The following is a 57671-nucleotide window of genomic DNA, read 5'->3' as shown; positions in this document are numbered from 1 at the left end:
CGCCTGATGCCACTTGTGCCTCATTGTGCTCGTAAATCAAGATTGGGGCAGATTCCCCTTTCACGACTGATTCATCCACAACGGCCTTCACCACACCGTCAACGGATGGGATATCGTACATAGTATCAAGCAGAATACTTTCAACGATGGAGCGTAGACCACGGGCACCTGTCTTGCGAGACATGGCTTTGTGAGCAATCGCTTTAAGCGCATCTTCGCGGAACTCAAGCTCAACCCCTTCCATCTCAAATAACGCACTGTATTGCTTAGTTAGGGCATTTTTAGGTTGAGATAGAATTTGTACTAAAGCTTCTTCATCCAGCTCAGTCAGAGTCGCAACCACTGGCAGACGACCAATAAACTCAGGGATTAAACCGTATTTGACTAAATCGCCAGGTTCTACTTGTGATAACGTTTCAGAGATCGTCGCTTTCTCTTTCTCGCCTTTCACCTGTGCACCAAAACCAATACCCGAGCCAACGTGCGCACGTTGCTCAATCACTTTCTCAAGCCCTGCAAACGCACCACCACAGATAAACAGGATCTTAGAAGTATCGACTTGTAAGAATTCTTGCTGTGGATGCTTACGGCCACCTTGTGGTGGAACCGCGGCAACAGTACCTTCAATCAGCTTAAGCAGTGCTTGCTGTACACCCTCACCCGATACGTCACGGGTGATTGATGGATTGTCTGACTTACGGCTAATTTTATCGATTTCATCGATATAAACGATACCACGCTGCGCCTTCTCAACATCATAGTCGCACTTTTGCAGCAACTTTTGAATGATGTTTTCAACGTCTTCACCCACATAACCCGCTTCAGTCAGCGTAGTAGCATCTGCCATAGTGAAAGGCACATTGAGTGAGCGCGCAAGGGTTTCAGCCAGTAGGGTTTTACCGCTACCCGTTGGACCGATAAGCAAAATATTACTCTTGCCCAGCTCGATACCATCTTTAGGCGATGCATTTTTTAAACGCTTATAGTGGTTATACACTGCCACAGAAAGCACTTTTTTCGCTCTGTCTTGGCCAATAACATAATCGTCTAAATGTGCACGCAACTCATGTGGTGTCGGTAATTTATCGCTATCACGCTTTGGAGAGATTTCTTTAATCTCTTCACGAATGATGTCGTTACATAACTCAACACATTCGTCGCATACATACACTGATGGGCCAGCAATGAGTTTTCTGACTTCATGCTGGCTCTTTCCGCAAAAAGAGCAGTACAGCAATTTACCGCTGTCACCATTATTTTTGTTGTCGCCCATTAATTACCTCATTTGCAGTCTGCTCTACTGCCTGTCTTAAATTTGCTTAACTTTTACAAAGCATAGCTCAGTCAAAAGCAAAAATCAGCCGCGTTTCGTCATCACAGAGTCAACTAAGCCATATTCGACGGCTTGAGTTGCACTCATGAAGTTGTCACGATCGGTATCGCGTTCAATCACTTCGAGCGGTTGACCTGTGTGTTCAGCGAGCATTAGGTTAAGCTTATTTTTAATGCCTAAGATTTCTTTGGCATGAATAGCAATATCTGATGCTTGACCTTGGAAACCACCCAGCGGTTGATGGATCATCACGCGAGAGTTTGGTAAACAGTGACGCTTACCCTTCTCACCACCGGCTAACAAGAAAGCGCCCATACTAGCGGCTTGGCCGATACAGACAGTGCTAACATTCGGTTTGATAAACTGCATGGTATCATAAATCGCCATGCCTGCGGTGACAGAGCCACCAGGAGAGTTAATGTATAAAAAGATATCTTTATCTGGGCTTTCTGATTCTAAGAATAATAGTTGCGCCACGATAAGGTTTGCCATGTGTTCTTCAACTTGACCTACCAAAAAGATAATCCGCTCTTTCAACAAACGAGAATAAATATCGTATGAGCGTTCACCCTTAGCAGTCTGTTCGATCACCATAGGCACTAAAGCACTTTGTATGTCTGACGCATTATGCATTATTCACTTCCCTAAATAAAAATGGCTCGCATGAGGAGCCTCATACGAGCCATTATAAATGGCGAACAGCTAATCAAGTCAAGCTTAGCTTATGCGCGACCGGTAGCCTTGTTCATAAATTCTTCAAAAGCGACTTGTTTTTCGGTCACTTTGGCAGATTTCAACAGTGCTTCAACCGCTTGCTCTTCTAAAGCAACGTTGCGCATGTTTTGCATCAGCTCTTTGTTGCTGTTGTAATAAGCAACCACTTCACTTGGATCTTCGTAGGCTGAAGCCATAGAAGCGATCAAGCCTTGTACGCGTTCATCTTCCGCTTTCAGTTCGTTAGTCTTGATGACTTCGCCTAATAGCAGACCGATTTTAACACGACGTGCAGCTTGTTCAGTGAACAATTCAGCTGGCAGTTCTGGCATGTTAGCCGATTGGCCGCCAAAACGTTGCATGGCTTGTTGACGCAAAACGTTAACTTCGCCATCGATCAATGCTTTTGGCAAAGTGATATCGTTGTTAGCTAACAGACCATTGATCACTTGCTCTTTCACGTTAGCTTTTAACGCTTGCTCAAGTTCACGGTTCATGTTTTTACGGATTTCAGTTTTAAGGGCTTCTAAGCCACCTTCGCTGATACCAAACAGAGCAGCAAACTCATCGTTTACTTCTGGCAGGTTAGCCGCTTGCACTTCTGTCAGCGTAATCGCAAACTTAGCCGCTTTACCTTTCAGGTTTTCAGCGTGATATTCTTCAGGGAAGTTCACGTCGATAACAAATTCTTCGCCCGCTTTGTGACCTAAGATACCTGCTTCAAAACCAGGGATCATACGGCCGCTACCTAATTGCAGTTCGAAATCATCAGCTTTGCCGCCTTCAAATTCTTCACCGTCAACTGAGCCAACAAAGTTCATTTTCACTTTGTCGCCATCAGCAGCTTCACGCTCAACAGCAGCGAAAGTCGCGTGTTGTTTACGTAAGGTTTCAATCATAGTGTCAACGTCAGCGTCAGTCACTTCAGCTTTTGGTTGTTCTACTTCGATTGCATCTAAGCCTTTCAGCTCAACTTCTGGATAGATTTCAAAGGTAGCGATAAATTCGAATTTTTCGCCATCAGTAGAACCAGGAACAAAAGTCGGTGCACCCGCTGGGTTTAACTTCTCAGCAATAATTGCTTCGATGAAGTTACGTTGCATCACTTCACCCATGATGTCTTGACGAATCGCTGCGCCGTAACGTTTGTTTATAACAGTAACAGGCACTTTACCAGGACGGAAACCTGGGATACGAGCACGCTTAGCTTCACGTTGTAAACTGTCTTTAACCAGCTTTTCAATTTGTTCAGCAGGAACAGAAATGGTCAGGCGACGCTCTAGGCCTTGGGTTGCTTCAACAGAAACTTGCATTGTTTTACCTCGAAATTTGTCTAACGTCCTTTGTAATAGCCGATTCATCAACTATTCAGGTATTCGTTTCTTGATCATTAAATTTGACTACAATGCCCACCACAACTGGCTTTAGGCACAGGTCGCTCATAGTTGATATCTATCAAGACGCGACATTATAGCCACCGTTTTCTGCAGAGTCGAGCCTCAACAGCCGAATCTGGGGTATAAAAAAAGCGACACAAGGTCGCTTTTTTTAATTTGTACTCAAAGTACTAAAAATGGGGTGACTGATGGGGCTCGAACCCACGACAACCGGAATCACAATCCGGGACTCTACCAACTGAGCTACAATCACCACTGAAACTGGTACGCCCGGCAGGATTCGAACCTGCGACCACCCGCTTAGAAGGCGGGTGCTCTATCCAACTGAGCTACGGGCGCATGGTTTACAGAATTTTCTGTATCCTAACCGATTTGGAAAGCATCTATGCTAACCCTATCACTCGCCTATTTGAGTCCAAATTATCTTTGAATTCATCGAAGCAAATGACAATAAAGTGGTCGGTGATAGAGGATTCGAACCTCTGACCCTCTGGTCCCAAACCAGATGCGCTACCGGACTGCGCTAATCACCGAAGGTCTTACATTTTACTTGGTATCAACTCAGAGGGTTCCCTCTGGTCCGCTCTCATCCAAAATCTGGATGCACTATCGGACTGCGTTAATTACCTAAGGTCTTACATGACAGTTTCAGCGCAAGATGAACACATCTGCCTGAGAACGGAGCGCATCTTATCCCCTCACTTTACACCCGTCAACGATTTTTTTATCATTCGACTCTAGGTGCTGAATTATCAGGCTAATCTGGTTTTTTTTATCCACTTGGCAACGGCTTTAACCATGACACAGTAGCTGTGCCCTGTTAAAATAGCCACGATTGCCAATCTCTGTGTTAACTACTGTTTTCACCATCGCCCATATAAAGGATATCCTACACCCATGACAGCCCAAATAATCGACGGCAAGGCGATTGCTCAATCCATCCGCACTAAGCTCAGCGAAAAAGTCACCGCCCGCAAAGAGGCTGGACAACGCGTACCGGGTTTAGCCGTAATATTAGTGGGAGCCGATCCGGCATCACAAGTTTATGTTGGCAGTAAACGTAAGGCTTGTGAAGAAGTTGGATTTATTTCTCGTTCATACGATTTAGAAACAAACTGCACTGAAGATCAATTACTCAACCTGATTGATAGTCTTAATGATGATCCGACAATTGATGGCATCTTAGTGCAACTGCCATTACCCGCACATATCGAAGACTCAAAAGTCATCGAGCGTATCCGCCCAGATAAAGACGTCGATGGATTTCACCCGTACAACGTCGGCCGTTTAGCCCAGCGTATTCCGGTGCTGCGCTCTTGCACCCCAATGGGCATAATGACACTCATCAAATCCACCGGCGTTGATACCTATGGTTTAGATGCTGTTGTGGTTGGCGCATCAAATATTGTCGGCCGCCCAATGACCTTAGAGTTGCTGCTTGCTGGCTGCACCACCACTACTTGCCACCGCTTCACTAAGAATCTCGAGCAAAAAATCCGTCAGGCAGATCTCGTGGTCGTTGCGGTGGGTAAACCTGGCTTTATTCCTGGTGAGTGGATCAAGCCCGGCGCGATTGTAATAGATGTGGGAATTAACCGTTTAGATAACGGCACCTTAGTCGGCGATGTGCAATATGACATTGCTGCGCAAAATGCCAGCTTTATCACTCCAGTCCCCGGCGGTGTTGGCCCGATGACAATTGCAAGCCTATTAGAAAACACCTTATATGCCGCCGAGCAGTATCATGACTAGGTTCTAGGTTCTAGGTTCTAGGTTCTAGGTTCTAGGTTCTAGGTTCTAGGTTCTAGGTTCTAGGTTCTAGGTTCTAGGTTCTAGGTTCTAGGTTCTAGCAAGCATAAAAAAACCTGCATGATGCAGGTTTTTTATTTACTGAAGATTTTCTTGAATTAAAAATATAGCGAATAAGCTTATTTCTTACGCCAAGTGGTGCCACTTGGACCATCTTCAAGCACAACGCCCAAAATATCTAAACGATTACGCGCCACATCCGCAGCAGCCCAATCCTTTTCGGTACGAGCACGGTTACGCTCAACGATTAAGGCTTCGATTTCGGCCACTTCATCGTCACTACCGCCGCCTTGAAAGAAGGCCTCTGGCTCTTGGCTTAATAGACCTAACACATCCGCTAATTGCTTCAAGGTGACCGCTAACGCAGATGCCTGTGCCATATCGGTCAGTTTTAAACGATTGATCTCACGCACCATATCAAATAAAACGGAATAGGCTTCAGGTGTATTAAAGTCATCATCCATCGCCGCTTTAAATTTCGCGACAAACTCTTCTGCAGGCGCCGCAGCGACAGTTAAGTCGACATCTTTAATTGCCGTATACAAACGCTCTAAGGCTGAACGCGCTTGTTTCAAGTTATCTTCTGAATAGTTCAGTTGGCTACGATAGTGACCAGACAATAAGAAATAACGCACAGTTTCCGCGTCATAGTGACCAAGCACATCACGAATGGTGAAAAAGTTGCCTAAGGACTTAGACATTTTTTCACGGTCAACCATCACCATGCCAGTGTGCATCCAATAGTTGACGTATGGCGTGTCATGGGCACAGCAAGACTGAGCGATTTCATTCTCATGATGTGGGAACTGTAAGTCAGAGCCGCCGCCATGGATATCAAAATGCAGACCTAAATGTTTGCTGTTCATGGCCGAACATTCGATATGCCAGCCAGGACGACCCGGTCCCCATGGGGATTCCCACGTTGGCTCGCCAGGTTTAGACATTTTCCACAACACAAAATCCATTGGATTTTGCTTGGTTTCGTCCACTTCAACCCGAGCACCTGCTTGCAGTTGATCTAAATTCTGGCCCGATAAACGGCCATAATCAGGATATGAGGCCACACTGAAAAGCACATCACCATCGCTCGCCACATAGGCATGGCCACGGGCGAGTAATAACTCAACCATGTCGATGATTTCAGCAATGTGAAGGGTCGCGCGCGGTTCAAAATCGGGGCGCAACATATTTAAGGCATCGAAGTCTTGGTGCATTTCACCAATAAGACGCTCGGTTAAGGCTTCACAGCTTTCGTTATTCTCGTTAGCGCGCTTGATGATTTTGTCATCAACATCAGTAATATTGCGCTGAAAATTCACTTCATAACCCGCGTAACGCAGGTAGCGCACTATCATGTCGAAGGAAACAAAAGTACGGCCATGACCAATATGACAGAGATCGTATATGGTCACACCACACACGTACATCCCAATTTTCCCGGGATTAATTGGCTTAAATTCCTGTTTTTGGCGGGTAATACTGTTGTAAATCTTCAACATCGATATTCTCTTCAATGATACATTCAGGTGTAAAATCAAGGAGTCAGTCTATCACGGCCTGACAGGTTTTGAATACTGCACTTTGCGCGCAATCCGAGATAAGTTAGAATCGCGCCACTATTTACACTGAGTATGAAAACATGATCACATTACACACTAATTTGGGCGACATTAAACTGCAACTGAACGCTGAAAAAGCGCCGTTAACAGTAGCAAACTTCATGAAATATGTTGACGAAGGTTTCTTCGACGGCACTATCTTCCACCGTGTGATAGACGGTTTCATGATCCAAGGTGGTGGCTTCAACGAAGACATGAGCCAAAAGCGTTGTAACGAGCCAGTGAAGAACGAAGCCAATAACGGTTTATCAAACCGTACTGGTACTGTCGCTATGGCGCGTACTTCAGATCCACATTCAGCTACTGCGCAGTTCTTCATTAACGTGAACGATAACACTTTCCTCGATTTTAAATCAGAAACCTCACAGGGCTGGGGCTACTGCGTATTCGGCGAAATCGTTGAAGGCATGGATGTTATCGAAAAAATCAAAGCCGTTAGCACAGGCAACCGTGGTATGCATCAAGATGTGCCATTAGAAGCCATTGTGATTGAAAAAGTCAGCGTCGCGGCATAATACGGCGAATGCGAACTCTATTTATAGGCGATCTGCACCTGAGTGCAGATCGCCTTGATATCACCCAAGCGTTCACTCGCTTTCTCGACACTGAACTCGATGATGCTGACGCCCTTTATATCCTAGGCGATTTGTTTGAAGTCTGGGTTGGTGATGATATTGCCTTGCCTTTTGCCCTAGACATCGCCGAAAAACTCAAGCAAGTATCACAAAAGTTACCCGTGTATTTTATCCATGGCAACCGTGACTTCATGCTAGGCAAACAATTTGCGCGCGCAGCAGGCATGCAAATTTTACCCGAAGTCACTCGCCTCAATTTATACGGTGTCGACACTGTAATTTTGCACGGCGACAGCTTATGTACTTTAGATAAGGCCTACCAACGCTTTCGAAAACTGCGCAGTTTATCGCTGTCTCGTTGGCTGTATGGTTGTTTATCCAAGAAAACCCGTCAGGGCATTGCTGATAAAATTCGCAGTAAGAGCAAGAACAGCAATAAGCAAAAAAGCTACACTATCATGGATGTAGAGCCCAATGCGGTCGATGTGTTATTTGCCAAGACACACACTAAGCATATGATCCACGGTCATACCCACAGACCGGCTATTCATCAACTTGCCAATGGCTGTAAGCGTATAGTGGTTGGCGATTGGTATGAACAAGGCAGTGTGCTCAGTGTGAGCGCTGAAGGGATTAATTTACAGTCCTTACCCTTCGACCCTATGATGACCTAAAGGCATTGGCTTAAGTAGGCCTCATTTAGCGTTACTTAAGCTTAAATAGCTTAAATTTTTAGCTTTAATAGCTTGAAAATACTGTGATTAACGGTTTTTTAGAACCGTTAATCGTTTCAGCTATATGGACTTAACTCTACTCGTTTGGGGAAGCAAAACCGTTCAAATTAATTTAATAGAGGCGACCCACTGTGGAAACGAAACTCATCATCCTGCGCCAAAATCAACTCCGCTTCTAACTCGCCAAAGTACTTCACTCGCTCGCTAATATCCTCAGGTGAAACCAACTGAGCTAACGCAAGATAATCTTGATAATGTCGCGCTTCAGAGCGCAGCAGTGACACATAAAACTTACTCAGCTCACCGTCTAAATAAGGCGCGAGTTTAGCGAAGCGCTCGCACGAGCGAGCCTCAATATATGCCCCTACAATCAACTTATCCCGCAAAATATCTTTCTCATGGGTTGTCACATGACTCATCATGCCCTTGGCATAACGACCCGCGCGAATATTACGGTAATCAATACTGCGCTTGTGCATTAAATCCAATACTTGTTCAAAATGATGAAACTCTTCTTTAATCAAGCGGATTAAAGGTGAAACTAAATTCGCGGCAAACTTAAAGTTTGTCTTAGGTATAAGTTCGGCCACCAGCTCATTCTTTTTCACATCACGGGCCAAAAAACTCACCACATCATGCTCTTGCGAATAAATAAACTCTTCATAGGGTTTAGCCCACGCCAACAGGGTTCGACCACTGTCTTTATCTAACGCATATTTTCGTAGCAAAAAAATCGCTGTCTGAGCGGCTTTTAACTCACAGTTACAATGGTCGATCAGCAACTCATCCAAGGAATCTGATTTTATCGCGACATCAATCCAAGTTTGCGGTGTTTCACAGTGAAGAAATGCGTGGATGGGGGCAAGAAGTTGCAGCATGGACTCACTCAATATCATTCTGAATATCGCGCTATTTTACGCATATTTACTCATAAGCTATAGCATTAGGCTTAAGTAAACTTGACGCGCTGAACTTTTTGTTCAATAAATAATCTACACTCTAAAGAACTGAGATCCTGATCACACAGCCTCTCACTTCTCTATGTGTAACCAATCGATGGATAAAGAGACAGGGCACTATTTTAACCTCGATTGTAGAGCTGTTATCAGCTCGTCTGACGTTTGGCGAGCCATTCATCAATGCTGAACAAGGATAATTATAATGATACTGAATCACTTAATGGGGCTATACACTCATCCAAAACAAGAGTGGCAAACAATTGAAAAAAACCATGAGGCACTGAAAAGTAGCTTAAGCCATGTAGTACTTATCGCCTTAATTCCGGCGGTGTGCAGCTATATTGCTACAGCTTACATTGGCTGGAATCCTGGCGCTGGCGATCCTATTTACCTTACACCACAAAGCGCCCTGTTTATGTCCGCAGGCATGTATTTAGGCCTAATTGCAGGCGTATTCGCCCTTGCCTATTTAGCCTATTGGATGGCAAAAACCTTCGATGCTAACCCAACTTACACCCAAGCATTAGAGCTCGCATCCTACACTGCAACCCCGTTGTTTATGGTCGGTTTAGCCGCATTATATCCAGTGCTATGGTTTATCATGATAGTGGGGTTGATTGGTTTAGCCTACTCAGTGTATTTACTGTACGCGGGGGTGCCTATCATTATGAATATCCCTGAAGAGAAAGGTTTTATCTACGCCAGCTCTATGGTGACTGCAGGCTTAGTACTCTTGGTGGGGCTAATGGCAACTAGTGTCATTTTATGGAGCTTAGGCTTTGGTCCTATGTACCAATAACCATTTTAATTCATCACAAATTTAATCAACAGCAACTCAAGCTCTGCGTCGCAATTGAATTTGTAGCAGAAAATAAAAAAGAAGGCCGTAAAGGCCTTCTTTTTTGGGTTTAATTAACGCTCTGAGCAAGTTAGCAGATCTGTTTGACTCATTCAGTCAAACAGCTCCACTTAAGCAAAATCACTCGAAAGAATCACGCAGCGCTACGGTTAAGTTAAACACTAAATTATCCGGCGATGAATCTTTGCTGTCAGCGCAGAAATAGCCTTCACGCTCAAACTGATAGGCTTGTTCCGCAGGTGCATTCACTAGGCTTGCTTCTGCAAAACCTTGTACAACGATCAATGATTCAGGGTTCAACACTTCATCCACAGTCTCTGCCGCAGCAGGATTAGGATCGGTAAATAAACGCTGATAGAGACGGAATTCAGCAGGTTTAGCAGTAGATGCCTCAACCCAATGGATCACGCCTTTAACTTTACGGCCATCAGCAGGGTTTTTACCTAAAGTTTCAGGATCATAAGTACAGTAAACCGTCATGATATTACCTTCGCTGTCTTTGTCACAACGTTCAGCTTTAATCACATAAGCATTACGTAAACGCACTTCTTTACCTGTAACTAAGCGTTTGTATTGTTTGTTGGCTTCTTCTTTAAAGTCAGCCACATCAATCAATATTTCTCGGCCAAAGGCTAATTCACGCGTCCCCATGCTCTCATCATTTGGATGAGCGGCCGCTTGAATGTACTCAAGTTCACCTTCAGCATAGTTTTCAATGATAACTTTCAATGGACGCAATACGGCCATCGCACGCGGTGCATGTTCGTTCAATTCTTCACGAATACACGCATCTAACATGCCGACTTCAATCATATTCTCTTGCTTAGTCACGCCGATACGTTGACAGAACTCGCGAATTGACGCTGGTGTATAACCACGGCGACGTAAGCCTGCAATCGTTGGCATACGAGGGTCATCCCAACCTGACACGAGTTTACGGGTCACAAGGTCGTTCAGCTTACGTTTAGACATCAAGGTATATTCGAGATTTAAGCGAGAAAACTCGTATTGACGAGTACGATTCGGCGCTTGAAAATCGTTCAAATTATCCAACACCCAATCGTATAAACGACGGTTGTCTTGGAACTCTAATGTACATAAAGAGTGGGTAATATGTTCTAACGCATCAGAAATACAGTGCGTGAAGTCGTACATTGGGTAAATGCACCACTTGTCACCTGTTTGATGATGATGGGCAAAACGAATACGGTAGATGATAGGATCGCGCATACACATGAATGGCGATGCCATATCAATTTTGGCACGCAATGCGCACTCGCCTTCTTTAAAACCACCGTCGCGCATCTTAGCGAATAAGGCGAGGTTTTCTTCGACTGATGTGTCGCGGAAAGGACTGTTTTTACCTGGCTCTTTTAACGTACCACGGTATTCACGGGTTTCATCTGCATTCAAAAAACACACATAAGCCAAACCTTTATTAATCAGTTCAACCGCATATTGATGTAACTGATCAAAATAGTTTGATGAATAGCGAACATCGCCATCCCACTGGAATCCAAGCCAACGCACATCCGCCTGAATAGAATTAACATAATCAATGTCTTCTTTTTCAGGATTAGTATCGTCAAAACGTAAATTACACAGACCGTTATAGTCTCGCGCTATCCCAAAATTTAAGCAGATAGATTTAGCATGACCAATATGAAGATAGCCATTCGGTTCCGGCGGGAAACGAGTCTGTACACTCGTGTGCTTACCGCTTTGTAAATCTTCATCTATGATATTACGAATAAAGTTACTCGGACGTACTTCAGTGTCCACATGACTCATGGAATTCCTCTTTGCGAACAATGGCAATTTTAAGAAAACCAGCATGATCCTACAGATCACCACTAGTTACAATGCCTAGGGTTAAAAACTCTGGTTTTTGACTGTTTAGGGTTATAACCGCGATAGTAAAACAATAAAAGCAGCCATGAAAGCTGCTTTTATCTTTGACCTAACTAAGCTGACATTTATTATTCAGTCATGCTGACTCAGTAAATCTTACTCGGTGATAATGCGGATCCCAGGAATAATCTGCTGGCTTCTTTTACCCTTACGTTTCAACCACAGATAAAAAGCGGCTAATGCAAACAAGAAGAAACCAATCCACAGACTTGATTGAACTGGGTGCTGCGTAAAGGTAGCGGCTTGATAAACTACCGTTGCAGAACCATAAGCCAGTGAGAAAGTCCACGTTGCCGCGAACGTCGCCCACCGAGAACCAAACTCATGCACTAAGGCGCCCATTGCCGCAACACAAGGAGTATAAAGTAAGATAAACAGCAAATAGGAGAAAGCCGCAACTTTACCACTAAAACCTGCTTGTAAAGCACCGAAAGTCGATGTCGCAACACCTTGTTCTTCAGCAACGGTTTCTTTATTGGTTAAATCACCGACCGACAGTTTAAGCGGATCTTCAAGATCTAAACCAAACAAGTTAGCTGGAATCGTTGCCAGAGCCGCATTAAAGCTTTCACTCAATGGTGCAAGTTCTTCATCTGTCGGCGCCGCGCTGCTGTATAGACTGTTTAAGGTACCAACAACCGCTTCTTTGGCGAAAATACCCGTGATAATACCGACGGTTGCAGGCCAGTTATCCTGCTCTATGCCCATAGGCGAGAAGATAGGCGTGATTTTTTGACTCGCGACACTCAGCAAAGATGCTTGGCTATCTTCATGGCCAAATGTGCCATCAACACCAATAGCATTGATGAAGTTCAATAAGGTCACGACTAGAACAATCGTTTTACCTGCGCCTAAGATAAAACTCTTAGTGCGTTTACCTGTACGAACCATAACAGCTTTCAGCTTAGGTAGTTCATAACTTGGCAGCTCCATCACCACAGCGCTACTGCTGCCGGGTAATAAAGTGCTTCTGAGTAATAAACCCGTACCGATAGCGGCAAAGATACCAATAATATACAGCAAGAAGACTAAATTCTGACCTGAATCAGGGAAGAAAGCCGCCGCAAATAGTGCATAAACAGGAAGACGTGCACCACAGGACATAAATGGTGCCATCATCCCTGTCACAATACGCTCACGCTCACTGCCTAAGGTTCGCGTCGCCATAATTGCAGGCACTGAACAACCAAAACCGACAATCATAGGAACGAATGCTTTACCAGGCAGGCCAATACGACGCATTAAACCGTCAACCACAAATGCAGCGCGCGCCATGTAGCCAGAACTTTCGAGGATCGACAAACCGAGGAAAAGCGCCGCAATAACAGGAATAAAGGTTGATACGGTTTGAATGCCTTGGCCGACACCGCCCGCTAAGATAGTGACCAACCAAGCCGGAGAGCCCATGCTCGTCAAGAATGAACCGAAGTGTTCGACAAACAGTGCGCCAGCAAAAACATCAAAGAAATCAATAAAAGCACTGCCAATATTAATGCTGAACATAAACATCAAATACATCACAAACAAGAACACAGGAATGCCAAGCACAGGATGTAAAACGAGTTTATCTAATTTGTCACTGAGGGTGAGGAACCCTGACTCTTTCACTGAACCTTGAAAAACTTGTTCAACGAAATTAAAGCGCGTGGTCGCCACCATCACTTCAATATCATGGCCTTGCTGAGCGATAATCTGAGTACAGGAATTCACTTCATCCTGCAGTTCAGCATTTTTACAGCTACCACAACCCGAACCATTACCTAGCATAGCCAAAGCGCGGCCGCGACTTAATTGGGCATCTTTGCTGCAAAGTAACTGCACGCCCGCTTCAATTTGTTCATCATAGTGAAGCACTAATGGGGCTTCTGAGACTCGGCCTTGAAGTAAATCGAGTACCTGTGCCTGCACTTTAGCGACATCGGCAGGATCTCGCGAACACACGCCAATTACAGGGCAACCAAGCTCTTGGCTCATTTTCTTTAAATCGACTTTAATCCCACGTTTGACAGCCGAATCAATTTTATTCAGCACCACCACCATAGGGATAGCGAGTTCACGCAATTGGGCCGTGAGATATAAGTGACGTTCGATATTAGTGGCATCGACTAAATTGATAATGCCATCGACACGTTGCTCGGCAAGGTATTGCTGCGCAATTTGCTCATCAAGTGAACAATCGCAACTATTGCCCGCAGGGAGAAGGTCGTAAATACCCGGTAAGTCTGTCAGATAGACGTCAGCACCGTTTAAGGTGAAATGACCAGTCTTTTTTTCGACCGTAACACCAGACCAGTTACCCACTTGCTGATTTGCGCCTGTTAGCGCGTTAAAGAGTGTAGATTTACCCGCGTTAGGGTTTCCTACTGTGACGCAATGAAACTGCTTAGCCATTCGTCTTTTCCACCTCAATGATGTCTGCCAAATCTCTGCGCATACAAAGTTTACTACCACGAATATCCAGTTCGAGACCAGAACCCATAGGTGCGTATCGGATCAATAAAAAACGCGTATTTGGCGTGATCCCCATGGACAACAACTTGCGCTTCACGGTTTGTGGCAGCGCCAAACGCCCCACTTCAGAAATAAGACCGCGATCGCCGGGACTGAGTTCGCTTAACTTCATTACGTATTCCACCTTGCAACAGGTTCAGCTCGAAAAACTGCGCCCATTGTAACCGAGCGATGACACTAATAACTTTACCTAGATCAAGATTTTTGATTGGTAACGATAATAGTTTTCAATTGTGTTGGGTATTATGTGATAAAAATTCCAATGAATAAACGACCAACCGAAAATAAAAATCCGCACCTTAGCATTAGTGACTATCAAGCGATGCACAGAAGTCAAAACGCTGTAAACAAATCCCACCCGAAGTAAGTGTGATCAAAATCACACTTAATCTATATCGCCTGTAAAATCATCCTTCTTTACAGTGAAAAGACCACGCAATGTTAAGCACGTGTCACACACTTGTTCTAATATTAACCGAGCTCAATAAGCTAAATTAGCAATATCGAAAGCGTAAAAATAACAAATATAAATGCACTCGGGAAAACATAACCATGGTAATAGGGCTAAAGTTCAGAAGCATAGCTAAGGCTATGCTATGTATTTTGTTATCAATCGCAAGCGTTTCGGCCTCAGCGACCCCTTGGGATGACAAAAAACCAGAAGAAGTTGTTGCGGCATTAGACAAAAAATTCGCCGAAGGTAAGTATTCCGCTAAAGGCGCTGATACTTGCCTGATGTGCCACAAAAAAAGTGCCGTGGTGATGGCAATATTTGAGGGGGTTCATGGCAACCCCAATGTGAAAGATTCACCCATGGCCGATTTGCAGTGCGAAGCCTGCCACGGCCCTTTAGGGAATCATAACAAAGGTGGCAAAGAGCCGATGATCACCTTTGGCGCTAACTCCCCTGTTCCCGCGCAAAAGCAAAACAGTGTCTGCATGAGTTGCCACAATGACAGTCCACGTACCGCATGGAAAGGCAATCACCACGATAACGCCGATGTCGCCTGTAGCAGCTGCCATCAAGTGCATACCGCAAAAGATCCTATCAGCGATAAAGCCAATGAAGTCGCCATTTGTACCCAATGCCATACCCAACAAAAAGCCGATATGCACAAGCGCTCGGCGCATCCATTACAGTGGCAACAAATGGTGTGCAGTGACTGCCATAATCCCCACGGCAGTTTAAACGATTCAAGCTTGAAGCAAATGAGTGTTAATGAAAATTGCTATAGCTGTCATGCCGAAAAACGCGGCCCTAAACTGTGGGAACATGCCCCCGTCACCGACAACTGCGCTAATTGCCATAATCCCCACGGCAGCGTGAACGAAGCCATGCTGATCAGCAAACCGCCACAACTGTGTCAGCAGTGTCACGCTTCGGATGGCCATAGCAGTAATGCCTATTTTGGCAATCAAACCAATGCCTTCACTTCTGGTAATTCCTGTATGAATTGTCATGGACAAGTGCATGGCTCTAACCATCCTTCTGGCAAATTACTACAGAGATAACAAGGGAATGATCATGCGAACAGCTAAAATGTCTCACCCTAGCGCTTATTTCTCCCTCACTTTGCTGGCTTGGGCGATAAGCGGTGTTTTGACTCAAGCACACGCCGAAGGTTATGAGCTGCAAGAAGCGAATCGAAGTAGCATAAAGACAGAGGCATGGAGCTGTAAGCAATGCCAACCTAAGACAGGGCATATTGGCAATGTCAGTGCCAGCCTCGCTTACAACGATAGTGAGGACAGCCGTTTCGGTAACAGTACTGGAACAGATAATGATGGTCTCGTTGGTGCCGTCGGTGCGGATATGGTGTACAAAACGCAGACGGGTTATCAAACCGAGCTGGTCGCGGACAAGTTAGGCTTTGACGCTGGCTCAGCCAAGCTCACAACAGGAAGGCCGGGAAACTATCAAATCAACTTGGGTTATAGAGGCTTAGCAAACTATAACCATAATCAACTCAAAAGCCCCTATACCTCAGTGCAAGATAAAATGTTATTGCCCGATAACTGGATAACAGGCGGCACAACGCAATCTATGCCTATGTTACAAAGCAGCCTTGTTAGCCAAGAGTTAAGTATTCAACGTGATCGCTTTAGTATCGGTGGTTACTACGCGGGCAAAATATCACCTGAAGGTGACAATAACAGTCACTACAAAGCCTCGCTAAACTATCAGCATGAAGACCGCAGCGGCGCAAAAAAGACCAGCGCCAATATACTCACCAACAGCGTTATGCTAGCCCAACCGATTGATGACAGTACTGATGAAGTCGATGCGAGAGTTTATTTTAACGGTTCAGGCTGGCAAGCTGGCATCAATAGCCAAATCAGCCAATATAAAAATGATCACCAAGCCATGCTGTGGCAATCTGCCTACACTCCCACCTTTGGCGCAGCATACTTAGGCCAGAATGCGGTCGACCCCGACAATAAAGCCTACCGAGTTGCCGCAGAAGCCTCTGGGGGGGCAAATGGTCAAAATGTATTGATGCACGCAGGCTTTAGCCGCATGACCCAAGATGACACCTTTATTCCTGCCACCATCAATGGCCCATCGCCCGTCCTGCCTGCGGATACCTTAAATGGCCAAGTCGATATTGTAGAGATGGACCTTAAATATTCAGGACGGATCAACCAAGATTTAAGTATGCAGGCAAGTTACAACTATCAAGACAGAGATAATAAAACGGCTCAATTAGACTTTCCGCAGATCGTCACCGACAGTATTAATCAAGGCACAGCCCAAAATAGCCTTTATGATAAGCGCACCAAAAAACTCGAACTTAAAAGCAAATACCGTTTTACCTCAGCGGCTTATGCCGAAGCGGGTTACAGCCATAATGAAAACGATTATGCCGAACTCGACCGCCAATCCATCGATGAATCTGGCGTGTTTGCTAAACTAAGTTATCGCTATTCGCCCGCATGGTCAGCTTGGTTGAAAGGAGAAGCACTAGAGCGAGATGGCAGTGAATATCATCCCGTCGCAACCACTCAAAGTTCAAGTAATCCTTGGCTACGTAAATCCTACCTTGCCGATAGAAAAAGACAGAAAGTCACCTTACACACGGATTATCAGAGCGACATTGGTCTATCTCTTGGTGCCAGCTTACACAGTATTAATGACGACTATCATCATACCCTAGTAGGTCTAACAAAGGTGTCCTATCTCGGTTACGACTTGTCAGCCCAATATATGCTGAGCAGTGACCTCAATTTAACCGCCTTTGTTAACCAAGATTGGCGCGATTCAGACCAAGCGGGCAGTAATTCCTTCTCGACACCCGATTGGTACAGCACTGCCGAGGAAAAATCGACCTTGATTGGTGCAGGGCTTAGTTATCAAAACCTGTTCGATCATCACCTCGATATTGGTTTGGATTACAGCTATTCCGATGGACAGAGTGATACAGAAGTGACCTACGGCATCACCAGTCCCTATGGCGATTTTTACGCCCGCAAACACAATCTTAATGCCTATGCCAAATATAAGTTTGCCGACAGTATATCGCTGCGCGTCGATTGGTTATTCGAAAAATATCAAGATGCTAACTGGCAAAACCAAGGCACAAGCTGGGACACGATTCCCAACGTACTCAGTTTTGGTGATATGGGCCACGACTACAACGCTCACTATTTAGGCTTGACCTTAAGCTACCAAATGTAACTTAGGCACTGACAGCGCATTCCAAGGATAGAAATATGAACAAGTTTGCAAAAATTCGCACTCAATTCAGTCTTATGCTGGCCTTAGTCTCGCTATTAAGCGCCTGTGGCGGTGATAACGGCCAAGATGGTAATCCCGGTGAGCCTGCGAAACCGCCTGCATTAACGATAACTAGCCTTAACATCATGGTCGATAAAGTCGCGATGACAGATGGCATTGCTCAAGTGGATTTTCAAGTAAGCAATCAAGATGATGAAGCCGTGATTGGTATCCCATCGGCGACATTTATTGCAGCGCAGCTTCTCCCCCAAGGTTATACAGGCGCGGGGAATAGCAGTGAATGGCAGCACTTTACAGCTGAAACCTGCGCGGCAACTTGCCTTCGCAGTCTCACAGATCATAAAAACGGTCACTACAGTTACACCTTCAGCGCCGCATTTAATGGCATGAATGGAGTGACGTTTATGCCAGAAGCGACCCAAAGAATGGTGGTCAAAATTGGCGGCGATAAACTTGCCGATAACACGCCCTTACCTATAACCAATCAGCATTATGACTGGCAATCTTCAGGTAGTAATGTCGCTTACACCCGCAACTTAGTCACAATAGAGACCTGTAATAGTTGCCACAGTAATCTAGCTTTCCATGGCAGTAGATATGATCAAATCGAAACCTGCGTCACCTGCCATAACAGCAAAAAAGTCAGTAACCCTGATATTTTCCCACAAATGATCCACAGCAAACATTTAACCGGCTTCCCGCAACCCATCAGTGACTGCCAAACCTGTCACGTCGATAAGGCTGAGTTAACCGAACAGCAAAACTGGCGCAGAGTCCCGACCATGCAAGCCTGTGGTGCCTGTCATACACAGATCAATTTCCCCGCAGGCGAAGGACACCCAGTGCAAACAGATAACAGTAACTGCGTGGCGTGTCATAATGCCGACTGGACCGCAAGCGTACACAGTGATGAAGCTAAAACTGCGGCATTGATGCAATTTAGCCCAAGTATCACCAGCGCCAGTATGGATGCCAATGGTACGGTCACTGTTGCGGTTAAGCTGATGAATCCAGCCACAGGAACTGTGTATAGCGAAAGTGCCGATAAGCTAAAATTTATCAATGATTTAAGGGTATATGTCAACTGGGGAACCAGTTTTGATTATGCGACCCGTTCAGCTCGCTCGATTAAACTGCCGGAATCCACACCCATATCAGGCTCTAATGGCATTTATACCTATACGATAGCGGGCCTTACCGTGCCAGCAGGCACTGAAACGGATCATGGTGGACTTGCGATTCAAGGCAGAATCTGTGCCAAAGATAAAGTACTGGTTGATTGCACGACTGAACTGGCGGAAGTGTTAGTGATTAAATCCAGCCACAGTTATTTTGATATGGCAGCATTGAGCAATGAAGGTCGCCGTAGCGTTGCGAGTAATGCAAGCTGCGGTAATTGCCATGGTGATCAAAAACTGAATATTCACGGCTCACGTAACGATCTCGATGGTCAATGCCAGCTATGCCATAACGCCAATATGCTGGCCGATGCGACGGCAGCCAATCCTTCAATCACGTCATTTGACTTTAAGCAGCTGATCCACGGTATTCATACCAGTCAATTCACGGGGTTTGAAAACCTAAACTACCCAGGAAAAATCGGTAACTGTGCCCAATGCCATGTTAACGATACTGCGGGAATTTCTACCGTCGCCCTCCCCTTAAATTCAGCGGTGCAACCCCTTGCCCTCAATAACGGCACTTTTACCAGCCCAATTGCCGCTGTGTGTAGCAACTGCCATTCAGATACCAGCACTCATAACCACATGGCGCAGCAAGGTGCTGTTTTTGCAGGTACAAAATCCGATGCAACCGCAGGAACTGAAACATGTGCTTTCTGTCATGGACAGGGTGGAGTCGCGGACGTGTTGAAAGTGCATCCAATAAACTAACCCTATGATGCTGGCCTAAAAAGGCCAGCAACTGCAGATATAAAAGGAACTCATACGATGCAGTCATCTACTCCTAAAGAAATAGTCAGATCTCAGTCACATTACCCGCCTAAAGTGACTGATAAATACCAGTGACTTAGTTAGCCTTACAGATGGAAAACTAATTCCACACATCTTATGCGGGTAATGAGATTTATTCTTATTTGCCAAGCGTTTGATGATGATTACAACTATTGCAGGGAAATATCATGATGAAACGGTTCAATTTCAATACCGCAACAAAAGCGATGTTGGGTGCCGGTTTACTCTCTCTACTACTCGCCGGTTGCGGTGGTAGTGACGGTAAAGATGGTGAAGACGGAAAACCGGGTCCGGTAGGCTTAGACATAAGTCAAGCCACCACACTCAAAGCCACACTTGAAGATGTAAAAATTGACAACGGCACTGTCAGCGTAGACATAGTACTAACGAATGCGAATGGCGTTCCTGTGACGGGTCTAGAGCAATACGCTCAAATCAATGCTATCGGATTGGGTATTGCAAAACTTACCCCTGAAAGTGGCAAAGGTTACAAAACACCTCAATGGGTCAGCTATATCAACTCAGTGAAAGCAGCTGATCCTGCACGCAGTCTTGCAAATTATAGCTATACCGATGGTAAAGATAGCGCTGGCAATCCTATTACTAAAGAAGTGAAATTTACACCTGGTGATGCTATTCAAGCGAACATCGAATCTAGTTGTAAAACCACTTGTTTAACAGTGGTTGATAGTGGCGTTTACCGCTATACCTTCCAAACCAATTTAAGTACTTTGCCCGCTATTGAAGGTCTCGATTTAACCTACGACCCAACATTAATACATCGCATTACTTTAGAACTTCAAACCGATGGCAGTAAAGATGCCAAGTTAGTCAACAGCCATATCGACTTCTTACCAAGCGATAACTTTAGAGTAGCTAAAGAGACGGAAACGCGTACGGTTGTCGATTTAGAAGCGAACTGTATCAAGTGTCACAGCACAAATTATAGCGATACATCTTCTACTGCTAAGCCATTAGCACTACATGGCGGAAGACGGATCGGAATAGCAAACTGTCAAGTTTGTCATACCAGCTACAGTAAAGATCCAGAAACAGGATCACCTTTGGATATGGGCGCCATGGTTCATGCCATTCACAAAGGTACTTACGCTATGGTGGGTTACAGCGGAACGGCTTATGACTTTAGCGGTACTATGGCTAAAGCTGCGGCTGAAAGTGGCTACCCACAATACCGTGAAGGTAAAGACGTTTCTGAACGAGTCACTCTGCCAGTCTCTATCGGGAACTGCCAGTCTTGCCATAGCACAGATGACAAAGGACCCGTTGATGCCGCAAGCTTTAAACATCACAAAGGTTTAGCCTGCGCATCTTGTCACATGTCAGGTTTTAATCCAGTAGATAACAGTGAATGGTTAACACCACCTGAAGGTCAAAAAGACCGTGGTTTCGTTGGTAACTATTTCCATTACTATGCAACACCTGAAATTGACGGTATTCCAGGTGCAAACCTAGTCAATGTATTCCAAAATGGAGGTTGCGCTTCTTGTCACGCCGAACAAGGTGAAGAAGGCAGCGCTAAATATCACTTAGCAAAAGCTAATGCCACTAAGTTACTGCGAACTGAATATGCCTATAAATTAGAAAATGGCACATTTGATGTGGCTAAAGGAGAGTTAACATTCACAGTCAATTGGCACAGTGATGTTGCTCCACATCAAGATCCTAAAGTGAAAGAGTTTTGGGTCAGCTTAACGGCATTCAATGGCACTGAATACACCATGGGCCCACGTCCATCTAATGGTACTTTAGGTCGTAGCGAAAACCGTATTTCTGTAAATTTGGCCAAAGTTGAGACTAACGCTAACTTAACAGCGGTACCAAATGGCTCAAAAGTAACATACACATTAACAGGCATTAAAGCTGTTATTGGCACAAGTTCTGTTCCATACAAACAAATTGTTAGTATTGGTAAAGGCTTCATGGACGGCAAATTGCTGATCTGTGCAAACTCTGCAGAACTCGATCCAACGATGGATGCTGCGATTGATTGTAGTAACACTGAAGCACCAATCTACGAAGTGATTGTTGGCAGTAATAAAGCTTCATTCTCTGCCGATGCAAGTAATGTTACCGCACGTAGCATAGTCATCTCTGAAGCAAAATGTGCTAACTGTCATGGTGAGAAAGCTGACTTTTCAGCCTCTCATGCGCTGACCCATGCTGCAGACAAGCCTGATAACAGCTGTGGTACTTGTCACTCTGCTGTACCTAATACCGCGGTAGCTTTAGCCGATGGTAGTTGTGTGGCTTGTCACAATGGCGCTCCTGCTCACAGTAAAAAGCCATTTGAACGTGGTTTTGACTTTAAAGTCATGATCCACCAAATTCACGCTGATACTCGCAGTGTTCGCCGTTTAACAACAGATGCAGCAACCTTCCCTGAAAACCCAGCGAACTGCGCGGCTTGTCATGATAAAGGTCAACTTAGCTTAGCTACACTAGGCAATAAACCTGCGTTCTTAGCAAGTACTGGTGAATACTCACCAACCGTTGCAGCTTGTGCATCTTGCCATGCAACGACCGCAACTGACAGCGCAGTGATAGGCCACTTCGAAACCAATGGTGGTGTATATAACGCTGCTGCTGGCACTTACACTCCTGGTAGCGAAACCTGTGCGACCTGCCATGGTGAAGGTAAATCATTTGGTGTGGATAAAGTTCACCCAGTGAAATACTAATATGGAACCGAGTAACGAATCGCAAATCAGTCGTTACTCACATTAAATTCAGCAAAATCCCCCGCAGTGCGGGGGATTTTATTTACATAACAGCAACCCCATTCAAACCTTGCTTTTATAGTATAAAGTCAACGCACATTACCCAGATAAAATCCGCTGTTTTTTTGTTCTAAAATCATTTTTACCTCTCGCTTTAAATACCTCTTTAGAAATAGAAAGATCCAAGTCACACATTAGCAAAGGCCTTGGAGATTTTAAGGTCATGTTAGGTTAGCCTTTCCTTGGGGAATTCTATTTCCAGCATCCACTTAAGTCGCTTCTAGTGACCAAAAACACAGACATAGAATCTGTTGGCTCTAGAACATAGCGTTTAAGCAATGCCAAACCTATGCAGGGAAAAAAATGATGAACGCACAAACAACTAAAATCGCACTGCTGTTAGCAGCAAGTGCAGTCACTATGGCCTTAGCGGGCTGTGGTGGCAGCGATGGTAATGATGGTAATCCCGGTGAACCTGGTGGCGAACCTGCTCCAGCGATTCAAACCCTTAATTTCGCCTTTGACAAATCTGTCGTCACTAACGGTATTCCGAGTGTTGAGTTTACCGTCACTAACGAAAATGATTTACCCGTTGTTGGCCTACAAAAAATGCGTTTTGCCGCAGCACAATTAATCCCACAAGGCGCAACTGGTGCAGGTAATGCGTCACAATGGCAGTACTTTGGTGATGAAACCTGTGATGTCGCTGCAACATGCCCAGGGACTTTCGTTGACAAGAAAAACGGTCACTACAGTTATACTTTTAGTATGAACCTGACCGCTAACACTAAAGTCACCTATAACGAACAGTTAGCTCAACGAGTATTAATCCGCGCTTATAACACTCCGCTTCCCGATGGTACTCAAGTACCAAACAGTAACGCCTTTATCGACTTCACTGCCGATACTGGCGCACTGCCAACATACAGTCGCAAAATTGTCGCCACAGAAAGCTGTAATACTTGTCACCAAGATTTAGCCAATGTTAAACATGGCGGCGCGTATTCTGACGTTAATTACTGTGCAACTTGCCACACAGCCGGAAAAGTCGGTGTAGGTAAAGAGTTCAATGTTCTCGTTCACGCTAAACACAAAGACCTCACCTTAGGCTCATTAGAAAGCTGTCAAAGCTGTCACGCAGCAAATGAGGCTACGCCTGATTGGAGTAATTGGTCACGTATCCCAACTGCTGCCTCATGTGGAAGCTGCCATAGCGCAGTGGACTTTGCTGCCGGTAAAGGTCACTCACAACAGCTAGATAACTCTAACTGTATCGCCTGTCATAACAGCGATTGGACTGCAGAACTTCACACAGGTAAGACTGCAGACAAAAAAGCCGTTATCGCTCAGTTAGGTATGTCAGCAGTACTTGCTGGTCAAGCTGATGATACAGCAGTATTAACCGTGTCTATCTTAGACAAAGATGGTAACGCAATTGATGCGGCAACCGTTCAAGATAAGATTAAACGTTTAGAGTCCGTTACCAACGTTGGCCCTAACTTCCCGATCATGGGCTACAACCCAAGTCCAGGTAGCGGTAAAGCGAAAATAGCGAAAGACTTAGTCAAAGATGGCGCACTGCAAGCTGGCGTGACCTTAGTTGACGGTAAATTGGTCTTTACAACACCCGTTCTACCTTTCGGTGCAGGCGATACTGATACCGCCTTTACCATTATCGGTTTAGAAGTGTGTAGCACTGGTACAAGCTTAACCGCATGTACCGCAGACAGCGCAACAACGAGCATGAAAGCCGAGCTAGCTTTTGGCACTAAGTCTGGTAAAGCACCGAGCATGCGTCATGTTAACTCAGTTGAGTTTGGTACCTGTCAAGGTTGTCACGGTGATAGCTTCGAAATTCACAAAGGCCACCATGCGGGTTTTGTGATGACAGAACAGCTATCACATGCAAAAGATGCCAGCGGTAAGCCAATCGTAGGTGTGGATGCGTGTGTCGCTTGTCATACCCCAGATGGTACCTATGCAAATGGTGCTAACAAAGGTGCGTTGGAGATGAAGTTACACGTTGTTCATGGTAAACAAGGTGTCATTAAAGAATGTACCCAATGTCATAACGACTTCAACCTAGATGCATTCAAGGTCAAAGGCGCTCTGGCAACAACTGCGGGTAAATACACCACACCAATCACTGCCACTTGTACTTCATGCCACGCGCCAGAATCTATTGGCCACGGCTTAGAAAATATGGGCGCGATTGTGAACGGTGATTATGTTCAAGCCAATCAAGCGGCGCAGTCAGAAACCTGTTTCTACTGTCACAAACCCACACCAACAGATCACACTCAGGTGAAGATGTAATTTGCCCAAGCAGGGGGAGTTCGCTCCCCCTTTCTTGAATTTTGTTGGGACAAATTGGGAAGCCTATTATGAAGAACAGCCTAAAAATGAAAAACCTACTGCCGGCACTTGTCATCTCCATGGCAATGTCTGCAGTGATGTCTTTATGCATCACACCGAGTGCACACGCCTCAAAGTGGGATGACAAAATGACTCCAGAACAAGTCGAAGCCACCTTAGATAAGAAGTTTGCCGAAGGCAGCTACTCCCCTAAAGGTGCCGATTCTTGTTTGATGTGCCACAAAAAATCTGAAAAAGTGATGGACCTCTTCAAAGGTGTTCATGGCGCCATTGATTCATCAAAGAGCCCAATGGCTGGCCTGCAATGTGAAGCCTGTCATGGTCCTATGGGTCAACACAATAAAGGCGGCAACGAGCCGATGATCACTTTTGGTAAGCAATCGACCTTAAGTGCAGAAAAACAAAACAGTGTCTGTATGAGCTGTCACCAAGATGATAAACGCGTATCTTGGAACGGTAGTCACCATGACAATGCCGATGTCGCTTGTGCCTCATGCCACCAAGTGCATGTCGCAAAAGATCCTGTGTTATCAAAAAACACCGAAATGGAAGTCTGTACTAGCTGTCACACTAAGCAAAAAGCAGATATGAATAAACGCTCGAGTCACCCACTAAAATGGGCTCAAATGACCTGTAGCGATTGTCATAATCCCCATGGGAGCATGACAGATTCCGATCTAAACAAGCCTAGCATTAACGAAACCTGTTACTCCTGCCACGCCGAGAAACGCGGCCCAAAACTGTGGGAACATGCACCCGTCACTGAGAACTGTGTGACTTGCCACAATCCTCACGGCAGTGTGAATGATGCCATGTTGAAAACCCGCGCACCGCAGCTGTGTCAGCAATGTCACGCTAGCGATGGCCACGCCAGCAATGCTTACTTAGGTAACACTGGTTTAGGTTCAAACGTCGGCGACAATGCCTTTACGGGTGGAAGAAGCTGTTTAAATTGCCACAGTCAGGTCCATGGTTCAAACCATCCATCTGGCAAGCTATTACAGCGCTAAGGAGACGAGAAAATGAAATTTAAACTCAATTTGATCACTCTGGCGTTACTAGCAAACACAGGTTTTGCAATAGCGGCCGACGGGTATGGCTTAGCCAATGCCAATACAGAAAAAGTCAAAATGTCCGCTTGGAGCTGTAAAGGCTGCGTTGTTGAAACGGGTACGTCTGGCACTGTGGGTGTGGGCGTGGGTTACAACAGCGAAGAGGATATTCGCTCGGCGAATGCCTTTGGAACTTCAAACGAAGTTGCGGGTAAATTTGATGCCGATGTCACCTTCCGTGGTGAGAAAGGCTATCAAGCCAGCGTTGAAGCTTATCAACTGGGCATGGATGGTGGCCGTTTAGATGTCAATGCGGGCAAACAGGGCCAGTATAATGTCAATGTAAACTATCGCCAAATCGCCACTTACAACAGTAATAGCGCCTTAACGCCCTACTCTGGTGTCGGCAGCGATAATTTAACCTTGCCAGACAACTGGGTAACTGCGGGTTCAAGCAACCAGATGCCGTTACTGATGGACAACCTAAATGCCTTAGAACTGTCGCTCAAACGTGAGCGCACAGGGTTAGGTTTTGACTATCAAGGTGAATCGCTGTGGAGTACGCATGTGAGCTACATGCGCGAAGAAAAAACCGGCTTGAAAAAAACATCAGGTGGATTCTTTAACCAATCCATGATGTTAGCTGAGCCAGTTGATTACACCACTGACTCCATTGAAGCTGGCATTAAACTAAAAGGCGATCGTTGGTTCACTGCACTTAACTACAATGGCTCAATTTTTAAGAACGAGTACAACCAGTTAAACTTCGACAGTGCCTTCAATCCAACTTTTGGTGCTCAAACCTCTGGCACACTCGCCCTTGACCCTGACAACCAGTCACACACAGTGTCGCTCATGGGTCAATACAACGACAATACCAATGTGTTAACAGGTCGTGTGCTTGCGGGACAAATGAGTCAAGACCAAGCATTAGTCACTTCAGGCTATGGCTATCAAGTGCCGACAGAGGCCGTTGATGCCAAAGTTGACCTCACAGGGTTAAACTTAAAAGTCGTCAGTAAAGTGACTAACTCACTGCGCTTAAGTGGTAGCTACGACTATAGCGACCGTGATAACAATACTCAAATTGAAGAGTGGACCCAAGTCAGCATCAACAATGTCAATGGTAAGGTGGCCTATAACACCCCTTACGATAACACTAGCCAACGCTTCAAAGTGGCGGCGGATTATCGTATTACCCATGGACTGAAGCTTGATGGCGGCTATGACTTCAAACGTGACGACCGTAATTATCAAGACCGTGAAACCACGGATGAAAATACTGTTTGGGCACGTTTGCGCGTTAACAGCTTTGAAACTTGGGATATGTGGGTTAAGGGCAGTTACGGTCAGCGTGATGGCTCGCAATATCAAGCTTCTGAATGGACATCTTCTGAAACCAACAGCCTGTTACGTAAGTACAATCTGGCTAACCGCGACAGAACCCAGATTGAAGCTCGAATCACCCACTCGCCAATCGACAGCTTGACCATAGATTTCGGTGCCCGTTACGCATTAGATGACTACTCTGACACAGTTATTGGCTTAACTGAGTCAAAAGACACCAGTTATGATGCCAACATCAGCTACATGATCACCGATGATTTACTGGCGACAGCCTTCTACAACTACCAAATCATTGAGTCTGAACAAGCGGGAAGCAGTAATTACAGCACCCCAACGTGGACAGGATTCATTGAAGACAATGTAGATGTGGTCGGGGCAGGCCTGAGCTACAACAACTTGCTTGAGAACAAGTTACGCATGGGATTGGATTACACTTATTCAAACTCCGACAGTAACACTCAAGTCAGACAAGGTATCACAGGCGACTATGGCGATTATTTTGCCAAAGTGCACAACATTAACTTATATGCTCAATATCAAGCCACCGAGAAAATGGCGCTGCGCTTGGATTATAAAATTGAGAATTATAAAGACAATGATGCCGCCAATGATATCGCCGTCGATGGGATCTGGAACGTCGTAGGCTTTGGCAGCAATAGCCATGACTACACAGCGCAAATGATCATGCTGAGCATGAGTTACAAACTCTAATCGATACTGTTCATAACACGAAAAGCCCGCAAATGCGGGCTTTTGTTTAAGCGAAGCAGGATCTTTTAAAGCGATAACATCATGGCAGATAACAGTAAAAATCTTGAATAAGATCAGACTCTGGCGCGAAAGTCCGCCCATAAAAACCTTAATCCTTGAGTTTTGGCTCACTTTAGCGGATCTTAATTCAATCTTTTAGTTAATCCTCTGAGCCCATGCGTATTTATTCTTCACTCTCCCAATCTCAGTGGCTGTTATCACTTTCTGCACTATTGGGGCTAAGCCTATTACCCTTACCCGCCATGGCGTTCGACCCATCGGGTGGCGCAGCGAGCCTATTTATCATTTTAGGCCTAGGTGGTTTTACCTTAATCAATCTGTTTCTACAGGGCTTATTCTTTTTTGCGGGTCAGTATCGCAGCGCCACTTTTGCTAAACGCCATGTATTAAGCGCACTAATAGTGCCATTAATTGCCATTGCGTTAGCCATTTATGATCATAGAGGTTGGAGTGATTTCGCCCTTAACTTAGGTATTATCTGTGTCGGTATTGGACTGATTTTATTGCCACTACAGCTTTGCCAAATCGATAAACCCACCAATCGCAATGCCGATTGGATCATCAGCCTAGGGGCATTATTCATCTTAGCTTTGAGCTATGTGATTGCGCCATTAGCCCTCTTTACGATTGTGCTGGCCCACATTTGTTTGGCTTCAAGCACAAATCAAATTCCTAAGATATTAAGTTATATCAGTTTAATCCTTGGCTATTCTCTTTTTGGCTACTGGGTATATCAAACAGTGATGATGCTCCAATCCTGATTGAAAATGAATGAGCAACGATAAAATTAGCGATTAAATTGACTAAGACGAATCTCACTAAAACGCCATCGCCACTTTGCGTAACTGTATCGCCATCATGCTCGGCATCAATGGCTAAACTGCTGGCCAAAATCAGCGCCTGTACTTTATGTCAGGCCCATTTACCCTTAGCGCCCAAGCCGATATTGCAGGCCAGTACCCAAGCGCGAATTTTGATTGCAGGCCAAGCTCCGGGCGTGAAAACCCACCATAAAGGCATACCTTTTGACGATGCCAGCGGTGAACGGCTGCGCACTTGGTTAAATGTCACGCGGGAGCAATTCTACGACCCCAATCTTTTTGCCATTATCCCTATGGGATTTTGTTTTCCGGGCAGTATCGAAAAAAACGGTAAAAAGCAAGGTGATAAACCACCGCGCCCCGAATGTGCTGCCACTTGGCATCAGACCTTGCTCGCCCTAATGCCGCAAATAGAGCTAATTGTGATCCTCGGCCAATATGCCATCGACTATCATCTACCGCGCGAATCGTCCGAGGCCGTAAACCCCACTTCGCCGATCACTAAGCATCAAACAACCGGCACTAACGTAACAGTCATCCCCAAACTGAAACCAATAACTGTGACCCAAGCATGCGCGCAATGGCAGCTATATTGGCCTAAGTATCTTGTCTTGCCGCACCCAAGCCCGCGTAATAATCTTTGGCTTAAGCAGCATCCTGAGTTTGAACGCGATATGCTACCCAGATTAAGAATGCGTATTGCATCCCTGTTAAACCTTCAACCCCACTAGGCGCCTGTATGTATCTGCTTGATTCTGCCATTGCTAAGCAAATTGTGAGTCGTACAATGAAAATCATTGGCCACAATATCAATGTGATGAACGGCCAAGGGGTGATTTTAGGCTCAGGCGACCCTAAGCGCATTGGCTCAACCCACGAAGGCGCGCTGCTGGCGATTGCCCAAAATCGCAATGTTGAGATCAGTCAAGAAGTCGCCTCAGGGCTGCATGGCGTTAAGCCAGGCATCAATTTACCCTTACATTATCAAGGACAAATTATCGGCGTCGTCGGCATTACCGGTGATCCACGTGAGCTCACCCATTATGGTGAGTTACTTAAAATGACCGCCGAAATGATTGTTGAACAAGCCAACCTGCAGGATAAATTGCAATGGGAGAATCGCCAGCGTGAAGAATTTATTCTGCAACTGATCAAAGCTGAAACCGATGATGCACAGTTGCACCGCTGGGCAAAACAACTCGACATTGATATCAGCCTGCCAAGAGTCGCGGCCATTATTGAGATCAGCGAGAAAAACATCCAGAAACACCATTTAAAAACCGACACCACCCCATCGACCTTGTTCTTAGCTGAGGCATCCACTCTGCCCGCCGATGAACGCAGCCCCAGAGTCAGTGAAACCCTCAAGCAAGTGCTGCATCTATTGCAATATCCTGACCGTGGTAACTTGATTGCCATGACCTCAATGTCGCAGTTGGTGATCCTAAAGCCTGCTTTTTTAGATGGAAAACAATGGGATCCTGAGCTTGAAAATCAGCGTATCGATAAGCTGTTGCAGCGCTTACCCGCCCAGATGGATTTAAACTTTAAGATTGCCCTAGGCCATTTCTTCCCCGAAAAAGGCGGGATAGCGCGCTCCTATCAAACGGCTCAAGAAACCTTAGCCCTCGGTAAGCAGCTCAATGCAGAAGGGAATAAATACCTGTTTGAAGATTATTCCCTACAAGTGTTACTTGCAGGGCTAAAACATGACTGGCGCGGTCAGGCGCTGGCAACGCCCTACCAGCAACTCGCCAAGGCGGACAAAAATGGCCAATTACGCAAAACCTTAGCGGCATACATCACCCACTTTGGCGATGCACAGCAATGCGCGAATGCCCTGTTTATTCATCGCAATACACTGAGATATCGCCTTGATAAAATTCAGCAAATCACCCAAGCCGACATTCAATCCCTGCATGGATTATTAAGCCTGTATCTTGGGCAATTAATTGATACTTCGACTCGCTTAACTTAACGCTCAAATGACTTAGCAACTCAACAGATTAGCCAGAAAAAAGCCCGCAGATGACGGCGCCGACCTGATGGCCAGATCAATTGAGTAAAACTTGGCCTGTACTAAAAAATTAATTGAAAGATTTATACCGTATCCCCTTTCCTATCCTTTCATATAGTATCGCGTCGATATGCTAGCGCTCTCTACTTAGTCCATTGAAAGGAATGATAATGACCTCAATCAAACTGACTTTACTCGCCAAAGCTTGTCTCATTAGCGGCTTAGCGCTGACTTCACCTTCGTTAATCGCGGCCGAGAAAACCATTCCCGAACTGGTCGATGCCGTGAACGGCACACCCGATGCAGTAAGTCGCGAGGCGGGTAAAAAAGTCAAACTGCGTAATCACACTAAGGGATTTTGTACCTCGGGCAGTTTTAAACCGAATCCACAATTACAACAAACGTTGGCAATTCCATTTTTTAATCAAGATAGTATCAAGGTCACAGCCCGCTTTTCCCTCGGCGGTACAAATCCGCAGATCTCAGATAAAACCGCTGGGCGCTTTATGTCACTCAAAATTGACGGCGATAAAGAAAATCTTAACTTTGTCACCACTAACGTTCCCGTTTTCTTTGCCAAAAATCTCGAAGAGTTTTTTAACTTTCAGACCAAAGTGAAACAAGGTCCTGAAGGTAAACAGTGGCTTATTGATAATCAACCCAGCGCCAAAGCTTTTTTCGACTATGTTAAACAGTTGCCTCCCAGCCCAAGTTTTGCCAACAGCCGCTACTTCGGTGTAAATAGTTTCCTGTTCAGCACGCCAAAAAACAGTGTTCAACAAGGTGAAACGGTCGCGGGTAAATGGATTTTTGAACCTGTCGCTGGTACTGCCGGGCTGTCAGCCAGTGAACTTGCCAATCTCAGTGATGATTTTTTAAAGGCGGAATTACTCGAGCGCATTAAAACCCAGCCAGCACAATGGAACCTTTATATTCAACTCGCCGAAATGGGGGATGAGATTAATGACCCAACTGTGATCTGGCCTGAAACTCGCCAGCGTTTACTGGTAGGCCAAGTGATGATTAACGGTGAGCGAGACAGCGATCCCCAAGTGCAACAGTGTGATAAAGGCATATTTAACCCACTGTTATTGCCTAAGGGCATTACTGCATCTGCTGATCCGATACTCAATGCCCGCACCGCAGCCTATGTAGAATCCTTTATTCGTCGTCAATAAAGAGTCGAGTTAAGTCCCTCCTGTTTAGGATTGGCAAATAGCCCTATTTGCCAATCCTTATCGACAAGCGCCTCCCTTACCGACAAAACGCCTCCTCCTGCATTCGAATTCACCTAAGCATTTTTGTGCATGAGCACAAAAATGGCGAAACATAACGCGGTAATTCCGTGGATTTAGCCAAAGCTATTCAAACATACCTGCACAATAATAGGATGACCTTAAAGCAGCCCTCATTTGGACTCAGGCCCAAATAAGCACTGCGCCCTACACTATAAGTCAAAAAACTTACTCAAAAACTTCAGCCAAGAACTGAACGGGACAAACTATGAACTTAGTGCTTATTCTCATCGGCGTGATTGCATTTATTGTTATCGCGACCTCAAAATTTAAACTCCACCCCTTTTTAACCTTAATTCTGGCCGCCTTTATCGCAGCCTTCGCCTATGGCTTGCCGAGCGGAGAAATCGCTAAAACCATTACTACAGGGTTTGGCAATATTTTAGGCTATATCGGCTTAGTGATCGTCTTAGGCACTATCATAGGGATTATTCTGGAAAAAAGCGGCGCCGCCATCACCATGGCCGATGTGGTGATCAAGATATTAGGTAAACGCTTCCCGACACTCACTATGTCAATTATCGGTTATCTCGTGTCTATTCCGGTCTTTTGTGACTCGGGTTTTGTGATCTTAAACTCACTGAAACAATCGATGGCGAACCGCATGAAGGTCTCTAGTGTCTCCATGAGCGTTGCCTTAGCCACAGGTCTGTACGCCACTCACACCTTTGTACCGCCAACGCCAGGCCCTATCGCCGCCGCAGGCAACTTAGGCTTAGAGTCCAACTTAGGCTTAGTGATCGGTGTGGGTCTCTTTGTGGCCGCCGTTGCGGCACTCGCGGGTATGTTATGGGCAAACCGCTTTGCCGATGTTGAGCCCGATGGTGAAGGCGCAGAAGAACTTAAAGCGCAGGCCAGTGACTATGAAACGCTGAAAAAAAGCTATGGCACGTTACCAAGTCCATTAAAAGCTTTCGCACCGATTTTTGTGCCTATCGTATTAATTTGTTTAGGTTCTATCGCTAACTTCCCTTCAGCGCCTTTGGGTAAAGAAGCTGTGTTTGATGCGCTCGTGTTCCTTGGTCAGCCTGTTAATGCCCTGATGATTGGCCTGTTTTTATCCCTGCTGCTGTTAAAGGGTGAGAATAAGATCAGCGAATTTAGCGAACGCATCAGCCAAGGGCTCGTCACTGCCGCGCCGATTATTTTAATCACAGGTGCAGGCGGTGCCTTTGGTGCGGTATTAAAAGCCACGCCTATCGGTGACTTTTTGGGCACATCACTGTCGGCACTGGGTATCGGTATCTTCATGCCATTTATCGTCGCTGCAGCGCTTAAGTCAGCGCAGGGTTCATCGACGGTAGCGTTAGTCGCAACCTCTGCACTGGTTGCGCCTATGCTTGGCGATATTGGTCTTGGTAGTGATATGGGCCGAGTGTTAACAGTAATGGCAATTGGCGCAGGTGCGATGACCGTTTCCCACGCCAATGACAGCTTCTTTTGGGTCGTCACCCAATTTAGCCGCATGAGCGTCAAACAAGCCTATAAAGCCCAAACTATGGCGACCCTAATCCAAGGTGTAACGTCCATGGTAACTGTGTATGTGCTAAGCCTAGTGTTGCTCTAATATTAATGAGTTCTTGATTCAATATTGTCCCTTGGGCACATACCGTGCCCAAGATATATCTCTGTTATACGCCCTAATAATTGCAACAGATTAATGTGCCAGTGATGGATATAAATGCCCTTATATCACCTCAGTTTTAGCACAGGGATGTTGTTGCGCCCAACGTAAGTGGCCTTGGGTTTAGTGTTCAACATTGAGCCCTGTTTTATCCCATTTAGCTGTAGGATTTTTAATGAAAATAGTTATCGCCCCCGACTCATTTAAAGAAAGCTTAAGCGCGCTCGAAGTGGCCAACGCAATCGAGCAAGGCTTAAGACAAGTGATCCCCGACTGCGACATAGTCAAAATACCCGTTGCCGATGGTGGCGAAGGCACAGTGCAATCTATGGTGGACGCCACGGGCGGCAGTATTGTCAGCTTAGAAGTCATGGGGCCACTGGGGCATAGAGTGCAAGCACACTATGGCATCCTTGGTGAAGGTATTCTCAGCGCTGCGATGAATACAAGTTCTGCGTCAGTTTCACGTGCAGATCCAACGAACAAATCGCCACATCGAGGCGCGATTGCCGTGATTGAAATGGCCTCAGCCTCAGGTCTGCACCATGTGCCGAGGGAGCAACGTAACCCGCTGCTTACCACAAGTTATGGCACGGGCGAGCTGATTTGTGATGCGCTTAATCGGGGGATAAAGCACATCATTTTGGGGCTGGGCGGCAGTGCCACCAACGATGGCGGCGCAGGCATGGCCCAAGCGCTGGATATTTTATTGCTCGATGGCCAAGGTAAAACCTTGCCTTCTGGCGGCGCAGCGCTGGCGAACCTTGCTCAAATCGATGTATCAAACGCTCATCCACTTTTACGTGAGTGCAGCTTCGAAGTTGCCTGCGATGTTGATAATCCACTGTGCGGTGAACGCGGTGCATCGGCAATTTTTGGTCCGCAAAAAGGTGCGACGCCCGAGATGGTTAAGCAGCTAGATGCCGCTCTTGCCCATTATGCCGATGTGATTGCCCGCAATGGCATTAGCGATCACCGCGATCATGCGGGGGCTGGCGCTGCTGGCGGTATGGGTCTTGGCGTGATGGCTTTTTTAAATGCCAAGCTTAAACCTGGGGTTGAGATCGTAATGCAAACCGTTGGCCTTGCGGACAAAATCCGTGGCGCCGATTTAGTGATCACAGGTGAAGGCCGCATCGATGGTCAAACCGTGTTTGGTAAAACCCCAATGGGCGTGTTAAAGCAAGCCAAATTGCAGGGCATTCCCACTATCGGTATCGCGGGCTGCCTCGGTGAAAACGCCAATGCCATATTGGATCACGGTATGACGGCTATCTTCCCTATCATCCCGCACTTAAGTCCGCTCGATGATGTGCTGGCTAATGCCAAGCTAAACCTTTGCAATACCGCCCGAAATATCGGCGCGGTACTCATGTTAGGTCAGCGCTAATACTGGAACTAATACTTAAGTAATTCCCTCTGTTTAATGATTTGAAGAAAGGCGCCATAACAGCGCCTTTGCTTATTTAGGCCGCAACACTTTGGTAATACCAAATTTTAGTGCTTGATGCCTAAAAGGCCTTGCAGTAAAGTGAGCTCCCTTTTTGGTATTCCGCTGATTGAACATTTGAGAGTCACTGATCGCGCATCACTGGTCGAGAATCACTGGTCCGTTATACTCTTCGAGCCAATTTGCGGTTTCACTATAAAAATTAATAGACGGCAAGCCCCATGACCCAGAAACTCCCTCGCCAAGCCACCGCATCCGAAGCAAGTTTGCTGCGCATTTTTACTGCACCGGAAGATGCAAGCTCAACGCTGAGTATTATTGAGCAAAAGCTCTCCGAGGACTTAGCAGGCTTTTTGGGTGACAGTATCGCCGCGCTCGAAAAACCCTTGTCGGAAATTGAAACCGATTTTCAAGCCTTTGAGATCCCAACTCAGCCGCGTTTTGTCTCCGATTACACCGACGAAATTATGCAAAATCTGGTGGCGCATTCGGTGCACACAGCGGCGCCAAGTTTTATCGGCCACATGACTTCGGCACTGCCCTACTTTGTGTTGCCGCTGTCAAAAATGATGGTGGGACTCAATCAAAATCTGGTCAAAATAGAAACCTCTAAGGCATTTACGCCGCTTGAGCGCCAAGTGCTCGGCATGATGCACCATTTGATTTACGCCCAAGACACGGATTTTTATCAAAGCTGGATGCACAGCGCCAATCATTCCCTCGGGGCATTTTGCTCCGGCGGCACAGTGGCCAACATCACGGCCCTGTGGATTGCCCGCAACCAATTATTGAAAGCCAATGGTGAGTTTAAAGGCGTCAGCCGCGAAGGCTTACTCAAGGCACTACGCCACTATGGCTATGACGATTTAGCGATTTTAGTGTCGGAGCGGGGCCACTATTCGCTGGGCAAAGCCGTCGATCTGCTTGGCATCGGTCGTGACAATATCATCAGCATTCCCACTGGCAGCGATAACAAGGTCGATGTCGCGAAAATGCGCCAAGCCGCCCTTGAACTTGCTAGCAAAAACATCAAAGTGTTGGCGATTGTTGGCGTGGCGGGCACAACAGAAACCGGTAATGTTGACCCACTGACAGAGTTAGCGGCGCTGGCAAAAGAGTTAAACTGCCATTTCCATGTGGATGCAGCGTGGGGCGGCGCAAGTTTATTATCCAATAAATACCGCCACTTACTCGCAGGTATCGAACTTGCGGACTCAGTCACTATCGATGCCCACAAACAAATGTACGTGCCTATGGGCGCAGGCATGGTGTTATTTAAAGACCCAGAGTTTGCCCACGCGATTGCCCATCACGCCGAGTATATTCTGCGCCGTGGTTCAAAGGATCTCGGCAGCCAAACGCTGGAAGGCTCTCGCCCCGGCATGGCGATGTTAGTGCACGCTTGCTTGCAGATCATAGGCCGCGATGGTTATGAAATCTTAATCAATAACAGCCTTGAAAAAGCCCGCTATTTTGCCGAACAAATCAAAGCCCATGAGGATTTTGAGCTAATCACTGAGCCAGAACTGTGTCTGCTGACTTACCGTTATGTGCCCGCCCGCATCCAAGCCGCCATGCAGCTTGCCTGTGAGCAAGCAGACACAGTAAAACTCGCTCGCTTTAACGAGCTGCTCGATGGTCTTACTCAGTTTATTCAAAAGCACCAACGCGAACAGGGTAAATCCTTCGTCTCCCGCACCCGCATTCAGCCAGCCCGCTATTTTAGACAAGCGACAGTGGTGTTTCGCGTAGTGCTCGCCAACCCCCTCACCAGCCATGATATCCTCAATCAAGTGCTGGTAGAACAAAGTGAAATCGCTGCACTAGATAACGAGTTTTTACCCGCACTAATGGCGATGGTTGTGGATTAGCAAGTTTGGGATGATGAGTTTCAAATAGCGGCTTTCAGATAAAAAGTTTCTAATAGCAAAACAGCCGCAAAGATTTTTGCGGCTGTTTTGCTATTAGACAATGAATTAGCTGCACGTTAAAGAGACAAAATTAAGCGCTTATTCATTGTCATTTGTACGCCGAATTCAACTGCCTCCGTGACTCGCCGTGAAGCCATCCATGGCGGCTCTGCGATGACATCCATGTCATCGAAGGTCACGTCAGCAGTTGAATTCGCCTTTGCTAATTTCTGCGTAATCTGCTGCATATGGAAAAATACATACCACTATCACATAGGCAGTCATGCTCCACACATAAGAGTGAAAACTAGCTTGAAAAACACCAAGGGTGTAGGTGTCTCACTCTTTAGTGAGATTAGCTTACGCGCCAGTAAGACTAAGTGCCTATGGTCTTTCACTTTGAACAAATCAAACCAAAGTTTGTTAGTTTTATTTTATTTTTATATATGTTACGTTGCTCCAGTGCTTGTTTGCGGCTTGACGGGAAGTTCAGACTTTAGTTTAACTAATCCACGAAAAACACGGAGGCAGACATTTGCACCGAGAATAGTAATGTCTATGTACCAGTAAATTTTTACCAAAAAAGGATTTTATAAAATGAACATTGGAACTAAGGTTGGTCTTTTACTTTCTGTAACTGGTTGTGTGATTGGGGGATACTTCGGTCTTTCACCTGTCTATTCACTGCTACAATCAGGTGCTATATATGGACAAGAAGCTGGCTTATTTTTTGGAATTACAGGTATTGTAATTGGGAGCATGATAGCTGTGATGACTTATCTTTCTTCGAGAAAGAATTAACAATCTAATACTATATATGATGGACTAAGGCTAAAATTAATTAGCTTAGACCTAATATGAAACTTATCCATTTATTGGGCAGTATCTGGTTGAATTTGGGTTAAATATTTTTCAGGATAAATTTGTTTTCCATCACACAAGGTAGGCATGGTGGGTGTTCGACGATAAGCACATCAGATCTTGTAGCACCCATTGTTTTAAAGCACCATCTATTTTAAATAAGTTTGATTAGCACAAAATAAGTTAAACGCTATTGCCAAGATTAAGTACTGATCATTCACTCCTTTGTGTGTCGAATTCAATTGCTAAATTTAAGTAACCACAATATTTCTTATACGCATAGCGAGTGATTGATTTCTATCACTGATTAAGATTCAAAAGACTTTACCGATTTCATTAGTTTTTGGAATGATGGACATTCTAAGTGATCTGATTATGGGCAACTTGCTACATGGTTAAGACTATCTCGTATTGCTTTTAGCCGCTTAATGTTGAGATCAATATCAGATGCTTTTTTCGCCAGTAAATTACGATCAATGGTCAATTGATTCGATTCATTAAACATCGTAGTGATTTCGTTTAATGATAAACCTGCAATACGTCCAAGTGAGATAATATTCAATTTATTAATGATTTTAGGGGCATATTGGCGTCTAAGTCCTTTTCTGCCAATGGACTGGATAAGTCCAATTTTTTCATAAAATCTCAATGTTGAAGGAGCTAATCCTGATTCGCGTGATACCTCTGCAATATCCATAACATTCACTCTTGACTTAAAGTTGACTTCAAGTTGTACCATGCCTGAACTATATCAATATCAGGAAAGAATACCAAGAGGGAAAACTGAATGGAGATTTCTATTTGGCTACAGTCAATATTAGTGGGTATTGGTGCCACATTAATAATGGATTCATGGTCATGGTGGCAAAAAAACGTACTTCATAATCCAACTCTTGACTATGCATTTGTGGGACGTTGGTTTATTTACAGAGGTCAGCTGGTTCATCGGCCTATTATGGCAACCCCATCTGTTAAAGGAGAAACCTTTCTGGGTTGGTTTCTGCATTATTTTATCGGTATTATTATTGCTTTAATTCATGTATTAATCTTTGGGGAGATGTGGTTATTTGAGCCAACGTTGATACCTGCACTAATGACTGGTTTTGTTACCATAGTGTTTCCTTTCTATGTCATTCAACCTTGTCTTGGATTTGGGATTGCAGCAAATAAAACACCTTCACCATGGAAAGCTCGGTGGCTAAGTTTACTGACACATAGCGTCTATGGCCTAGGACTATTTTTTGCTGCTTTAAGCCTGAAATATTTAGTCCATGTTTAAATTTAGCTATCCATTAAAAAACTTTTGTCGCAATAATTTAGTTTTAGCCAAAGCAATCGCCACTTGTAAAAAACAATGCTAAGGTAATGATTCGTACAACAAGTATAGCTTTCCAAGCAGAATCTGTCGGAGAAAAAGGATGTTTATCAGATATATTTTAATGCTCACTGCCGTGCTGCTATGCCTTTACCCTATTTGGGGATTAGTGAGCCCAGCAAGCTACTTGCAGGAGATATTAGAGGTTTATCCCGATGCGGAACAAGCCAGTCATACTCAAGTACGAATTACGGCGGCTATTTTATGGATAAGCAATCTGACGCTATCATTTGCGTTACTATTTATTGCAAAATTCATTAAACAACCTCAAACGTACAAATTCGCGAAAATATCGTCTATCGCATTAATTAGCTATCCATTTATTCTGACGATAACAGAGGCAATTTCTCACAGTATTCTATACCGCCACCTAGAACATCCTACGTTGACAATCGAGTTTTCAGCGCAAAAAATGTTCTATTTCGTATTTGGCCTGATCATTCTGGGAATTTATCAATCCCAACAAGAGTACAAACGTGCCAAAAAGAATGGTTAATTTATCAACATATTTTAAGGAAAAACCATTGAAGTTCTTTATCTCTTTTATCTTTGCTTTTATTGGCTCAAAATTATTATTCAAATACTTCGATTTTCACTACGAAATTTTTAGCGACCCTTTTGATCCATTGAAATTTATTATTGATACGGGGGTGTTCGTTGTTATTTTTATATCAACACAGATACTGTATGAAAAATATTGGGAAAAACGAATAAACAAGAACAGACATAATTCCCCCAACTAATGCACATAGGGATAATGCGCAGAGGGACCATGAATAATATATGCTGTTAACACGCTCACAAGCGCTAAGCGACCAACAGAAACCACATAGGAACTAGAAAGCTTTATATGCAAAAGATAATTCTCCCACTGATCATGCTAAGTCTTGGCGCATTGCCTCTATTTACTCAAGCACAGGACACAAGCGCGTTATGGGGTAAAAAATACGCTGAGGTGAAATCGAGTTTATTGGCTACTGGCTGGGTATTAGCGCCCGTAGCAGAAGATGAAACGCCAATGACAGAAGATTACCCTGAAATAACCTGTGGTAACGGAGCGATGGCAATTTGCTCTGTCGGCTTTAAGCAAGAAAATAGTACACTTGCCTTAGTTGTTGAATCTATTGAACAAGAGCTTATTGTGACAAGTGAATACTAAATAGCCCAATAGATGATGTTAAACTCAGCCTAAGCATCTAATGTAAACGAGGTAGTGATGTCATCTATCCCCCAATCAAAACAAGAACTTGAATTGGCTATTTACTCAGTTTTCCCCAAATTGATGGCAGACTATCGTTCAATCCCAACCCAAATGTCCCGTGTGTGCAGTATAGAAGGAAACATCAAAGGTACACAAATTAGTGTAAGTGATACCGTCGCTTACCTTATTGGTTGGGGTAAATTAGTGCTCAAATGGTACGAGTTAACATCGCAAGCACTCCCCGTTGATTTTCCCGATACGGGCTATAAATGGAATCAACTGGGATTATTAGCAGAGCGATTTCATCATGAATATAGCCAATGGCAATATACTGATTTACTTGATGAATATGAAATGACAATGGAAAAATTGTCAACGCTGATTGCGAGTCTCAGTGATCAGCAACTGTACGGCATAACTTGGTACGATAAATGGACTCTGGGCCGTATGATCCAGTTCAATACTTACTCCCCGATGAAGAATATGCGTACCAAAGTACGACGATTCAAAAAAGACAATGCATTACCCTAGTAAACAACTCTTTTAAGCACGGAGGTATTCATGCCAAGTACCCACACTCACCCGCAGTTAGGACCAAATCCCAACGATAAAGCGCCGATGAAAGGCTTTCCTCAGGTTGGCTTTCTTAAAAATTTTATTTCCCGCGAGAACATTATTGTCGGTGATTACACTTATTATGACGATCCAGCAGGTCCTGAGAGGTTCGAGTCGAATGTACTTTATCACTTTGACTTTATTGGCGATAAACTGAATATCGGTAAATTCTGTGCCATTGCGAAAGACGTGAAATTCATTATGAATGGCGCCAATCATCAAGTATCTGGCTTCTCGACTTATCCTTTTTATATCTTCGGCAATGGCTGGGAGAAAGCGGCGCCCAAGCCCGAAGATTTACCTTTTAAGGGCGATACCTGTATCGGTAACGACGTATGGATTGGTTATAACGCCACTATCATGCCTGGGGTGAAAATTGGCCACGGCGCCATTGTTGCCAGTCAATCCGTAGTAACAAAAGATGTACCGCCCTACGCTGTGGTTGGCGGTAATCCTGCCACTGTGATCAAGCTGAGATTCGAGCAAACTGTGATAGATGAGCTTGTTGCCATCGCTTGGTGGGATTGGCCGGTAGAGAAAATCACTCAACACCTAGAGGCTATCGCGGGTGCAGAACTCACAACATTACAGCAGGCAACCTAAATAACGCCTATCGCGAGCAAGACTGAACAAAAAATCTCAAGCGACAAGCATTAAGCAACAAACATAAAAAAACGCCATTAAACGCAAACAAAATCCAATATGCGCAATTTTGTACAAAAGCACTGAAGGTTTCTGGGTTACTATCAGGCACAACCCGCCCATTCATACACTAAACACGGAGGCCTAGTGTGAACACAGAACATGCGGCCTACCAGATTGCCGGTGAATTAGGTGGCCTCGAGTTACTCAATGCCCACTACCATAAACAAAACTTTAGTCGGCACACCCACGAAGGTTACACAGTCGGCGTGATTGAAACGGGGGCACAGCGTTTTTATCGCACGGGTGGCAACCATGTGGCGCCAAAGCACAGCATCATTCTCGTCAACGCTGATGAAGTCCATAATGGCTGTAGCGCGACTGAAGGCGGCTGGTCCTATCGTGCCATGTATCCAGTCCCTGCGCAGTTTGCCGGTATTAACAGTGAGCTAGCAACAAACAACGGTGCGCCCTATTTCCCTGAGCCCGTAGTGTACGATCCTGAATTAGCCGAACTGCTGCGCTTCACCTTTACGACTTTAGATACATCGGACAATCGCTTACTGCGCGAAAGCTTGGTCTATTCAAGCTTGACACAGTTGATGACACGCCATGGCAAGAATCGCCCAAGCTATGACCTCGCTGTAATCGCTAAGCCTGCGTTAGCACTGGTGAAATCCTTTATCGACGATCATCCTGCTGCCGATATCTCCCTTGAAGAGCTGGCAACGCTTGCAGGATTAAGCCCCTATTATTTACTCAAACAATTTCAGCGTTATTACGGCTTACCGCCCCACGCTTACCAAATTCAGGCCAGAGTGAGACTCGCCAAAGGAAAAATCAAACAAGGCTCACGGCTGCTCGATGTCGCCCTCGATTGTGGTTTTCACGATCAAAGTCACTTGAATCGACATTTTAAGAAGACAGTCGGTGTTACGCCGGGGCAATTTGCCAAAGAAATAGGCCGCAATATTATCCAAGCCTAAACAACCACTTTAAGTTAATCTGCCATGCTCATTCTTGCTTTCTCCTCGATTGACTAAGCAAGCAACCTTATCCAAGCATTTATTGTTTAACAGCAACCCCGTCGCCGCTATTTTTAGGAGCCAAAGTGACCACCGACAAGCTTATAGAACCTGATGTTTATCCTGTGCATCCATCGAAATCCAAGGCATTTTTAAAAGGTACATTAGCCATGATGCCGTTGACGATAGCGGTTGTACCTTGGGGCATTTTAGCGGGCTCCTTCGCCATTGAGGTTGGGCTAACGCCCATTGAGAGCCAAGCTATGTCGGCGATTATCTTTGCGGGCGCGGCTCAATTAGTGGCGCTCGGCATGGTGAAAGCCGGTATTGGTCTGTGGAGTATCTTAATTACGACGTTACTCATCACCTCGCGCCATCTGTTATATGCAATGGCGATGCGCAGTCAAATCAGTCCTTTGCCGTTAAAGTGGCGCCTAACATTGGGCTTTTTGCTCACAGATGAACTGTTTGCCATCGCCAATCAAGGCAAGTTACATAAGTTCGACCCTTGGTACGCCCTTGGCGGCGGTTTGAGTTTCTATATCGGTTGGAACATAGCCACACTACTTGGCATAGTGGCGGGCAATGCGATCGAGAATTTAGATGAGATGGGATTAGATTTTGCCATCGCAGCCACCTTTATCGCTCTGGTCGTTCCTACTATAAAAAAGCCATCGATTCTCGTCTGTGTATTAGTCTCGCTTACCCTAGCAGTGGTATGCGCCGTTTTTAAAATGCAAGCGGGACTGCTCATTGCCGCCATTGCGGGAATGACGGCAGGTGTACTTTACGCCAAAGTGACCAAGGAAGCGGAACGCGCAGAACAATCCGCAAATCAGTTAGCAAGCGCACAGACCAAAACAGAAGTAGATACAGGAGCTGGGACTGACATTAAGACAAAAACATTGTCAGGAGAAAAAGCATGATTTGGTTAATGATCTTTTCAATGGCGGCGGTTGTGTTTATCAGTCGTCATTTACTACTTGAGCCTAAACTACCGCTGCGATTAAGTAAGGGCACCCAAACCTTTTTAAGTTACTCGGCCCCTGCGGTACTCACTGCGATCTTTGCGCCCATAGTGTTTGTGCAGGAAGGTCAGCTCGATCTGAGCCTAGACAACAGCTATCTCATCTGCGCCATAGTCGCTACTGTGTTGGCGCTCGTCACCCGGAATACCTTGCTGACCACAGTGCTGAGTATGGGACTGTTTTTCTTTATCCACTAAGTCAACAAAGAGTCAGTGCTCAGCAACGGCACTGACTCTTGCATCAATCACTTACACTGTCCCTACCACTCTTTTACACAGCCTAACCCCTCTGAGACATCGCCCCCTAGAAAATTACTTCCACGTTATCTTAATTTTCCACAATCTTCATGTATTTAGACTCTTATGTCTGTGCAACTAACAGTATCGGCTTTAACGGTATTTCACACATCGACGATAATGGAAGAGTGATGATATTTATCAGCAATAACAAAGGCTCAAACAATAAAAACAAAATACTTAACCTAACCATATTCAAACTATTTAGTCTCTAAAACGTCCATTCAGAAATGTTATTTACAGCATCTATTACGGCACTCATCTCAGTATAGTTCTCGGAATGAAGAGTCCATTTAAAAAGTTTTACATAATAAAATGCCGCATAAATATTAATCCACATTCAAAAACCAACCCACTAAAAATTAAAGTAAATACACTATATTATAAAGTTCTAAATACCGTTTAAAAATAAAGTGATTAACATTTTTAACCAGATTAAAACACGCCTAAAATTAATTCATTTTTATTTTGTTTAATAAAAATAATAGTGTTAGCTTTTTTAGATGTGCCTAGCAGTAATGATTATTTATATGATTCAGGACTACATATAATTGCCATCGGCGCTCTCAATGAAAGGACCTATTTTATTAAAATAAAGGAAAAATCATGAGAACAAAATCTAGCCTGGGTATATTAACTTTATCCTGTTTAACCGCACTTGGAACTGTTTCTTTGTTGGCCGAAGCTGCTATTCCGAATACTATTCCAAAACTGTCAATGGTAGAACACGCAGCCCCTGATCTTGATTCGCTTAAAAATGATGCAATTAACGACCCCTCGTTTATCAGCTCGTTATTCTCCTTAGGACACCATCTCGGATATGCATGGGCTGGCGGTACAGCATCCCAGTATGTTGGTGAAGACATCGAAGTCAGAAGAGAATCGAGCAACGAATACAGTCTTAAAGCCCGCTATAACGGTAATGATCCTTATGCAAGCGGCTACAGAGCGAATGAACGTTTGAAGGTAAATTTACAAAATATTCATTTCGTCACTAATCCTCAAAGTCTAAAGTTAGGTTCACCTCAAGTTTATGATCGTGAGGCTATTTATACTGCTCCTGTGGTTATCTATAACTGGGGCGATACCGAAGATACTGGTGTCGCCACTCTTAACTATGATTACACCACTAGCTGGGCCAAAACCGATAATTTCTCCTTCTCCGAGAAAATTGGCGTAACCAATAAATATGAAGTGGGTATTCCAGGAATAGGTGGAGCGAGTTCTGAAATCAGCGCCGAATTTTCTGCCAGCCAAGGTTGGAGTGAAACCGACGGCAAAAGTACAACGATTTCGAGTCAGGCGCAGTACCGCGCAATTATGCCGCCTCGCAGCAAACGTTATATTTCAATCACCCTATTTAAACAAAAGGCAGATGTCCCATACACCTCAAGTTTATATATGATGTACGATATAAAATATGAGAACTTCTTAAAATGGGGTGGTAATGCGCATATTAATCATCCGACAAATAGACCTAACTTTCCTTACACCTTTGGCGGAGCGAATGCGAATAATCTTAATGGACCAGAAGCCTTAGTCGACCAATATCTTCATCAAGATATTAACGGTTATGGTGTATGGGATTGGCCTGCAGCGATTAATTCGGCACAGTCAAAAAGTGGCTTTGAGTGGCAATTGGCGAATATTGTTAGACAACATGGCGCACCTATCAGCGGTAAATTTACAGCAATAGATTCGAGTCAATTTAATATCGATGCCAGTGAATCCTATCCACTAACGGATGAAGACATTGCTAATCGTCCTAAAAGCGCTCAAAAATTAGGACTGAGTCGCAATATTCAGGTTGCCGTCGGCGAGCTCCAAAACAATGATGAAGATGGTTTAATCAAAAAACTGAATATTTCGCAATCAAGTGAAGTCATGTTAAACAATTAAAAACGGTGAGCTTAGGCTCTCAATAACTACTATGACACCAGTATCAGAGAGATCTCGATACAACTAGCGAATTACTAGAAAGTTACTAGCAAATTAGAAATGTAATACAAAGCCACTCATTCGAGTGGCTTTTCTTTCGCTTCTGCTCGCGCCTTCGATTGCTCATCCATCAGGCAAATATAATCTTCAAGCTCTTGCCCAAGAGTGAGATCAAAATGACGGTTTAACCGCACAAGACCTGTGATGCGATCGACCCTGAAATTACGAAAATCAGCACGTAGCTCACACCATGTCAGTAAGGTCCAAGTACCACGCCAAAAATAGATGGCGAGCGGTCTAACTTCCCGCTCGGTAACATCCAGTTTGACATCTTGGTAGAAGAGTTTGACGTATTCGCGGCGCTGAGCCGCATTACGCAAGGGATCGAGGAATTGGAACTCATTGGAATCGAGGTAAAAATCCGGTGAAAACATTAGGGATTGATAGGCTTGTAATCGTTTAGGCAACACAGCTTCGACTTTAATCATCGCCTGCCTCGCGGCGCTACCAAGCTCCTTACCACCCCAAGTTTGCACCATACGCATGCCAACTTGAATCGCTTCGAGTTCGGCTTCGTTAAACATCAAGGGCGGAACATTAACCTCGTGGCGCAACAAATAGCCGACACCCGCTTCCCCTTCAATAGGAATGCCACTTAAACACAGGTCCTGCACATCACGGTAAATCGTGCGTGTAGAAACCTCTAACCGTTCAGCCAACTCTTGGGCTGTGGTCAGGCGTTTGTGTTTAAGAATTTGCACTATTTGAAATAGGCGATCAGCGCGGCGCATTAGCTCTGGTTTAACCCTTTATCTATCAATCAGTTGATTAAGTATTATTACCCTAGGTCAATCGCTGGTATGTCCTTGAATACACACTTGAGTGCTTTTACGATTTGAATCATAAAATCCCGATATAGATCTCAACCTCAGTAGCACTAAGATAGACTTCAAAATCCGTTTGATAGCGTCGCTGATGAGAGCAATCAGCCGCGCTAAAATAACCCCACACTTGTCCCCAAAGATCGATAACACACTGGGGCATATCACCCTGAGCAGTGAATTTTAGGTACTTGCCCGCGTTAAGCTCCAATGGCGTAAAATGACTTGCATCAACAGGGGCATCAATTGCCTTACCCACCAGCACAGAAAACTCGCCATTCATGTCTGACTCATAGTCATAATACACGCCATACATGGGCGAATTGAGCATAGCGGTCAGCTGGGATGATTCAAAAAAGGCTTGCCATAAACTGCCAATTTTAGCGCTATCGATAGACATTTCTGCCCGATTATTCGTGCGGGTGCTTAGTCCAAGTAACGGTCGAGCATCAATATAAACCACATCCATCTTTGTTTCTTCCATAGATATCTAAACCAATAGGTTAATGTTAGCGTCGTGCCTTAAGGGCACGACGCTAAAAATTTAACACTCGAGACTACTTATCCTTAGACCACAGACCGACTTTATTGCCTTCACTATCGGCAAATAACGCGATGTAACCACACTCTCCACCATTAATCGGCGTCACTGGCAGCAAAATATTCACATTAGCGGCAGCGAGTTTATCCACTAGCGGTTGTAAGTGGGTGCTGAAATGCAAATACACTGTGCTGCCCTGCATTGACGGCTGACTCATACTGCACTTGACTAGCCCTATGCTCGCCGCACTCGCATCCTCAGTGACTATGCTCGCATATTCCATGTCTTCCATATCGTCACGTTTAAACTCGACCCCAAAATGCTGCTGATAAAAAGCAACGGCACGGTTCATGTCACTGACAGGAATTTCACCCCAAACTAACGGTGCAATAGATAACATTTTCACTTTCTCCTTGTTGAAAAAATATCAATGATTCAAAACCTTATTAGTACAATTCAGGACAGAATCATTAACGGGCGACAACAAGAATAAAACAAGGCTACTGACAGCATGATGTCAGTAGCCTTTTAATAAAAGTGAATTTTGGCGTTTTAACTTAACCAGCAACCAAGATTATTTTGGCAAACTGGCTTGATGTGCCTGAATAAAATCATCCATAGCTTTGCTCGCCCTCGCTTGGGCGCTAGCTAAGGTATCTGTATCAACCATAGTTTCTACCACTTCGTAGTAGCACTTAATTTTAGGTTCAGTGCCAGATGGCCTGACGATCACCCGAGCCCCTCCCGCTAAGCAGTAAGTCAATACATCGCTCGGTGGTAAGTCGATTTTCTCAACATTTCCATCAGCAAAACGACGCTCAAGCGCCTTTAAATCATCGGTTGATAGCACATCTAACTCACCAATCTTCACCGGTGGATGCTCGCGCAAATAGGCGCCAATATTGGGCGTGTCAGGTTTTAAGGCAATACTCACCTGCGCATTGAGATGGAACCCATGCTCACGGTAAATTTGCTCGAGTCTGTCCCAAATCGTTTGCCCCTTCGCCACCAGCTCGGCAGTCAATTGGGCAAATGCCACCAGCGCCGACAAGCCGTCTTTGTCCCACACCATGCTGCCAACTGTGTAGCCAAGGGCTTCTTCATAGGCAAACAGGAATTGATCCTCAGGGGACGTTTTCACGATACCCACATTCATCAACCACTTAAAGCCAGTGAGCGTGGTAAAGCTTTGCGTGCCAAACCCTTGAGCAATCTTAGATAACAGGCTCGATGACACTATCGTGGTGCCTGTAAGTCGTTGATTATCTTTAGCGTGAGATAACAAGTAATGCCCAAAGAGCACACCGACTTGATCGCCCGTCAGCATCTGATACTCGCCATCCTCGTTACGCACTGCAACCGCAAAACGGTCGGCATCGGGATCGTTAGCACAGGCGAGCATAGCGCCGTGTTTTTTCGCCTCGGCAATCACTAAATCCATCGCCCCTTTTTCTTCAGGGTTGGGGAAGTTAACCGTCGGGAAATCGCCATCGGGTTCACGCTGGGAGGCAACCGAATACACTTGGGTGAAACCTGCATCTTTCAATACCGTTTCAGCCATTTCGGCACCCACACCGTGCATGGCGGTATAGGCTAAACTGACCTTTTCAGGAGCGGTATGGTTTTGCAGCACCTCAGCTTGCTGCACGCCATGGCGATAGCTTTGGTAAAAATCGTCCTGCAGGATAATTAACTTACCTTGTTTTACCGCGTCATCATGCTCTAAAAACGGAATCGCTTGATTCGCGGCGCGCTCAATTTGAGCGGCAATACCAGAATCGTGGGGTGGAATAATCTGCGCGCCATTCTCCCAATAGACTTTATAGCCATTGTATTGCGGCGGGTTATGACTCGCGGTCACCACAATGCCTGCTGCCGCATTAAAATGTTTTACCCCAAAGGCCACTAGCGGCGTTGGCGCTACTTTGGACGTTAAGCGCACCTTAATCCCCATAGCGGTGAGCACACTCGCCGCATCATGGGCAAAATTAAATGAATCGTGGCGACCATCATAACCAATCACCACGCCACGCTCGGCTGCATCTTTAATCTGATCAAGTAGATAAGCACCAAGGCCAGCAGAGGTTTGGCGGATCACCAAACGGTTCATCCCCATAGGCCCAGCGCCGACGACACCACGTAATCCTGCGGTGCCAAATTCCAAGCGACCCGCAAAGCGCGCTGCGAGTTCGGCTTCATTGCCGCTATCAATTAGGGTTTGTAACTGGGCTTGAGTGCGAGGGTCAGGATCATTTTCAAGCCAATGGTTTACCTGTAGCTGTAGATGGGTATTCATATCACGCCTCATTGAAAATCATTTGCAATCACCTTAGGAAAAAGCACGTAGAAGAACAAGCTAATTTGCATTAATTTCAAAATGAGCCATGGGTATTGCCATAAAAACGCACTATCTAACAGGTCATGCCAGATAGTGCGTTGGTTTTAACAAACTGGTTTCAAAACGGATTTAGAGTTTAAAGATATTATCCTTCGTATCTCTGTCGATGAGCTTCACAAAGGGATCGACCCCCACATAACTGGGTTTTTCAGCCAAAGTGATCGTCAGCTTGTTTTCACCACTGACCAGCCTGTGCTTCTCAATCAATAATACCTGTTTGTCATCCTTGAGCTTATCGGGATCGGCACTAAAGGCACCGATATCGATGATGGCATCTAAAGGTTGTTCAGTTTCTTCACCTTTACCACTCGCGACTTTGCGACTGGCATAAATGCTCAAGTCAACTTGCGTCTTACCATCAGGCAGAGTGGTCATGACCGCATTGGTTAACCTAAGATCGTAGAGCGTGATGTCATTAAAAGACTCATCGATAAAGCGAGCTTGCGCTTCATCTGTGCCTTGCTCAAGGTAACTCACTAAATCCAATGTGGTTGGGAAAGGATCGTTACGATACTGATAACGTGCTAAGAATGCCTTCAAATTAGCGTTAAGTTTCGCTTCACCCAACACATCTTTAATGGCCATCATCACCACTGAGCCTTTCTGATAATGAATGTACTGCTGATTTTCACTACGCAGCAAAGGCATTTCTTTGATGGATTCGGATGAACGGCCACGTAAATATCTATCTAATTCGTATTTCAAGAATTTACGGATCATTTTATCGCCGTACTTTTTCTCCAGCACCATCAGCGCCGAATACTGTGACAAGCTTTCGGATATCACAGCACTGCCCTGCACATCCGCAGCGCCCACTTGGTGTCCCCACCATTGATGCGCCACTTCATGGGCTGTGACGTAATACACAGGATCGATATTATCCTCATTGCGTAAATCAGTAATAAAACCAATACGCTCTGAGTAAGGTACTGTATTAGCAAAACTTTGTGCAAAACTACGGTAACCCGGAAACTCCATAATTCGCATTTGCTTATGCTGATAAGGCCCAAATGCTTGTGTGTAGTAATCGATAGAATCTTTAACCGACTCTATCATGCGCGCAACGTTCCAAGGATGCTCCGCATGGTAGTAAACCTCAACCGCAACACCATTGTGCTCAGTTTTTTCCACCTGATAACGGCCCGAAATAATCGCGTAGAAATTCACCATAGGGCTATCCATTGAATAATGGAAATACTCACGCCCATCCTGCTGCCACTGTTTTTGCAAATACCCTGGCGCTAATGCAATTTGATCTGCACTTGTCGAAATAGTGGCTTCAAACTGAATGAAATCACCATCGACACCAAAGAAGTTTTGCGTGTAGTAACGGCTGTCTTCAAGCTTGTTCGCTCGAGCTTTTTCGGCTAAATCGCGCTTTTCGCGCTCGTGGCGATCCATCAGCTCATAGCCGTCTTGATAACCAAAGAGGGGCAATAGTTCGAAGTTGTTGATGAAGGTGCCATTTTCAACCACAGACATATCAAAGCCAGCTTCAGCAATACCCACAGACTGACGTACTAATTGAATGTCCCCTTGCACCACCTGCCCAGGCTGCACAGGTGTCGAAAAGGTCAACCAAGCATTGCGATAGCGGCTATCTAACTCACCTAAGTTTGTATTCGGGATATTGATTTTTACCGTTTCGGCCTCAGTATGCTCGGGCCACTGCACTAACATCCTTTCGATTGGCTTATCTGACTTGTTTTGCCATTCGAATATCACCTTAGCAACAATTTTTCTCTCTTCAGGGAAAATATCAATATTCGCATTGACCTTAGTGGCCACTAAAATCGGCATGCTTTGGTATTGTTTGAAGGCCTTCTCATAATCGGCTTGCAGATCTGTGGTTTCATCTTGGGTTAAATAATGATTCAACACTTTTGTTTGGTAGAACAAATAACTGCCCATACCCAAAAACACCACCAAAGCAACGCTCACAATAGCTTTGCCACTAAAACCAAGCTGATAACTCAGTAATCCCATACGGGTTTTAAGGCTTTGCTGCGGTCCGCGATGGTACAAGCCATAACCTAAAACAAACAGGATAAGGCTAAAAGCCCCCCAGTAAATCATATAGAGTGCATGACTTAATAAACCCCAACCGTAGCCGTTCATATCCGAGTAAATTAAGGTCGGTGATTGACCAAAGTTATATAAGCTATGGCCAAATCCCCAGCTTGCCATAACAAATGTCGTTAGATAATAAGCAACAAATAGTCCCATACCTGCGTACTTATTTGGGCTAAGCACTTGCAGGAAAAACGCCAGCACAGCGGTCATCAACAGCGGAAGGAGGTAATAAAATCCCAGTCGAATAAGGTACTGAGCAATCTCAAGATTGGCTTGTCCTTTTATCAGTTGAAAAGCAATTGTGGTACACATGGCGAGCACATACAGCAAGGTCATCACTATGACCACAGATACTAGCTTTGAGCTCCAAAAGCTTAAGTTTGATACGGGAACGCTATCGACAATATCTCCCATTCCTGAACTGCGTTCACGCCAGACGATTTCTGCGCTGTAATAAATCAGCACTATCACCATCAACAGCCCCGTCGCGCCGGCAATGTTATTCACCATATCTTGGGTTAATGGCCAATTAGATGTGCCGTACCAACCAAAATCATCGAACATGGGGCCGACTAAATTGAAAATAGTCAGCACACCTAACACCACAAATGGCGCGGTAAATAGTACTTGCCGTACTTCAAATTTAACCCGCGTCCAAAATTGCTGGCGACCATTAGGCTCAGTTGCCATAGCCAATTGTGCCAAAGGCACTAAGCTTGGAACTTTTCCTGCGTGATCGGATTTTTTCTCACGTTTCTTAGTCAAACTCGGCTGACGGAAAATCCCTGAAACGGCCAGTAATACACAGGCAATTCCAAACCATATCGCCCGGTTTTGCAGTACGAGTCCTGAGAATTCAATTAACTGGCTATTCTTCTCGCTAATGGTCCAGTAACGGGTCACTTCGGCAAAGGTGCGCAGCGCAAAGGGATCAAGCAAAGCAGCAATAGTACGATATTGTGGCTGACTCGCCATTTCACCCGTCAAGGTATAAAGCACCAACATAGCTACAGCGGTCAGATAGAGCGCCATTAAGGAACGAAAATGACTTGCCATCGCATAGAATAGAGTCGAGATCAGCAGCAAAGTCGGCATGGCGAGTAAAAAATACGGCACAAGATAATTCGATAACGCAAAAGGCCCAAAACGGCTAGCATCGACCCATGGCATAAAAGAGCCAAGCATTAACCCTATGGGAATAAAGGCAAATACCATCATCACCACAACAAAACTGCCGAGAAACCGACCAAATTGGTATGCAAATGGTGATAGGGGTTTGCTATAAATCAGCTCTTCCATCAAATGCTGATGATTGCGGATAGCCGTACTACCCACAAAATTCACCACGGCAAACATGGAAATGAGTCCCATGATCAACATGGTTTGAGTAATACCAAATGGGCTATTTTTCATCACCTCACCGCCGCTACCAATTTGAATATTGTTAGAGACGACTGATAGAAAACTCATTAAAAACAATAGAAAAGAAACAACATAAAAGGATGGCTGACGCAAATAATAACGCCACTCAAACCTAAGCATTGATAACAACATATTGATATCTCCTTAGGCAGCCTGACGGCGGTGACTGAGTAAAGTAGAGAAATACAGATCTTCAAGCCCTGCAGTCGCAGGGGTAAATCCTTCAGGGCAAGTTTCAGCCATCACATTAAGGACTGTGCGTCCCGCTAATAAACGCTTAGAAATCACAGGTAATTGCGCTTCAAGCTCCTGTGCCTGTGCTTGACTCACAGTCTTAGTCCAAATTTTTTCCGTTAATTCACCCACCAATTGATGTGGATTGCCTTGAAGCAGAATTTTACCCGATGCCAAAACCGCCATATTAGCGCAGAGTTCAGACACATCTTCAACAATGTGAGTCGAGAGGATTACCACTTTTTCCTCGCCTAAACTCACCAACAAGTTATGGAAACGGTTACGTTCTTCGGGATCGAGACCCGCGGTAGGCTCATCCACAATCAATAGCTTAGGATCACCAAGCAAGGCCTGCGCAATACCAAAGCGCTGACGCATACCGCCAGAGAAACCACTCACGGCTTTATTTTTATGCTGATAAAGATTGGTGTGTGCCAACAATCCTTCAACAGCTTCTTTACGCAGCTTGCTCTGATTAATGCCCTTAAGAATGGCTAAATGATCTAACAGGTCATAGGCGCTAATACGCGGATAAACATTAAAATCCTGGGGTAAATAGCCTAAGGTTTTACGCAGCGCTTGAGGATCGGCTAATACATCAATACCATCAAACACTATGCTGCCGCTGTCGGCACTTTGCAGCGCGGCAATGGTACGCATCAGTGATGACTTTCCCGCACCATTGGGTCCGAGTAAACCAAACATCCCTTTGGAAATCGTTAAATCAACACCATCGAGTGCTTTAACACCGTTATCATAGGTTTTAGTGAGATTAGAAATAGTCAGCATGCTTCCCTCTTGCGTCTGTGAGTTCAAAATACCGACAAACTATCACATAAAATTAACCTTTACAGTAGTTATCAAGATATTCATGTACTTACAGAATGCTAGCCAGCAAAACAAACTACATATTCTTAATCCCTAAAATAGCAAAAGGGACTCTATTTGAGTCCCTTGCTATTGAAATACAATATAAAAGTAAAAATGTGCCACGAATTAAAATATGGCGTACTAAATACAATTAGTTACATAAACGCCAACATTAGCGCGAGGGTAAAGTGCCATCAAATACACGTACTTTGATATTCTTTTTCAGGTTATCTTGGTCTTGTTGCCATTCTTGCCACTGGGTCAGACTAATACTAAGCTGCAATGAAAAATCAGTAGAAATCCACTGTTTTTGCCCTTGAGTATATTTAGGTGCAGGGACTATGTTACTGGGTCCAACGAAGGACGCAGAACACATAAAGGTTTTGAAATACACTTGGTCAATCGATAAATCGAGGGCGCTGGGCGATGTTAAACATTGACCACTGCCCGGCTCTTGATACGAGGCAAATTGGTACAGGATTGCCGGTGTATTATTGGTACTATCGGGAACTGAAGCAGTTTGATGACAAGATAAACAGCTACTTAATGCATTATCCGCAGGGCCATTTAGGCGCCCATTACACCCTAAGTGTCCCGCATTGGTGTGCTCATTCAAACGGCCAACAACCTCTTGAAATACGGCGCTATCCTTAAGCCCTGTGATTGGGTTTTGAGGGAATGCTGCCGCTCCCACAGTTGCTGGCGGCGTGTCATTCCCCCACATTAATCCCAGAGGTGAGATACGATCCCAAGGATTTTTCTCTTTCGCTTTAAACTGACCATCGGCGACAAAAGTGCCATAGGCCCAGCCCACGGGTGAACGGCTGTCTCGCACTGCAATATCAAACTGCAATAAGTACACATCGGCGACAGAGCGCGGGCATTGCTCTGTTTCCTGTTGGAAACTACAGGCACTGCCATCGGCGTTTTTACATACACAGAAATCACTGGCACTGATATTGGCTTGCCAAACAGGTACATTTTCAAGGAAAGGATAGTTATTAGGCGTTGCAGTAGTAAACAATAACTTGCCAATCACACTGCCTTCATTAAATGCAAAATTTTGCTGGGGCATCACAGGTGATGGTGCCCCCGTCCATACCTTGCCAATGCTGTTTGCCGCCTGAGGATTATAAAAACCCACCGCCCACATAGTGGTTTTAAGGGAGCCTTGGCCTTTTATCTCCATAGTAACGGGGGCTTCTCGGGTCAAGCCATGGATAAATTCCCGCCCACTCATGGGATCATAGGTCTGATAGGGAATATGGTACCAAGAGCGCACCTTGTTATTACACAGATCCCAGTCTTTACTGACATCACCTTTGTCGATGTTTCCCTCTTGGATGTACTTCATCACAGCCCAAAGGTATTTCCACGCTTGGGTATTTTTCTCTGTCTCACTCAGACTTTTATCGAAGGGGTTGAATTCAAGCCAAGGTGCAGCGCTATCTGGTTTGGCACTCGAATAAGCATCACTGAGGCTAAAAATAGGCCCCTTCCAGCCAGAATAAGCTTGATTGATGGTGACCTGATTATCCCACATACCTGTTTTTGTAAAAGCAGGATCTTGGAAGTAACTTGGATAGGCTCCAGTACAGGTTGAATTTACGTTAGATCTAGTGTTAGGCGATTGCTTATCTGCAGCTTTTGCGTTGACTGTGGTCAATGAACAAACGGTGAGCAGAAGTATGGCGGTAATGTTGAGTGTCATAATATCGTCCTTGAAGAGTATTAGTCCTAAAAACTCCCTTTGTGAGCCCAAAACTAACAACGGCTCGAATTAAGCATAGACTAATTTTTAACATCTTCTGTAAAGCTTAACGATTCACATATTAAGGATATAAAAAAGGCCGTTTAGTATGACTAAACGGCCGAAACATATTGCTTATTGGACTAGCCGTCCAAACTATTTCTCAACTTCTTGCCCGCGCGTCTTCCACAGCGAATACAAGACACCTAAGACTAACAGACCAAAAGTCACACCAAGGGACACGGCAGTAGGGATAGTAAAGTCCACTATTCCCTCGTGATTGAAATACACTAAACCCACTTTCACCCCAATAAATACTAATACCACTGACAGCGCATATTTAAGGTATTCAAAACGATGCACCATAGCAGCCAACGCAAAATACAAAGCACGTAGCCCCAGAATCGCGAAGATATTCGAGGTATAGACGATGAAAGGATCTTGGGTAATCGCAAAAATAGCTGGAATACTGTCGACTGCAAACACCAAATCCGCGGTTTCCACTAAGATCAACGCCAAGAATAACGGCGTCGCCCACCATCCATTTGTTAACTGATGCTCTTCACCCCGTACCCAGAATTTTTCTTTATGCAGCGTTGGCGTAAAACGCATCTTAGTGCGTAACCATTTATAAAACTTATTGTCTTGAATATCACCGTGCTCATCGTTTGAGAAGAGCATTTTCACGCCAGTGAAAATCAAGAAGAGTCCAAATAACACTAGTACACCTTGATACTGGGCAACAAGCACAGCACCAAGACCGATCATAATGGCGCGCAACACTATTACGCCCATAATGCCCCAGAAGAGCACTCTATGTTGGTATAAACGTGGGATACCTAAGCTACTGAAGATTAACGCGATAACAAATACGTTATCCATAGACAGTGATTTTTCAATCAGATAGCCCGTTAGGTATTCCATACCGGCGGTTGAACCCTTGTACCACCAGAGCCAAGCCCCAAACAATAAGCCCATACAGATATAAAA

At 45.0% G+C, this 57671-nt stretch carries 45 protein-coding genes and 3 tRNA genes (1 of these 48 running past the window's edge); 28 read left to right on the top strand and 20 right to left on the bottom strand.

Annotation, left to right across the window (positions count from 1 at the left end; genetic code table 11):
• The 6 genes from clpX to KFE26_RS05660 all read right to left on the bottom strand — a co-directional run.
• Positions 1–1273, bottom strand: partial view of an ATP-dependent protease ATP-binding subunit ClpX gene (gene clpX / locus KFE26_RS05685; RefSeq protein ID WP_028760467.1) — the 5' portion only. Its footprint begins 8 nt before the window's first position; the window shows 1273 of its 1281 coding nt (coding positions 1–1273); its start codon is at positions 1271–1273; the stop codon falls past the left edge of the window.
• An 84-nt stretch (positions 1274–1357) separates the two neighbouring features.
• Complete coding sequence (gene clpP / locus KFE26_RS05680; RefSeq protein WP_063883148.1) at positions 1358–1966, bottom strand: ATP-dependent Clp endopeptidase proteolytic subunit ClpP; 609 nt, start codon at positions 1964–1966, stop codon at positions 1358–1360.
• An 89-nt stretch (positions 1967–2055) separates the two neighbouring features.
• Positions 2056–3360 carry a trigger factor gene (tig, locus tag KFE26_RS05675; protein ID WP_028760469.1) on the bottom strand — a complete coding sequence of 435 codons (1305 nt, stop codon included), beginning with the start codon at positions 3358–3360 and terminating at the stop codon, positions 2056–2058.
• Positions 3361–3621: 261 nt separating this feature from the next.
• A tRNA-His gene (locus KFE26_RS05670) sits at positions 3622–3697 on the bottom strand.
• 9 nt (positions 3698–3706) lie between these two features.
• Positions 3707–3783, bottom strand: a tRNA-Arg gene (locus KFE26_RS05665).
• Positions 3784–3900: 117 nt separating this feature from the next.
• Positions 3901–3977: transfer RNA gene (locus tag KFE26_RS05660), tRNA-Pro, on the bottom strand.
• 364 nt (positions 3978–4341) lie between these two features.
• Between KFE26_RS05660 and folD the strand changes: the two genes are divergently transcribed.
• A complete protein-coding gene (gene folD / locus KFE26_RS05655) occupies positions 4342–5196 on the top strand; it encodes a bifunctional methylenetetrahydrofolate dehydrogenase/methenyltetrahydrofolate cyclohydrolase FolD (RefSeq protein ID WP_212599883.1) in 855 nt (284 codons plus the stop codon).
• Between the two features lie 176 nt (positions 5197–5372).
• Here the strand turns inward: folD and cysS are convergent, their stop codons facing one another.
• On the bottom strand, positions 5373–6752 hold the full coding sequence (gene cysS, locus KFE26_RS05650) for a cysteine--tRNA ligase (RefSeq protein WP_212599882.1): 1380 nt from the start codon (positions 6750–6752) through the stop codon (positions 5373–5375).
• Between the two features lie 140 nt (positions 6753–6892).
• Here cysS and KFE26_RS05645 point away from each other — a divergent pair, with 140 nt between their 5' ends.
• Positions 6893–7387, top strand: coding sequence for a peptidylprolyl isomerase (locus KFE26_RS05645; RefSeq protein ID WP_105252937.1), 495 nt, complete (start codon positions 6893–6895; stop codon positions 7385–7387).
• Positions 7388–7395: 8 nt separating this feature from the next.
• Entirely contained in the window at positions 7396–8121 is a 726-nt protein-coding gene (locus KFE26_RS05640) for a UDP-2,3-diacylglucosamine diphosphatase (protein WP_105252938.1), read from the top strand.
• Between the two features lie 167 nt (positions 8122–8288).
• Here KFE26_RS05640 and miaE read toward each other — a convergent pair whose 3' ends face one another.
• Positions 8289–9059, bottom strand: a complete 771-nt coding sequence (gene miaE / locus KFE26_RS05635; RefSeq protein ID WP_212599881.1) for a tRNA isopentenyl-2-thiomethyl-A-37 hydroxylase MiaE — start codon at positions 9057–9059, stop codon at positions 8289–8291.
• A 283-nt stretch (positions 9060–9342) separates the two neighbouring features.
• On the opposite strand from miaE, the gene KFE26_RS05630 reads away from it, so the two are divergent.
• On the top strand, positions 9343–9939 hold the full coding sequence (locus tag KFE26_RS05630; RefSeq protein ID WP_105252940.1) for a Yip1 family protein: 597 nt from the start codon (positions 9343–9345) through the stop codon (positions 9937–9939).
• A gap of 180 nt (positions 9940–10119) precedes the next feature.
• Here KFE26_RS05630 and glnS read toward each other — a convergent pair whose 3' ends face one another.
• The 3 genes from glnS to KFE26_RS05615 form a co-directional block, all read right to left on the bottom strand.
• Positions 10120–11790: a glutamine--tRNA ligase gene (gene glnS, locus KFE26_RS05625; protein ID WP_105252941.1), complete on the bottom strand. Its 1671-nt coding sequence runs from the start codon at positions 11788–11790 to the stop codon at positions 10120–10122.
• A gap of 216 nt (positions 11791–12006) precedes the next feature.
• Positions 12007–14301 (bottom strand): Fe(2+) transporter permease subunit FeoB, encoded by a 2295-nt coding sequence (gene feoB, locus KFE26_RS05620; RefSeq protein WP_198572190.1) that lies wholly within the window; start codon positions 14299–14301, stop codon positions 12007–12009.
• The gene (locus KFE26_RS05615) at positions 14294–14533 is read right to left on the bottom strand and encodes a ferrous iron transport protein A (protein ID WP_028760477.1); all 240 of its coding nucleotides are present in this window, start codon (positions 14531–14533) and stop codon (positions 14294–14296) included. The genes feoB and KFE26_RS05615 overlap by 8 nt, the downstream gene beginning before the upstream one ends.
• 440 nt (positions 14534–14973) lie before the next feature.
• On the opposite strand from KFE26_RS05615, the gene KFE26_RS05610 reads away from it, so the two are divergent.
• The 15 genes from KFE26_RS05610 (at position 14974) to KFE26_RS05540 (ending at position 38332) form a co-directional block, all read left to right on the top strand.
• Positions 14974–15933 (top strand): DmsE family decaheme c-type cytochrome, encoded by a 960-nt coding sequence (locus tag KFE26_RS05610; protein WP_212599880.1) that lies wholly within the window; start codon positions 14974–14976, stop codon positions 15931–15933.
• 13 nt (positions 15934–15946) lie between these two features.
• Positions 15947–18097, top strand: coding sequence for an MtrB/PioB family decaheme-associated outer membrane protein (locus KFE26_RS05605; protein ID WP_212599879.1), 2151 nt, complete (start codon positions 15947–15949; stop codon positions 18095–18097).
• Positions 18098–18132: 35 nt separating this feature from the next.
• Complete coding sequence (locus KFE26_RS05600; protein ID WP_212599878.1) at positions 18133–20049, top strand: OmcA/MtrC family decaheme c-type cytochrome; 1917 nt, start codon at positions 18133–18135, stop codon at positions 20047–20049.
• Between the two features lie 248 nt (positions 20050–20297).
• Complete coding sequence (locus KFE26_RS05595; RefSeq protein WP_173496500.1) at positions 20298–22829, top strand: OmcA/MtrC family decaheme c-type cytochrome; 2532 nt, start codon at positions 20298–20300, stop codon at positions 22827–22829.
• 402 nt (positions 22830–23231) lie between these two features.
• On the top strand, positions 23232–25184 hold the full coding sequence (locus KFE26_RS05590) for an OmcA/MtrC family decaheme c-type cytochrome (RefSeq protein ID WP_212599877.1): 1953 nt from the start codon (positions 23232–23234) through the stop codon (positions 25182–25184).
• A 68-nt stretch (positions 25185–25252) separates the two neighbouring features.
• On the top strand, positions 25253–26254 hold the full coding sequence (mtrA, locus tag KFE26_RS05585) for a decaheme c-type cytochrome MtrA (protein WP_028760483.1): 1002 nt from the start codon (positions 25253–25255) through the stop codon (positions 26252–26254).
• A gap of 12 nt (positions 26255–26266) precedes the next feature.
• On the top strand, positions 26267–28354 hold the full coding sequence (locus KFE26_RS05580) for an MtrB/PioB family decaheme-associated outer membrane protein (RefSeq protein WP_212599876.1): 2088 nt from the start codon (positions 26267–26269) through the stop codon (positions 28352–28354).
• 215 nt (positions 28355–28569) lie between these two features.
• A complete protein-coding gene (locus KFE26_RS05575; RefSeq protein WP_212599875.1) occupies positions 28570–29175 on the top strand; it encodes a hypothetical protein in 606 nt (201 codons plus the stop codon).
• A gap of 110 nt (positions 29176–29285) precedes the next feature.
• Positions 29286–29966, top strand: a complete 681-nt coding sequence (locus KFE26_RS05570) for a uracil-DNA glycosylase family protein (protein ID WP_212599874.1) — start codon at positions 29286–29288, stop codon at positions 29964–29966.
• Between the two features lie 8 nt (positions 29967–29974).
• Positions 29975–31213 (top strand): sugar diacid recognition domain-containing protein, encoded by a 1239-nt coding sequence (locus KFE26_RS05565; RefSeq protein WP_212599873.1) that lies wholly within the window; start codon positions 29975–29977, stop codon positions 31211–31213.
• Between the two features lie 209 nt (positions 31214–31422).
• Complete coding sequence (locus tag KFE26_RS05560; RefSeq protein WP_212599872.1) at positions 31423–32430, top strand: catalase family peroxidase; 1008 nt, start codon at positions 31423–31425, stop codon at positions 32428–32430.
• A 325-nt stretch (positions 32431–32755) separates the two neighbouring features.
• Positions 32756–34114, top strand: a complete 1359-nt coding sequence (locus KFE26_RS05555; protein WP_173245672.1) for a GntP family permease — start codon at positions 32756–32758, stop codon at positions 34112–34114.
• 232 nt (positions 34115–34346) lie between these two features.
• A complete protein-coding gene (locus KFE26_RS05550) occupies positions 34347–35561 on the top strand; it encodes a glycerate kinase (RefSeq protein WP_212599871.1) in 1215 nt (404 codons plus the stop codon).
• Between the two features lie 281 nt (positions 35562–35842).
• Positions 35843–37492: a pyridoxal-dependent aspartate 1-decarboxylase PanP gene (gene panP / locus KFE26_RS05545; RefSeq protein ID WP_212599870.1), complete on the top strand. Its 1650-nt coding sequence runs from the start codon at positions 35843–35845 to the stop codon at positions 37490–37492.
• Positions 37493–38128: 636 nt separating this feature from the next.
• Positions 38129–38332: a hypothetical protein gene (locus KFE26_RS05540; RefSeq protein WP_028760492.1), complete on the top strand. Its 204-nt coding sequence runs from the start codon at positions 38129–38131 to the stop codon at positions 38330–38332.
• Between the two features lie 433 nt (positions 38333–38765).
• Here KFE26_RS05540 and KFE26_RS05535 read toward each other — a convergent pair whose 3' ends face one another.
• Complete coding sequence (locus KFE26_RS05535) at positions 38766–39089, bottom strand: helix-turn-helix domain-containing protein (protein ID WP_081729048.1); 324 nt, start codon at positions 39087–39089, stop codon at positions 38766–38768.
• 90 nt (positions 39090–39179) lie between these two features.
• Between KFE26_RS05535 and KFE26_RS05530 the strand changes: the two genes are divergently transcribed.
• The 9 genes from KFE26_RS05530 (at position 39180) to KFE26_RS05490 (ending at position 46473) form a co-directional block, all read left to right on the top strand.
• Complete coding sequence (locus KFE26_RS05530) at positions 39180–39671, top strand: DUF2938 domain-containing protein (protein ID WP_249195589.1); 492 nt, start codon at positions 39180–39182, stop codon at positions 39669–39671.
• A gap of 139 nt (positions 39672–39810) precedes the next feature.
• On the top strand, positions 39811–40263 hold the full coding sequence (locus KFE26_RS05525) for a hypothetical protein (protein ID WP_212599869.1): 453 nt from the start codon (positions 39811–39813) through the stop codon (positions 40261–40263).
• 354 nt (positions 40264–40617) lie between these two features.
• The gene (locus tag KFE26_RS05520; protein WP_212599868.1) at positions 40618–40926 is read left to right on the top strand and encodes a hypothetical protein; all 309 of its coding nucleotides are present in this window, start codon (positions 40618–40620) and stop codon (positions 40924–40926) included.
• Positions 40927–40983: 57 nt separating this feature from the next.
• Positions 40984–41499 carry a ClbS/DfsB family four-helix bundle protein gene (locus tag KFE26_RS05515; RefSeq protein ID WP_212599867.1) on the top strand — a complete coding sequence of 172 codons (516 nt, stop codon included), beginning with the start codon at positions 40984–40986 and terminating at the stop codon, positions 41497–41499.
• 30 nt (positions 41500–41529) lie between these two features.
• Positions 41530–42186 (top strand): Vat family streptogramin A O-acetyltransferase, encoded by a 657-nt coding sequence (locus KFE26_RS05510; RefSeq protein WP_212599866.1) that lies wholly within the window; start codon positions 41530–41532, stop codon positions 42184–42186.
• 188 nt (positions 42187–42374) lie between these two features.
• Positions 42375–43211: an AraC family transcriptional regulator gene (locus KFE26_RS05505; protein WP_212599865.1), complete on the top strand. Its 837-nt coding sequence runs from the start codon at positions 42375–42377 to the stop codon at positions 43209–43211.
• A 125-nt stretch (positions 43212–43336) separates the two neighbouring features.
• Complete coding sequence (locus tag KFE26_RS05500; protein WP_212599864.1) at positions 43337–44176, top strand: AzlC family ABC transporter permease; 840 nt, start codon at positions 43337–43339, stop codon at positions 44174–44176.
• Positions 44173–44475 carry an AzlD domain-containing protein gene (locus KFE26_RS05495; RefSeq protein WP_011789923.1) on the top strand — a complete coding sequence of 101 codons (303 nt, stop codon included), beginning with the start codon at positions 44173–44175 and terminating at the stop codon, positions 44473–44475. The genes KFE26_RS05500 and KFE26_RS05495 overlap by 4 nt, the downstream gene beginning before the upstream one ends.
• A 705-nt stretch (positions 44476–45180) precedes the next feature.
• Positions 45181–46473: an aerolysin family beta-barrel pore-forming toxin gene (locus KFE26_RS05490; RefSeq protein ID WP_212599863.1), complete on the top strand. Its 1293-nt coding sequence runs from the start codon at positions 45181–45183 to the stop codon at positions 46471–46473.
• A gap of 116 nt (positions 46474–46589) precedes the next feature.
• Here KFE26_RS05490 and KFE26_RS05485 read toward each other — a convergent pair whose 3' ends face one another.
• The 8 genes from KFE26_RS05485 to KFE26_RS05450 all read right to left on the bottom strand — a co-directional run.
• Positions 46590–47303: a YafY family protein gene (locus KFE26_RS05485; protein WP_028760503.1), complete on the bottom strand. Its 714-nt coding sequence runs from the start codon at positions 47301–47303 to the stop codon at positions 46590–46592.
• A gap of 109 nt (positions 47304–47412) precedes the next feature.
• The gene (locus tag KFE26_RS05480; RefSeq protein ID WP_173497884.1) at positions 47413–47862 is read right to left on the bottom strand and encodes a GyrI-like domain-containing protein; all 450 of its coding nucleotides are present in this window, start codon (positions 47860–47862) and stop codon (positions 47413–47415) included.
• Positions 47863–47950: 88 nt separating this feature from the next.
• The gene (locus tag KFE26_RS05475) at positions 47951–48334 is read right to left on the bottom strand and encodes a VOC family protein (RefSeq protein ID WP_212599862.1); all 384 of its coding nucleotides are present in this window, start codon (positions 48332–48334) and stop codon (positions 47951–47953) included.
• Between the two features lie 174 nt (positions 48335–48508).
• Positions 48509–50230 carry a phospho-sugar mutase gene (locus KFE26_RS05470; protein WP_212599861.1) on the bottom strand — a complete coding sequence of 574 codons (1722 nt, stop codon included), beginning with the start codon at positions 50228–50230 and terminating at the stop codon, positions 48509–48511.
• A gap of 171 nt (positions 50231–50401) precedes the next feature.
• Positions 50402–53959 (bottom strand): M1 family aminopeptidase, encoded by a 3558-nt coding sequence (locus tag KFE26_RS05465; RefSeq protein WP_212599860.1) that lies wholly within the window; start codon positions 53957–53959, stop codon positions 50402–50404.
• A 12-nt stretch (positions 53960–53971) separates the two neighbouring features.
• Positions 53972–54850, bottom strand: a complete 879-nt coding sequence (locus KFE26_RS05460; RefSeq protein ID WP_028760513.1) for an ABC transporter ATP-binding protein — start codon at positions 54848–54850, stop codon at positions 53972–53974.
• 253 nt (positions 54851–55103) lie between these two features.
• Positions 55104–56642, bottom strand: a complete 1539-nt coding sequence (locus tag KFE26_RS05455; protein ID WP_212599859.1) for a hypothetical protein — start codon at positions 56640–56642, stop codon at positions 55104–55106.
• Between the two features lie 195 nt (positions 56643–56837).
• Positions 56838–57671: TerC family protein (locus KFE26_RS05450; protein WP_212599858.1), on the bottom strand; the 834-nt coding region annotated here is incomplete at its 5' end.

Origin of the sequence: Shewanella sp. M16 (assembly GCF_018224605.1) — a bacterium.
Classification (GTDB): domain Bacteria; phylum Pseudomonadota; class Gammaproteobacteria; order Enterobacterales; family Shewanellaceae; genus Shewanella; species Shewanella oncorhynchi.
This window is presented reverse-complemented; position numbering and strand designations above follow the sequence as displayed.

Excerpts from the sequence above, each read along its gene's own strand:
- KFE26_RS05465 (WP_212599860.1), bottom strand. The coding sequence starts at position 53,959 with ATGTTGTTATCAATGCTTAGGTTTGAGTGGCGTTATTATTTGCGTCAG.
- panP (WP_212599870.1), top strand. The coding sequence starts at position 35,843 with ATGACCCAGAAACTCCCTCGCCAAGCCACCGCATCCGAAGCAAGTTTG.
- KFE26_RS05630 (WP_105252940.1), top strand. The coding sequence starts at position 9,343 with ATGATACTGAATCACTTAATGGGGCTATACACTCATCCAAAACAAGAG.
- KFE26_RS05460 (WP_028760513.1), bottom strand. The coding sequence starts at position 54,850 with ATGCTGACTATTTCTAATCTCACTAAAACCTATGATAACGGTGTTAAA.
- folD (WP_212599883.1), top strand. The coding sequence starts at position 4,342 with ATGACAGCCCAAATAATCGACGGCAAGGCGATTGCTCAATCCATCCGC.
- KFE26_RS05580 (WP_212599876.1), top strand. The coding sequence starts at position 26,267 with ATGAAATTTAAACTCAATTTGATCACTCTGGCGTTACTAGCAAACACA.
- KFE26_RS05570 (WP_212599874.1), top strand. The coding sequence starts at position 29,286 with ATGGCTAAACTGCTGGCCAAAATCAGCGCCTGTACTTTATGTCAGGCC.
- KFE26_RS05540 (WP_028760492.1), top strand. The coding sequence starts at position 38,129 with ATGAACATTGGAACTAAGGTTGGTCTTTTACTTTCTGTAACTGGTTGT.
- KFE26_RS05510 (WP_212599866.1), top strand. The coding sequence starts at position 41,530 with ATGCCAAGTACCCACACTCACCCGCAGTTAGGACCAAATCCCAACGAT.
- KFE26_RS05530 (WP_249195589.1), top strand. The coding sequence starts at position 39,180 with ATGGAGATTTCTATTTGGCTACAGTCAATATTAGTGGGTATTGGTGCC.
- feoB (WP_198572190.1), bottom strand. The coding sequence starts at position 14,301 with ATGGCTAAGCAGTTTCATTGCGTCACAGTAGGAAACCCTAACGCGGGT.
- KFE26_RS05610 (WP_212599880.1), top strand. The coding sequence starts at position 14,974 with ATGGTAATAGGGCTAAAGTTCAGAAGCATAGCTAAGGCTATGCTATGT.
- KFE26_RS05590 (WP_212599877.1), top strand. The coding sequence starts at position 23,232 with ATGATGAACGCACAAACAACTAAAATCGCACTGCTGTTAGCAGCAAGT.
- KFE26_RS05480 (WP_173497884.1), bottom strand. The coding sequence starts at position 47,862 with ATGGATGTGGTTTATATTGATGCTCGACCGTTACTTGGACTAAGCACC.
- miaE (WP_212599881.1), bottom strand. The coding sequence starts at position 9,059 with ATGCTGCAACTTCTTGCCCCCATCCACGCATTTCTTCACTGTGAAACA.
- KFE26_RS05555 (WP_173245672.1), top strand. The coding sequence starts at position 32,756 with ATGAACTTAGTGCTTATTCTCATCGGCGTGATTGCATTTATTGTTATC.
- KFE26_RS05645 (WP_105252937.1), top strand. The coding sequence starts at position 6,893 with ATGATCACATTACACACTAATTTGGGCGACATTAAACTGCAACTGAAC.
- KFE26_RS05535 (WP_081729048.1), bottom strand. The coding sequence starts at position 39,089 with ATGGATATTGCAGAGGTATCACGCGAATCAGGATTAGCTCCTTCAACA.
- clpP (WP_063883148.1), bottom strand. The coding sequence starts at position 1,966 with ATGCATAATGCGTCAGACATACAAAGTGCTTTAGTGCCTATGGTGATC.
- KFE26_RS05515 (WP_212599867.1), top strand. The coding sequence starts at position 40,984 with ATGTCATCTATCCCCCAATCAAAACAAGAACTTGAATTGGCTATTTAC.
- KFE26_RS05640 (WP_105252938.1), top strand. The coding sequence starts at position 7,396 with ATGCGAACTCTATTTATAGGCGATCTGCACCTGAGTGCAGATCGCCTT.
- KFE26_RS05565 (WP_212599873.1), top strand. The coding sequence starts at position 29,975 with ATGTATCTGCTTGATTCTGCCATTGCTAAGCAAATTGTGAGTCGTACA.
- KFE26_RS05495 (WP_011789923.1), top strand. The coding sequence starts at position 44,173 with ATGATTTGGTTAATGATCTTTTCAATGGCGGCGGTTGTGTTTATCAGT.
- KFE26_RS05485 (WP_028760503.1), bottom strand. The coding sequence starts at position 47,303 with ATGCGCCGCGCTGATCGCCTATTTCAAATAGTGCAAATTCTTAAACAC.
- KFE26_RS05605 (WP_212599879.1), top strand. The coding sequence starts at position 15,947 with ATGCGAACAGCTAAAATGTCTCACCCTAGCGCTTATTTCTCCCTCACT.
- cysS (WP_212599882.1), bottom strand. The coding sequence starts at position 6,752 with ATGTTGAAGATTTACAACAGTATTACCCGCCAAAAACAGGAATTTAAG.
- tig (WP_028760469.1), bottom strand. The coding sequence starts at position 3,360 with ATGCAAGTTTCTGTTGAAGCAACCCAAGGCCTAGAGCGTCGCCTGACC.
- KFE26_RS05475 (WP_212599862.1), bottom strand. The coding sequence starts at position 48,334 with ATGTTATCTATTGCACCGTTAGTTTGGGGTGAAATTCCTGTCAGTGAC.
- KFE26_RS05550 (WP_212599871.1), top strand. The coding sequence starts at position 34,347 with ATGAAAATAGTTATCGCCCCCGACTCATTTAAAGAAAGCTTAAGCGCG.
- KFE26_RS05595 (WP_173496500.1), top strand. The coding sequence starts at position 20,298 with ATGATGAAACGGTTCAATTTCAATACCGCAACAAAAGCGATGTTGGGT.
- KFE26_RS05520 (WP_212599868.1), top strand. The coding sequence starts at position 40,618 with ATGCAAAAGATAATTCTCCCACTGATCATGCTAAGTCTTGGCGCATTG.
- KFE26_RS05560 (WP_212599872.1), top strand. The coding sequence starts at position 31,423 with ATGACCTCAATCAAACTGACTTTACTCGCCAAAGCTTGTCTCATTAGC.
- KFE26_RS05525 (WP_212599869.1), top strand. The coding sequence starts at position 39,811 with ATGTTTATCAGATATATTTTAATGCTCACTGCCGTGCTGCTATGCCTT.
- KFE26_RS05470 (WP_212599861.1), bottom strand. The coding sequence starts at position 50,230 with ATGAATACCCATCTACAGCTACAGGTAAACCATTGGCTTGAAAATGAT.
- mtrA (WP_028760483.1), top strand. The coding sequence starts at position 25,253 with ATGAAGAACAGCCTAAAAATGAAAAACCTACTGCCGGCACTTGTCATC.
- KFE26_RS05455 (WP_212599859.1), bottom strand. The coding sequence starts at position 56,642 with ATGACACTCAACATTACCGCCATACTTCTGCTCACCGTTTGTTCATTG.
- KFE26_RS05490 (WP_212599863.1), top strand. The coding sequence starts at position 45,181 with ATGAGAACAAAATCTAGCCTGGGTATATTAACTTTATCCTGTTTAACC.
- glnS (WP_105252941.1), bottom strand. The coding sequence starts at position 11,790 with ATGAGTCATGTGGACACTGAAGTACGTCCGAGTAACTTTATTCGTAAT.
- KFE26_RS05615 (WP_028760477.1), bottom strand. The coding sequence starts at position 14,533 with ATGAAGTTAAGCGAACTCAGTCCCGGCGATCGCGGTCTTATTTCTGAA.
- KFE26_RS05575 (WP_212599875.1), top strand. The coding sequence starts at position 28,570 with ATGCGTATTTATTCTTCACTCTCCCAATCTCAGTGGCTGTTATCACTT.
- KFE26_RS05600 (WP_212599878.1), top strand. The coding sequence starts at position 18,133 with ATGAACAAGTTTGCAAAAATTCGCACTCAATTCAGTCTTATGCTGGCC.